Raw genomic sequence first — 55,599 nt, 5'->3', positions numbered from 1 at the left:
GCCGGAGCCCGGCACGATCATCGCCGAAACACCCTCGTGCACCTTCCGGTCGCCGACGACCCGCGCGACCTCGCGCAGATCCTCGATGCGGCCGTTGGTGCAGGAGCCGATGAAGATCCGGTCCAGGGTGATGTCGGTGATCCGGGTCCCCGGCGTCAGGCCCATGTAGGCCAGCGCCTTCTCCTTCGACTGCCGCTTGTTCTCGTCGGCGATCTCGGACGGGTCCGGGATGCGGCCCTGCACCGAGATCACGTCCTCGGGGCTCGTGCCCCAGCTGACGATCGGCGGCAGGTTGGCCGCGTCGAGGCGCACCTCGCGGTCGAAATGCGCGCCCGCGTCGGTGACGAGGCTCTCCCAGTAGCGGCGGGCCGCGTCGAAGGCCGCGCCCTTCGGCGCCTTGGGGCGGTCCTTCACGTAGGCGAAGGTCGTCGCGTCGGGGGCGACCATGCCGGCGCGGGCCCCTCCCTCGATCGACATGTTGCAGATCGTCATCCGGCCCTCCATCGAGAGGGCGCGGATCGCCTCGCCGGCGTACTCGATGACGTGGCCGGTGCCGCCGGCGGTCCCGATCTCGCCGATGATCGCCAGGATGATGTCCTTCGCGGTCACGCCGGGCGGCAGCGTGCCGTCGACGGAGACGCGCATGTTCCTGGCCTTGCGCTGCACCAGCGTCTGGGTGGCGAGCACGTGCTCGACCTCCGAGGTGCCGATGCCGTGGGCCAGCGCCCCGAAGGCGCCGTGCGTCGAGGTGTGCGAATCGCCGCACACGATCGTCTGGCCGGGCAGCGTGAAGCCCTGCTCGGGGCCGATGATGTGGACGATGCCCTGGCGGCGGTCGAGGGCGTCGTAGAACTCGATGCCGAAGTCGCGCACGTTCTCGGCGAGCGCCTCGAGCTGCGTGCGGCTCTCGGGATCGTCGATGCCCTGCGACCGGTCGGAGGTCTGGACGTTGTGGTCCACGACGGCCAGCGTCTTCTCCGGATGGCGCACCTTGCGTCCCGCCACGCGGAGACCCTCGAACGCCTGCGGGCTCGTCACTTCGTGAACGAGGTGCCGGTCGATGTAGAGGAGGCTGGAGCCGTCCGGCTGGACATCGACGACGTGGTCGTCCCAAATCTTGTCGTAGAGGGTGCGCGGGCTGGTCATCGGTCTTCGTCTTCGGCGAATGGGGTCGGTGCAGAACTCTCGCGATGAAGCGTGGTCCTTAGTAGGCATCGCGCGCGGTTTTCGAAAGAGGCGAGCCCTGTGCCGGTCGATTGGCCGCCCGGCTGATCCGCGCGGTTGTCACCGCGGCGGCTCCGACGCGCTGGCGCGCCACCCCGCACAGGCTCTATGCCGGGACGGGGGAGGCGGCCGGCACCGACGAACGGCCGAACGTGGGAGTGAACGATGGCTGAGGCCCCGGCAGAGATCCTGTTGCTCCGGAAGATGCACCCGCTCGTGGAGAAAGCCTTCGACGGACGGTACGGGGTCCACCGGCTGGCGGAGGCCGCGGACCCGGAGGCTCTGCTCGCCGAGATCGGCCCGCGGATCCGCGCGCTCTGCGTCGGCGGCGCGGTGGACGGGGCGCTGATGGACCGGCTGCCGAACCTCGAGCTGATCGCGAATTTCGGCGTGGGCTACGATGCCGTCGACGCCGCCGGAGCGCGGCAGCGCGGCATCGTCGTCACCAACACGCCGGACGTGCTCACCGACGAGGTCGCCGACCTCGCCCTCGGCCTCGTCCTCGCCACCCTGCGGCGGATCCCGCAGGCCGACCGCTACCTGCGCGACGGCCACTGGCCCAAGGCGCCGTTCCCGCTCACGGCGTCCCTGCGCGGGCGGCGGGTCGGCATCCTCGGTCTCGGCCGGATCGGGCGGGCGATCGCCCACCGGCTGGAGAGCTTCGGCGTCGAGATCGACTATCACGGCCGCAGCCGGCAGGCGGACGTGCCCTACACGTATCACGACACGCTGCTCGGCCTCGCCCGCGCGGTTCACATCCTGATCGTGGTGGCGCCCGGCGGCGCCGACACGCGCAACCTCGTGAACGCGGCCGTGCTGGAGGCGCTCGGTCCCGAGGGCATCCTGATCAACGTCGCCCGCGGCACCCTCGTCGACGAGGCGGCGCTGACCGCGGCGCTGCGGGCCGGTACGATCCTCGGCGCCGGCCTCGACGTGTTCGAGAACGAGCCGCACGTGCCCGCGGATCTCGCCGCCCTCGACAACACGGTGCTGCTGCCGCATGTCGGGTCGGCCTCCGAGCACACCCGCGCGGCGATGGCCCAGCTCGTCGTCGACAACGTCGTCTCGTGGTTCGAGGGGCGGGGTCCGCTGACGCCCGTGGCCGAGACCCCCTGGAGACCCACCGCGTGAGACAGGCTCAGGCCGCCCTGCTGACCGCGTCGGCACTGATCGCGACCGCCGCGATCGTCCGGCCGGCCGCCGCCCAGGACGTGCCCGACGCGACCGACCTGGCCGCGCCCCCGCCCCCGGCCGCGGAGACGCTCGCGGCGCCTCCGGCTCCCACCGCGCCGCCGAGCCTGCCCGAGAAGCTCGGACAGGTGCCGGGCACCTGGGACCTGTCCCGCGACGGCACCAACCGCCGCTGCGTCATGACCCTGGTGCTCGACAGCGGCGAGGCGGGGCAGCGGCTGCGCTTCCCGGCCGGTTGCCGGCGGGCCCTGCCGGTCCTGAAGGGGGTCGCCGGCTGGCTCTTCGTCGACGGCGCCCTCCGCCTCGTCGACCGCAACGTCCGCCCCGTCCTCGAATTCGCCAGGCGGCCGGACCAGCGCAGCCTCGTCGCCCAGGCCGAGGGCGGCGAGCGCTACAGTCTCGTTCCCCTCGACATCGTCGCGATGCGGCCGGCCGACGCGGCGGCCGCGCCCGAGATCGCGCCGGCGGATCCGGCAAACCCGGACCCCTCCCCGCTCCGAACGGCGGCCCGGGTCCCGGCCGAGCTGCAGCCGGCGGCGACCGCCTCGGCGGGGCCGGCGCCGGGCCTCTACGCCCTCGACCGCTTCCAGCAGCGCGACACCTGCCGGATCAACCTCGATGGGAGCGGCGGCGGCGTCCACATCGTTCCCGGCTGCCACGACAGTGGCCTGGAGGTGTTCGACCCGGTGCGCTGGCGCTACACGAACGGCCGGATGACGCTGACCGCCAAGCGCGGCCACAGCATCGACCTCGTGCCGAGCGGCGACGGTCGCTGGCGGCGCGATCCCGAGGTCGGCACCACCTTCGTCCTGCGCCGCGTCGATTGACCGCCCGCGCGGCCCGATGTCGGTCGGGTCAGCGAGACGAGCCGCGCCCGTCCTGGACCGGGAGCATCCGCTCCAGCAGCCCGTCGCGCCGGATGACCAGGTGCCACGCCGTGCCGGCGATATGCAGCAGGACCAGGGCGTAGACGAGCCACTGGCCGAAGACGTGGATCGACTCGAAGACCTTCTGGGTCGCGTCGTCCTTCGGCAGTCCCGGAATCGTGAACAGCCAGAAATACGGCGTGTCGCGTCCCGACAGCGCGCTCAGCAGGTAGCCGCTGATCGGCATGATCAGGAAGATCGCGTACAGCAGGTAGTGGTTGACGCGCCCGATCAGCGTCAGGAGCCGGGGCGCCTGCGGGTCCGGCGGCGCGGGCCGGACCATCCGCCAGACGATCCGCAGGACCACGATCGCCAGGATCGTCAGGCCGACCGACTTGTGCAGCACGAACATGCTGCCCTTGGCGGGGGTCGGCGGCAGGCTGATCGCGACCCAGGCGAGCGGCAGCACCGCCAGGACCAGGGCGGCGTTCAGCCAGTGCAGCGCCTGCGACACCGGGTGGTAGCGCGGCAGTCCGGACGCCGTGACGTAGGTGGCGGGCAGCGCGGTCGGCGCCTTGCCGGCCGTGAGCGGAGAGCCTGACATGATCCCTCGCGGATGAGCGTGGTCCCGCATCGATCTAGGGCCCGCCTCAGGTCGGGGGAGTCTCCCGTCAGGCTGATGGGCCGGAGGCGGCCGTCCGCGACACGTCGAGCAGGGCGGATAGTTCCGCGGCCGCGGCGCGCAGCCGGACCGACACGGTCTCGTCGACGATGCGTCCGTCCACGAGGTCGTCGGAGCCGGCATAGACCGAGGTCGGCGCGACATGGGCCGCGAAGAAGCCGAACAGCGGCCGGAGCCCGTGCTCGACCACCAGGGCGTGGCGCAGGCCCCCGCCCGTCGCGGTCAGCGCCACCGGCATGCCGATCATCCGGGCCGGGTCGACGAAGTCGAAGACGTGCTTGAACATCCCGGCATAGCCGCCCTGGTAGACGGGCGTCCCGACGATCAGGGCGTCCGCCGCCTCGATCGCCTCGATGAGGCGCGCGGCCGGCGCCGACAGGTCGTCCCGCTGCGTCGCGCCGAGGCCCGGACCGGCATCGATCAGGTCGTAGACGGCGAGGTCGATCCCGCGCAGGCGCCCGAGCTCGGCGCCGAGGGCCTCGACCAGGATGCGGGTGCGCGAGGGCCGCTTGGCGCTACCCGAGAAGGCGACGACGCGGGCACGGCTGGGCTTCACACTCGACTCGACACTCACCACGAAACCTTCCGCCGCAGCACGCCCCGATCCGGGCCTTCCAACACTCTGGCGCATGCGCGGCACGCGACACGAGTCGATTCGACGGTAACGCATTCCCGCGCCGGATAAAGCCTCGGCGCGGCCGCGCGGGTGGCGGTCCGGCGGGACGGTCTCGACGGAACCGTCATCCCCGGAGCCGCCAGACATGGCTGCGCTTGATCTCGGAATCCTCCAGCGTGCGCGAGACCGGCACCGCGTAGGTCGCGAGGCAGTCGAGGCGGTCCCGTGGCAGGTAGGTGCGGCCCGGGTCGCCGATCAGCACGGTGACGCCCCGCGCCTGCAGGCCGACGAGCCAGGCGGTCACGGCCTCGGCCAGGTCGCGCTCGTAGAACACGTCGGCCGCCAGGACGAGATCGGCCTGGGGATCCGTGGCGAGGAGATCGTCGGAGGTTGCGGCGACGCGGTCGCCGACGCCGTTGGCCGCGGCGTTCAGCCCGATCGCCGCGACGGCGAAGGGGTCGAGGTCGCTGGCGACGACGTGGCGCGCCCCGGCGCGGGCCGCCGCGATCGCCACCAGGCCGGACCCCGAGGCAAAATCCACCACGCGCGCCCCGTCCGCGACGTCCGGGTTGTCGAGGACGTAGCGGGCGAGCGCCTGGCCGCCCGCCCAGGCGAATGCCCAGAACGGTGGCGGCAGCCCGATCGCCTGCAATTCCTCCTCGGTCCGCTGCCAGAGATCCGTCGCCTCATCGGCGACGTGCAGGCGGATCTCGGGCGCGTGGGGGACGGGCAGCAGGCGGGTGTTGCTGCGGATGAAGCCGGCGGGATCGTCCGGTGCGCGCACGGTCAGGCCTCCAGCAGGTCGCGCCACACGGCGCGGACCCGGTCGGTCACCGCGTCCTCGGTGAAGCCACCGGTCTCGATCCGGGCCCGCGCGGCCGCGCCCAGGCCGGCGACGAGACCGGCATCGCCGCTCAGGCGCGCCAGGGCGGCGGCCAGGGCCGGCGCGTCGTCGGGGGGGACCAGCAGGCCCTCGACACCGTCGCGCACGAGGCTGCGGCAGCCCGGGACGTCGGACGCGACCAGCGCCCGGCCGCAGGCGGCGGCCTCCAGCAGCGTCCGCGGCAGGCCCTCGCCGCCGCGGGACGGCAGGCAGGCGACGTGGTGGCCGGCCCAGACCGCCGCCACGTCGGTCGTCGGCCCGTGCCAGACGATGCCGTCGCGGCTCCAGGCGCGCAGGGTGGCGGCGTCGATCGCCCGCCGGTTCGACGGGTCCGGCGCGCCGTACAGCGCCAGCTCCACCGGCGCGCCCTCGGCCCGGGCGAGGCGGACCGCCTCGACGGCGACGTCGATCCCCTTCGACCAGAGCATCCGGGCGACGAGTGCCACCCGCAGCGGCGGCATCGGCGGCAGCGTATGCGGGACGAAGATCGTCGGATCGACGCCGGCGCCGCCCACGACGGTCACCGACCGGTCGAGCGGGTCCAGGCCCAGGGCCAGGGCGTCGTCGGGGTTCTCGAACAGGAAGCGCGTGCGGGACGAGGCCAGCGGTCCCCGGATCAGCGCGCGCAGGGCGAGGCGCGCCGCCCGCCCGAGCCGGTCGCTGCGGGCGCCGACGAGGCCGAGGCCGGTCAGGGCGAAGACGCGGGCCGGGATGCCCGCCATGGCGGCGGCCGTGCCGCCGACCAGGATGCCGCGCAGGGCGATGCAGTGGACGACGTCGGCCTTCAGCGCCTTCAGGATCGCCGCGAGCTGCCCGGCCGCGTAGCCCGCGGCCATGGGGTTGAGGCTCGCTCGCTCGGCCTCCAGGGGGACGACCTGCGCCCCGGTCGCCTCGATGGCGGCCCGGTGCGCGCGGACCCGCGTCACCACCGCGACCGAGAGACCCATGCCGATGGCGGCGCGGGCCATCGGCAGGAAATGGGAGGCGAAGAACCAGTCCTCGGTCACCACGAAGACCAGGCGGCGCATCGGAACGGGCAGATTCCCGGGGGCGGCATCGGCGTGCATCCCCCCCTCTAGCACGGCGCCGCGGCCCGTCCTGCGGCGGATGTGCAGGCCCGGAACGGCGATCGCGTGCCGCCGGTTGTCCAAGGCCTTCTCGCCGGGCGAGGCAGCCGGGCGGCGTCGATGGGAGGGGCAGGTCATGGCGTGTGTCGAGACGGCGGAGAGCGGCGGAGACCTCCGCGCCGCGGCCGAGGAGGCCGGACTCGTCTACGTCGACGACGGCCGGCCCGGGCTGACCCGCCGCCGCAGCGGCACCGGCTTCCGCTACCTCGACGCGAAGGGCGCGCCGGTGCGCGACAAGGCGGTGCTGGCCCGCATCCGCAGCCTCGCGATCCCGCCGGCCTACACGGATGTCTGGATCTGTCCCCGCCGCAACGGCCACATCCAGGCGACGGGCCGCGACGCCAAGGGGCGCAAGCAGTACCGCTACCACCCGGACTTCCGGCAGGCGCGGGAGGCCAACAAGTTCTCGCGAATCATGGCCTTCGCGGACGCGCTGCCCGGGATCCGCCGACGCGTCGACGCCGACATGAAGCGGCCGGGCCTCTCCCGCGACAAGGTGCTGGCCACCGTGGTCCACCTGCTCGAGACCACGCTGATCCGCGTCGGCAACGACGACTACGCGCGGACCAACAAGAGCTACGGCCTCACGACCCTGCGCGACCCCCACGTCCGGATCGAGGGGGCGGCCCTGTCGTTCCGCTTCAAGGGCAAGAGCGGCAAGACCTGGGACGTGTCGCTGAAGGACCGGCGGGTCGCCCGGATCGTCAAGGCCTGCCAGGATCTGCCGGGGCAGGAGCTGTTCCAGTATCTGGATCCGGACGGCACCCAGCGCGACGTCACCTCCTCGGACGTGAACGCGTACCTGCGCGAGATCACCGGCGAGGACTTCACCGCGAAGGATTTCCGCACCTGGGCCGGCACCGTGCTGGCGGCGCTGGCGCTGCGGGAGTTCGAGACCTTCGACAGCGAGGCGGGGGCCAAGCGCAACATCCGCGCGGCCATCGAGAACGTCGCGGGCCGCCTCGGCAACACGCCGACGATCTGCCGCAAGTGCTACATCCACCCGCAGATCCTCGACTGCTATCTGGAGGGCGGTCTGCTCCTGCAGGTGAAGGACGCGGTCGAATCGGAACTCAGCGAGGACCTCTCCAGCCTCCGGCCCGAGGAGGCGGCGGTGCTGGGACTGCTGCAGGCGCGCCTCTCAGCCGCGGAGGACGCCGTCAAGGCCAAGGGACGGGTCAAGCCGGCGGGCGCGCGCGGGCGGGGGGCGAAGGCACCCGAGCGGTCCAAGAGCGGGACGGCAGCGGCCAAGCGCGCGTCCGGAGCCCGGAAGGCGGCCGCGGCCGCCTAGGGGGGCGGTCTCCACGAGACCGCCCGATCCCCCTCTCAGTGCCGGGATTGGTTGTCGTTGCCCGAGGAGCGGCTGTCGGTGCCGCGCCGGACCTGGTCGCCGGAGTCGACCACGGGGGCCAGGCCCAGCTGGCGGGCCAGCGAGACCAGGTCCTTCAGCCGGCCGGTCTGGGTCTTGCGCCGCAGGTTGAGCCGGTGGGTCTCCACCGTGCGCACGCTGAGCGCCAGCCGCCGCGCCACCTCCTTGTTGCTGAACCCGGAGCTGAGGAAGCGCAGGACCTCCGCCTCGCGGGGCGTCAGCCCGAGGCTCTCGCCCGCCTCCGGCGGCATCGCCACCGGCTGCTCCGACGGGACCAGGACGTCGGAGCCCTCCGCGAGGGCGAGCAGTGCCGCGCCGAGCTCGCGCGGCGACTTGGAGCGCGCCACGAAGGCGTCGGCGCCCGCGGCCAGCAGGGCGCGGAGGTCGTCCGCCGTGAGGGCGCCGAAGGCGACCAGCGTGCGGAGCGCCGGCTGACGCTCCTTCAGGGCGACGATGCGGGCGATCCCGTCGGCCAGCCGGATCTCGTCGAGGAAGACCAGGGCGACGCTGCTGCCGGCGTCGGCGCGGTCGAGATCGGCCTCGCCGATGGTGTGGAATTCGGGCATGTGCTCGAGGGTGGCGCGAACCGTCGCGCTCAGGTCCTCCGGCTCATCCAGGATCAGGACGCCAACGGCCGTACTCATGACCTCGCACCTCTCTCTCCCGGCTTGATACAGGCGGCCGGGATCGAAGGCGAAGTTCCAAGATCCGTTCCAGCAACAGCTCGCGAATATTAAGCTTTATATGGGCAGAATCGCTGTCCGAAAACGGATACTCGGCGGATCAATGCGCCGATCTGGGACGACCGTGGGACACCGCCGGACCGACTGTGCCGATCTGGTACGGGCGGTCCGTGTCAGCCCGCGACGGCGTGGACGCCCGCGCCCTGATCCGGGACCACCCGGTTCCGGCCGCCGCCCTTGGCCGCGTAGAGCGCGACGTCCGCCCGCTTGACCAGGGCCTCGACGCTGTCGCCGTCACGCCACGTGCTGACGCCGAAGCTGCAGCTCAGCGCGATCGGACCCTTGGCCCCCGGGATCCGCAGGGCCTGGACGTCGCCGCGCAGGCGCTCGGCATGCGCCACGGCCTCCCCGAGGTCGCGCCCCGGGAGGATGACGGCGAATTCCTCGCCGCCGAGGCGTCCGGCGATCCCGGAGCCGGAGATCAAGTCGGCCACGGCCTTGATCGCCACGTCGCCGACATCGTGCCCGTGCTCGTCGTTGATGCGCTTGAAGTGATCGATGTCGAGGAGGATGGCCGAGACGGCGTCCGGCCGCGGGTCCTGCGCCACGGCGGCGCGCGCGCGGTTGAAGAAGGCGCGCCGGTTGTAGGAGCCGGTCAGCGGATCCGTCTCGGCGAGGCGGATCAGTTCCTCCTGCATGGTGGTCAGGCGCTCGGCCGCGCGCAGGCGCGCGTTCAGCTCCTCGGCGCTCGGCGGCTTCTCGATGAAGTCGTCCGCGCCGCTGTCGAGGGCCTCGGCGAGGCTGCGGACGTTGCGCGCCGACGACATGGTGATGACGTGCAGCGGCCCGCGGGATTCCGCGAGCAGCCGTGCCGACCAGCAGAGTTCGAGTCCGCAGAGCGGCCGCACCTCCAGGCTGGTGATGAGGACACGGACCGCCGGCGTCGCCGCCAGGAATTCCAGCGCCCGCTCCGAATCCGTGAAGGGGTGCACGGCGTGGCCGCGCGGCTCGATCAGGGACGCGATGATCTGCAGCACAACGCGGCTCGAGTCGACGATGACGATCTGCATGGCGTGACCCGCAACTGATATCCGCCGTGTAAGCTGGAAGGCTTAACCTCCCCCCAACGGAGCTGAACCCCGGCATGAGCCTGGCCATTACCACTCCGGATCGGCGCTACATCGTTGTCCGGGGCCGTCTGTGGCGCCGCGCCAATCCCGATCTGTCGGACGCCTGCCGCGCGGCGCTGGTGAAGCGCCTCATGGCGGCGCGGCGGGGTGTGAAGGAGGCCAAGCGGGCCGAGCGGGCAGGCGCGGCGGCCGCGGCGGGCGCGCTGGCTTCCGCCAGGGCCGAGGTCGACGCGGCCAAGATCGCGCTTGGCGAGCGCGGGCCGGTCTGGTGGACGGACGGTGCCCCGGACCTCAACCGGCACCTCGTCCGCAACACGCCCTACGCGGCGTGGTTCGCGGCGCTCAGCGCCGGGGAACCTGAACCGCGATGACCCGGGCGCCCGCGACCGGGGCGGCGCCGGCGGCGCGCTCGCCGCGGCGGCCGCGGGGGACGGCGTCGATCACCGTCAGGGTCGGCTGGGCCGCCGGAGCGGCCGGGATGCCGGTCACCGTCGGGACGCCGTAGGTGCCGTAGCTCCAGGGACTGGGCACGATCTGGGTCGGGCGCGGCACCCGCGTCAGCGGGGCGCCGATATAGGTCCCGCGCACGAACTCGCCGGCGAAACTCGGATCGGCGGCGTAGCCGGGCGCGTAGGCCACCGGTGCATAGGGATCGGGGCTCCGGACAGTCTGCGCCGAGGCGGGCGTCGCGGCCGCTACGGCGAGCACCGTCAGGATCATCCGGTTCGCCATGGGGCCGGCTCCGATGGTTGTCGGCGCGCGGTCCGCGCCGGATGCAGGGCCAACAGACCGGATCATCGGCCGTTCCGCGTCTCCAGTCGCGCAGAGTGCGTAAGGCCCCGTCATCCCCGGCCGATGGCCCCCAGAGGTGGGCCCGGTCAGCGGCAGGTGGTGATCCGCCGGACCACCCAGCCCTCGCCCTCGATCCACAGGCGACGGCGGGCCCGACTGCAGGTGACGTCGTCGTCCCGCTCCGCCGAGACGGGATGAACCTGCGGATTGGCCTCGGCGACCTTGGTCTCGGCCGGGCCGTTGGCGGCCTGGGCCGCGAGCGGCCCGGCGAGCATGACGGTGCCGGCTGCGGCGGCAGCGATCGTACGGAGTCTCATGGGGAAATGCGCCCTGCGGCCGTGCTTGGAGGTTCGGTCCAGGAATGCGCGGGCCGACGGTTCGGTTGCATCGCGGTTGCACCGACGGCGCGGCCGGTGCGCTCGCTCACATCGCCGGTGACGGTACCCGGCCAGCGCCGGGTCATGTCGTCGGGGCATGCCGCCCGGCGACGGCGCTTAGACTTCGCGGCTTTCACGGGTAAGGAAGAACAAAACCGGACGCGCCGGTGCCCAGCCGTCCTGCGTGGCCGCCCATCGCGGGCCGCGCGGCACGGTCCACGAAGCAGGGTTCATGAGCAAGCCGAAGCCTCCGACCAACGCGCTCCTGACGCCGGAGAAGCGCACCGACGACGTGGATCAGACGATCCGCCCTCTGAGCCTGTCGGAGTTCATCGGTCAGCGTGCGGCACGTGCGAACATGCAGGTGTTCATCGAGGCTGCGAAGAAGACCGGTCAGGCGCTCGACCACGTGCTGTTCGTCGGTCCGCCGGGGCTGGGCAAGACGACGCTGGCCCAGATCGTGGCGCGCGAGCTGGGCGTGAACTTCCGCTCGACCTCCGGGCCGGTGATCGCCAAGGCCGGCGACCTGGCCGCGCAGCTCACCAACCTGGAGGAGCGCGACGTCCTGTTCATCGACGAGATCCACCGGCTCAACCCGGCGGTCGAGGAGATCCTCTACCCGGCCATGGAAGACTACCAGCTCGACCTGATCATCGGCGAGGGCCCGGCGGCGCGCTCGGTCAAGATCGAGCTGCCGAAGTTCACCCTGGTCGGCGCCACGACGCGGGCGGGGCTGCTGACGACGCCGCTGCGCGACCGGTTCGGGATCCCGATCCGGCTGGAGTTCTACGAGATCGACGAGCTGGAGCAGATCGTGGCGCGCGGCGCGCGGGTCCTGGGCTTGGGCATGTCGGCGGAGGGCGCCAACGAGATCGCCCGGCGGGCCCGGGGCACGCCGCGGATCGCGGGGCGGCTGTTGCGGCGGGTGCGGGATTTCGCGGTCGTGGCGGAGGCCGAGACGGTGACGCGGGCGATCGCCGACCGGGCGCTGCAGCTCCTGGACGTGGACGGGGCGGGTCTGGACGTGATGGACCGCAAGTACCTGAGCCTGATCGCGCGCGCGTTCGGGGGCGGCCCGGTGGGGATCGAGACCATCGGCGCGGCCTTGTCGGAGCCGCGCGACGCCATCGAGGACATCATCGAGCCCTACCTGATCCAGCGCGGCTTCGTGCAGCGCACGCCCCGCGGCCGCGTCCTCACACGACACGCGTACCGGCACATGCAGATCCCGGAACCGACGCGCGAGACCCCCGGGCAGTTCGGCTTCTTCGGCGACGAGGAGCCGTGAGGCGGCCCCGACCGCTCTATGCACTGAGTTCGGACCAGCGTTTCCCGCGGCACATGCGCTCCGCGCGCCCCGATCCGCGCCCCTGCCGTCCCGATCGTGCCCCGCGGCATCGGCAAGTCGCTGCGACGCAATCCGTTTTCCCGACGGTTGCCGGACAATATTGCCAAGCTTAGGTCGGGTCATCACGGATCTGTGTACTGTAAAAATGTGCCGGATCGCGTGGAACAGGCCCGAAACGCGACAGTTGTGGAGGCGACCGCGCCGGGTCCGCTCGGCGCCGGCAAGGCTGTCTCGATCGGGGTCCTGCCTCTGCGATCGCGGCAGATCTTCGCGATCTCAAGAACAACGTCAGGGATAAACTTCCGCCATGAAGAAGCTCACGCTCGCCGTTCTCGGCCTGTCCGTCGCCGCGATCTCGGCGCCCGCCTTCGCGCAGGACGCCCTGCCGATCCGCGTGCTGCCCTTCGCCAACCAGGACGGCGTCGGCGCCGCCGCGACCGAGACGCCCGCCTTCCGGGCCGAGGCGCTCCGTTCGGACGCCGCCAGCATCGAGGCGAGCCGCATCGCCCTTCAGCGGTCGCGCAACCCGCAGGTCCGCAACTACGCCAACCGCGTCCTCGTCGAGCGCAAGGCGACCACGGACGCGCTGCTGCCGCCGAACACCTCCCTGACCCGCAACGGCTCGGTGGTCTCCGACAACCAGGGCATCCGCACCGACCTGAGCAACCCGGTGGGCCTCGTGCTCGCGCCGGTGACGGTGGCCGCCAACATCGGCACCGGGATCGTCGGCGGCGCCCTCGGCGCGGTCGGCATCGTCGACAACAGCCCGGCCGAGCCGGGCCGTCGCGTCGCCCTCGGCGAGCGCGGCCAGGCGCGGCTGGCGCAGCTCCAGGCGGCCCCGAACGGCCGGGCCTTCGACCGGACCTACATCGATCAGCAGGCCCGCTCGGACGCCCGCACCCTGGCGCTCTACGACGCCTACGCCAAGCAGGGCGACAACGCCCAGGGTCGCAAGTTCGCCACCGAGGCCCTGCCGTACATTGCCGACGAGCACGCCCACTCGGCAACCATCGCGGCCCGCATCGGCGGCTGAACCGCGCGCACCGCGTGATCCCGCGAGGGCCGCCCCAGGGCGGCCCTCGTCGTGTTGCGCCCCTGCGCCGCCCGTCGCTAAAGGGGCGCATGAGCGCGATCGAGCCCGGCACCGACGGACCTTCGGAGGATGGCCCCCCACCGCACCGGCTGGGCGTGCGCGTCTACTACGAGGACACCGACTTCTCGGGCTTCGTCTACCACGCCAGCTACCTGCGCTTCCTCGAGCGCGGCCGCACGGAGCTGCTGCGGGCGCTCGCCGGCGACCAGTCGGACCTGCACCGCGACGCGCGCGGCCTCGTCTTCGTGGTGCGGCGGATGAGTCTCGATTTCCTCCGCCCGGCCAGGATGGACGACCTGCTGACCGTCGTCACCCGCACGCGCGCCCTGCGCGGGGCCTCGATGCAGCTCGCCCAGGAGGTGCGGCGGGCCGACGCGGTGCTGGTCGCCGCGGAGGTCACCGTCGCCTGCGTGCGCGACGGCCGCGCCGTTCGCCTGCCCGACGCGCTGCGGCGGCAGCTCGCACCGGGCGACGCCGCCTAGGCACCGGCCGGAGGTCAGCCGGCCCGCGACGGGTCGGCCTCGCAGAGGACCCGGGCGAAGGCGTTGACGATCGTCAGGGCGTCGTACTCGACCGAGACCAGCTGGTAGCCCATCCCGACCATCTCCCGGGCCCGCGCCGGCGACGGCGCGAAGGCGCAGGGAATCTTGCCCGCCGCCCGCGTCTTGCGCGCGATCTCGCCGAGGGCCGCCGTCACCGCCGATCCCAGGGGGTCGATGACCGCCCCCTTCGACAGGGCGATCGACAGGTCGGCGGGCCCGACCAGCACCCCGTCGATGCCCGGCACGGCGAGGATCGCCTCCAGGTCGGCGATCCCCGCCTCGGTCTCGCACATGGCGATCGTGAGCGCCCGGTCGTTGGCGCCCGCGAGGTAGTCCGCGCCGTTCCGGAGCCCCGAGAGCCACATGGCCCGGTCCGGGCCCCAGCTCCGCTGGCCGACCGGCGGGAACTTCGCGGCGGCGGCCAGGGCCTCGGCATCCGCGACGGTGTTGATCATCGGCGCCACGATTCCGGCGGCGCCCGCGTCGAGCATCCGCGAGACCATGGCGAAGTCGCCCACCGGCACGCGCACGAGGCTCGATTTGCCCGCGAGGGCGACCTCGGTGATCGCCGCACAGGACGATTTGTAGTCGTAGGTGCCGTGCTGCTGGTCCAGCAGGACGGCGTCGAATCCCGCGCGCGCCAGGAAGCCGGCCAGCATCGGGTCGGCGATCATGGACCAGCCCAGGAACCGGGCCGGGCCGGTGGGCAGCAGATCGGGCAGGCTGGGAACGGGGAGGGTCATGCGCGTCCTGCGTATCTCAGGGCTGTCGACTCGGCGCCGCTTGCCGCGACCATACGGGAGGCGCTTTCGGCAGGTCCAGCCCGCACGGCCCGGCCTTCGCCGCCGCGTGCCTCAGGATCGCCCGGATCGAAACCGATCCTTAACCCTGCCGCGCCCTTAACGGAGGCGATGCCACGGTGGGGCGCGGGGGTCGTCGACGGCCCTTACTTTCGACAGATTCGCGGGCGACAGCCTTGATATCGCTCACGGATCCGGCGGACGCGGGCCTCGCCCGGCGCATCGCGATCCGGAGCAGGAGACCTCGACGGATGAACCCAGCCGACGCGATGCAGGCCGCGCCTGTCGCCGACATGACGCTGCTCGGCCTGTTCCTTCAGGCCCACTTCGTCGTGAAGATCGTGATGATCGGGCTGCTCAGCGCCTCGATCTGGTGCTGGTCGATCATCGTCGACAAGACGCTGCTGTTCCGCCGGACCAAGGCCGAGATGGACGCGTTCGAGGACGCGTTCTGGTCCGGCCGCTCGCTGGAGGAGCTGTTCCGCTCGTTCAACGACCGGCCGGCCACGGGCCTCGCCGCCGTGTTCGTCGCCGCCATGCGGGAGTGGAAGCGCAGCTTCGAGGGCTCCGGCCGGCAGATCCAGTCGCTGTCGCAGCGCATCGAGAAGCAGCTCGACGTCACCATCCACCGCGAGGTCGAGCGGCTCGAATCGCGCCTGCTGTTCCTCGCCTCGATCGGCTCGGCCGGCCCGTATATCGGCCTGTTTGGCACGGTCTGGGGCATCATGACCGCCTTCACGTCGATCGCCGCCTCGAAGAACACCTCGCTCGCGGTCGTCGCCCCCGGCATCGCCGAGGCGCTGTTCGCCACCGCCATCGGCCTGTTCGCCGCGATCCCGGCGGTGCTCGCCTACAACAAGCTCCAGGCCGAGGTCTCTAAGGCGCAGTCGCGGCTGGAGAGTTTCGCCGACGAGTTCTCCGCCATCCTCTCCCGCCAGATCGACGAGCGGCTGCCGCTCGCCGCCTGAACCGGCTGATCCAGAGGAGACCGATCCATGGGCATGGCAGCGGGCGCATCGCAGGGCGGCAAGCGCCGCCGGCGCCGGGGCCGCCGCGGCGGCCCCATCAACGAGATCAACATGACGCCGTTCATCGACGTCGTGCTCGTGCTCCTGATCATCTTCATGGTCGCGGCGCCGATGATGACCGTGGGCGTGCCCCTCGACCTGCCGCAGTCCAAGGCCGCGCCGCTCAATTCGGACGTGAAGCCGATCACCCTGTCGATCCGCCAGACCGGCCAGGTCTTCCTCGGCGAGGACGAGCTCACCGACGACACGATCGTGCCGAAGCTCATGGAGACCGCCAAGACCGGGACCGAGGAGCGCGTCTTCGTGCGCGGCGACAAGCGGGTCGATTACGGCCGGGTGGCGCAGGTGATGGCGATCGTGACCGGCGGCGGCTTCAAGAAAGTCGCCCTCGTCACCGAGCCTGAGCATCAGTAGGGCCGTCCCGTGGAGTTCCGCTTCGACCGCAAGGAACCGGGTGTCTGGATCTCCGCCGGCACCCACGTCGCGCTCCTCGCGCTGGCGCTGGTCAGTGTCGCGGCCCCGGCCCTGCCGGAGGCCCAGGAGGGCGTGCCCGTCGAGGTGATCACCGAGAACCAGTTCTCCGAGATCACCAAGGGCGAGCGTCAGGCCGACAAGCCGATGCCGAACGCCACGTCGCGGGCCGACCGCAAGGCGGAGAAGTTCGAGGATCGCGAGCCCGAGAATGCCAAGCAGGACGCGCCCACCGCGCCGACCCGCACGGCCGAGATGAAGCTCGCCAACGCGGACGAGATGCCGCTGCGCGGCGAGCCCGACCCGCAGGAGGCGGCCCAGGCCGCCAAGGCGGCGGAGAAGGCGGCGCAGGAGAAGCGCGACGCCGAGAAGGCCGCCGCCAAGGCGGCCGAGAAGGCAGCAGAGAAGGCGGCCGAGAAGGCCGCGGCGGAGAAGGCTGCCGCCGCCAAGGCCGAGGCGAAGGCCAAGGCCGAGGCCGTCGCGAAGGCCGAGGCCGAGAAGCGCGAGCAGCTCGAGAAGCTGATCGAGAAGCAGGAAGCCGAGGCCGCGGCGGCCGCCCAGAAGGCCGCCGCCGCGAAGAAGGCCGAAGCCGCCAAGGAGGCGGCCAAGGAGGCGGCCAAGAAGGCCGCCGACGCGAAGGCCAAGGCCGAGGCGGAAGCCGAGCGCCAGAAGGAGATCGCGGAGGCCAAGGCCGAAGCCGAGCGCGAGAAGGCGGAGGCCGCCGCCAAGGCGAAGGCGGAGGCCGCCAAGGCCGAGGCGGCCGCCAAAGCCGAGGCCGCCGCCAAGGCGAAGGCGAAGGCCATGGCGGACGCGAAGGCCAAGGCCGACGCCGAGGCCAAGGCACGCAAGCAGGCCGAGCTCGCCGACAAGTTCAACGCGGGCGACATCCGCTCGATGCTCGCCTCGAAGGCGCCGTCGCAGTCGACCGGCGCCACCGGCCACGCGGTGCAGAAGGTGGCGGCGCTCGGCGCCGCGACCGGCAACGCGCAGCGCCTGTCGCCGTCGCTGCGCGACGCCCTGGTCGGGCTGCTCCAGCAGCAGATCGAGCGCTGCTACTCGGCGCCGCCCGGCGCGGCCCAGGGCGTGGTCCTGCCGGTGCTCGACATCCGCCTGAACCCCAACGGCTCGCTCAGCACCGAGCCGCGGATCATGCGCGGCGGGGCGAGCGCGGTGGACCAGTCGATCGCGCAGGCCGCGCTCCGGGCGGTCCGCCGCTGCGCGCCGTACAACATCCCGGCCACCTACGCGCCGTACTACAACGACTGGAAGGCCATCAACGCGGAGTTCGAGTTCACGGCGACTTGAGGGCGTCCAGCCCTTCTTCCGCCCTGATCCGGCCGCCTCGTCAGATCGTCACTCGGATCCGACCCACCATGCTGCACCTGCCCTCCGTCGGGCGACTCCCGACGTCCTTCGCCGCGCGCCTGATCGCGGTCTTCACCCTGCTGACGGCCGTCCTGGCCGGGCCCGCCCAGGCGCAGCTGCAGCTGCGCATCGGCGGCGGCAACTTCCAGCCGATGCCCATCGCCATCGCGGATTTCGGCGGCGATCCGAGCCTCGCCGGCCTCGTCTCCGGCGTGGTCACCAACGACCTGCGCCGCTCCGGCTACTTCACGCCGCTCGATCACGCCCGCTTCCCCGAGCAGCCGAACTTCGACGCCGCCCCGAACTTCGAGAAGTGGCGCGCCACCGGCGTCCAGGGCCTCGTCACCGGCCGCGTCGTCCGCGAGGGCGGCCGGGTCAAGGTCGAGTTCCGGCTCTGGGACGTGACCAACGGCCAGCAGATGACCGGCCAGCAATACGGCACCGACGCCGCCAACGTCCGGCGCACCGGCCACCTGATCTCCGACGGGGTCTACACCAAGATCACCGGCCTCGGGCCCTGGTTCGACAGCCGCATCGCCTTCGTGGACGAGACCGGCCCGAAGGAGAACCGCCGCAAGCGCCTGATGGTCATGGACCAGGACGGCGCCAATGTCCGGGCGATCACCACCGGCGAGATGTCGATCGTGGCGCCGCGCTACTCGCCGGCCACCCAGGACATCGCCTTCATGGCCCAGGCCACCGGCCACCAGCCGCGGGTGCAGATGATCAACCTGGAGACCGGCTCCCGCCAGGCGCTCGGCAACGTCGATTCGATGAGCGCGAGCCCGCGCTTCTCGCCGGACGGCCGGAAGATCGTGATGAGCGTCCAGCAGGGCGGCAACGCCGACATCGTGACGATGGACCTCGCCTCGAAGGCCCAGCGCTCGATCACCAACGGCATGGCGATCGACACCTCGCCGACCTACTCGCCGGACGGATCGCAGATCGCCTTCGAGTCCGACCGCGGCGGCTCCCAGCAGGTCTACGTGATGGGGGCGGACGGCTCGAACCCGCACCGGATCACCTTCGGTCCCGGCTCGGCCTCGCAGCCGGCCTTCTCGCCCCGCGGCGACCTGATCGCCTACACGCGCCAGCGCAACGGCGGCTTCGCCATCTGCGTCTCGAAGCCCGACGGCTCGGGCGAGCGCGTGCTCACCGAGGGCTTCCACAACGAGGGCCCGACCTTCGCGCCGAACGGCCAGTACGTGCTGTTCTTCCGCGATCCGGGCGGCCAGGGCGGCGGCAAGCTGTTCATGGTCGACATCACCGGCAAGGTGGAGCAGCCGGTCCCGACGCCCGCCTACGCGTCCGACCCGACCTGGTCGCCGCTGCTGTCGGGCCGCTGAGCCCGTCGCGGAGCCCGGCTCGCGGGGCGGGCTCCGGGACCGTTCCCGGTCGTGGTGCAACGGTTCTGAAGGACGGCGCGCCCCTCACCCTGTCCCTCGCCCGCACGGGAGAGGCGACGCGCGCTCCGTGCGGCGCCGGCTCGCGGCGCTACGATCGCCACCGCGATCATCCGAGACGCGCCGCCTCCGAAACCGCGCGCTATCCCTGCACCATCAGCCGGTCGCGGGCCCGCAACGCCGGGAAGAGCTTGCCCCAGAGCAGCGCGACCCCGACCGTCGCGGCGCCGCCGACCACCACCGCCGGGACCGCGCCGATCGCGGCGGCCAGCAGCCCCGATTCGAACTCGCCGAGCTCGTTCGAGGCGCCGATGAACACCGTGTTCACCGCCGAGACGCGGCCGCGCATCGCGTCCGGCGTCTCGCCCTGCACGAAGGTCTGGCGCACGTAGACCGAGATCATGTCGGCGGCGCCCGTGACGAACAGGCAGGCCATCGACAGCGGCAGCGACGTCGACAGCCCGAACGCGACCGTGGCGGCCCCGAACACCGCGGCGGCGCGGAGCATGCGCACGCCCGCGTGGCGCCGCAGGGGGTAGTTCGCCAGCAGCACCGCCATGGCGACCGCCCCGAAGGCCGGCATGCTCCGCAGCGCGCCCAGGCCCAGGGGCCCGACATGCAGCACCTCCGCCGCGTAGATCGGCAGGAGCGCCGTGGCGCCGCCGAGCAGCACCGTGAACAGGTCGAGGCTGATCGCCCCGAGCACCACCGGCTGCGAGCGAATGTAGTCGATGCCGGCCGACAGCGCCGCCCAGGTGATCGGCGGCCGCTCGCTCACCGCCGCCGGCCGGAAGCGGATCAGCAGGGTCAGGACGCTGGCCAGGGCGAAGCTGCCCCCTGCCAGGCCGAACACGACCCCGGGACCGAGGGCGTAGAGGAAGCCGCCGAGCGCCGGCCCCATCACGGACGCGCTCTGCCAGAGGGACGCGTTCCACGCGATCGCCGAGCTGAACTGCGGTCCGGGCACCAGGGTCGGCAGCAGCGCCTGCAGGGCCGGATTGGCGAAAGCCCGGGCCGTGCCCACGACGATGACGAGGGCGTAGATCGGCCAGACGGAGTGCACGCCCGTGAGGGCGCAGGCGAGGAGCCCGAGGCTCGCCGCGCTCTGCAGGGCGAAGGCGGCGCCACCGACGAGGCGCCGGTCGTAGGCGTCCGCGACGTGGCCGGTGATCAGCGCGCACAGAACCGCCGGCAGGAAGCCCGCGAGGCCCACGAGGCCCAGCGCCAGGGCGGAATGGGTCAGGTCGTAGACGAACCAGCCGATCGCCACGGCCTGCATCTGGTAGGCGAGGCCCGTGAGGAACCGCGCCGAGCCGAACAGGCGGAAGTCGCCGATGCCGAAGACGGCCCAGCCGGAACGATCGTGCGCGGACATGCCCCCTGCTGCGCGGGACCGGCCGAAGAATCAAGCGCTACGGCGAGGTTCGCCGGTCGGATGTCGGGGGTTCCGGCCGGATCGGCTGCAGCGTCAGGATGGGCTTGCGCGGCGGTGGTGGCGGGAGCGGCGCTTTGGGTTCGGGCGGGGCGCGCCGGGCCTCGCCCGCGTGGTCGGTCGGGAACGTGCAGGTGACGCGGGTGCCGCTGCCCGGCGCCGTCTCCAGCAGGACGCGGCCGCCGTGCAACTCGACGAAGGAGCGCACGATCGACAGGCCGAGGCCGACGCCCCGGTGCCGGGTTCCGAGCGTGTGGCTCTCGAAGCGGTTGAACACCGAATCGGCGATCTCGGGCGGCATGCCCCGTCCGTGGTCCCGCACGCTCAGGAGCAGCTCCTGCGCGGTCCGGCGGGCCTGGACCTCCACGCGCTGGCCGGCATCCGAGAAGCCGACGGCGTTCGAGAGCAGGTTGAACAGGATCTGGCGCACCCGCTTCCCGTCGGCGTGGACGCTGCCGATATCCTCCGGCACGTCGAGGGCGAGGGTGATGTGCGATTCCGCGAGCCGGTCCTCGATGCCGCGCACCGCGGCCTCGACGGTGGCCTGGACGTCGACCTCCTCCCGCTGCAGCTCGAGTGAGCCGGCGTCGATCGAGGCGAGGTCGAGGATGTCGTTGATGATGACGAGCAGCGCCGCCGAGGAGCGCATGATGTGGTCGGCGTACTCGCGCTGCCGCTCGTTGAGCGCGCCGACAGTCTCGTCGCCGAGAAGCTGGGTGAAGCCGATGATGTTGGTGAGCGGGGAGCGCAGCTCGTAGGAGACGTGGTGCACGAAGGTGTCGCGCAGCTGCGCGGCCTTCTCCAGGGCGTCGTTCTTCTCGGTGAGCGCCCGCTCGACGTTCACGCTCGCCGTCACGTCGATCAGGGTCAGGAGCGTCGCGCCTTCCGGGAGCGGCTGTGCGGCGCAGTCGAGGACCGTGCCGTCCACCACCTCCAGGCGGCACGTCCGGGCGGTGCGAGCTTCGAGGCCGACCACCGCGTCGCGGATGTCGAGCCACGGCTCCTCGGCGGGGGCGAGCGCGCGGCAGGCGGCGATCACCGCGTCGACGTGCGGGCGCTCCTCGACCATCTCGGGGTCGAGCCGCCACACGGTGAAGAAGGCGCGGTTGGCGAGGGACAGGCGCCCGTCCGCGCCGAACACGGCCACCGGCTCGGCCAGCGTGTCCAGGGTCTCCGCCTGCAGGCGGCGCAGGGCGTTGTAGCGCGATTCGGCGTTCAGGCGGTCGGAGACGTCGTCGAACAGGTAGGTCAGGCCGCCCTGCGGGTTCGGATCCGCGACCACGCGCAGGGTCCGGCCGTCGGGCAGGTACCACCAGGTCTGGTTCGCCTCCGCGGCCCGGTAGGCGGACAGAACGCCCTGCTTCCAGCCGCGGAAATCCGCGTGCTCCTCGAGCTTCCGCTCCGCCCGCAGGTGGTCGAGGATCTCCCCGTCGGAGGGCCGGCTGTCGAGGAAGGCCTGGTCGAGGTCCCAGAGCTGCCGATAGGCGGCGTTGTGGAAGATCAGACGCTGCGAGACGTCGAACATCGCGACCGCGGTCGGAAGCTGGTCCAGGGTCCGGACGTTGGCGTTCATCTGCCGCTGCAGGTCGGCGCGCACGCTCTCGAGTTCCGAGACGTCGATGGCGATGCCGACGCGGCCGGTCTCGAGCCCGGTCTCGAACACGTCGAGCATCCGCCGGTTGCCGGCCACGATGGCCGAGAGGCGCGGGACGCTCCGGGTCAGGCCGGCGAACCGGGCCGCCTCCTCGCGGGCGATCGTCTCCCGGGCCGGGCGGTCGAACAGCTCCAGGCCGGCGTCGAGGGCGGCCTCGCGGCTCTCCGCCTCGACCGCCGCCACGTAGGCCGCGTTGACCCAGCTCAGCCCGCCGTCGCGGTTGCGCCGCCAGACCGGCTGCGGGATCGCGTCGAGGAGTCCCGACAGGGCCGAGAGCCCGCGGCGGGTCTCGTCCAGGGCCGCGCGCAGGTCGGCGATCTCGCAGCGCTCCTGGCTGGTCTCGCGCAGGCGCAGGAGCGCCCGCCCCGCCACGGCCTGCCCGTGGGCCTCGATGCTCCGGCCGGTCTGGCTCCGCAGGCTCAGCGCGAAGCCGGTGCCGCGCGCCCGCAGGGTCTCCACGGCGGTCTCCACGGCGGTCGCGTCCGCGGGGACGAGCCACGTGCCGAAAGCCAGCACGCGGCGGGCGTAGCCGGAGGTCGGCCGCTCGCCGTGGATGGCGAGGCTGATGTCGCCCTCGACCACCGGCTCGCTGCGCTGATCCCAGGTGACGATGATCTGCCGCTCGGCGTTGAGCAGCATCTCGGCCCGGTCGTGGGCGCCGCGCAGGACGTCGAGAGTCGCGGCGAGCTCGCGCTCGCGGCGGGTCCACCGGCCGCGCTCGTAGAGATGGAGGAGCGACAGGATCACCGCGAAGGCCACGAGCCCGCCGAAGATCGCCAGGGCGGCCACGCTGTGAATCTCCCGCGCGGGATGCGCGGCGGCGGCCTCCGGCAGCTCGGCGAAGGCCGCGCTCGCCGTCGTCAGGGCGAGCGCGCCCACGCCGATCCGAACGTGTGTCGCACGACCGACACCCATGGTTTGCCCCGCCCCCGTACCCGATGGCTGTCCGACCGGCGCGCGTCGCCGCGCGGCGCAGAAGGCACCGTTCCCGCGGCGCTCGTCCCGAACTGCCGCAGCCCCATCGATCTAAGATTCGCCCGCACTCTACAGTGCGGCGGAATCGCCCCGGAAGGGGAACGAAGCGTGGCTTTGGGCGAAGTCGGCATAATCAGCCGTTAACGACACACAGAAGACACAGTTCGATTCGGCCGTCGGCGCTTGACAAACGAGAAAGCCCGGCGCAGCGCGCCGGGCTCTCAGATCGTCCGATCGGACCTCTTCGCCGGATCGCGGCGGCGCGGTGCTGACCCCGGGAACGGGGCCGTTCGCGCCGTCGCCGATGCGGGCTCAGTAGCGGTAGTGCTCGGGCTTGAACGGGCCGCTCTCGGAGACGCCGATATAGGCGGCCTGATCGGGGCGGAGCTTCGAGAGCTTCACGCCGATCTTCTCCAGGTGCAGGGCCGCGACCTTCTCGTCGAGCGTCTTCGGCAGGGTGTAGACCTGCTTCTGGTACTTGCCCGGGTTGGACCACAGCTCGATCTGGGCCAGCGTCTGGTTGGTGAACGAGGCCGACATCACGAAGGACGGGTGACCGGTCGCGTTGCCGAGGTTCACCAGGCGGCCCTCCGACAGGAGGATGATCCGGTGGCCGTCCGCGAAGGTGATCTCGTCCACCTGCGGCTTGATGTTCGACCACTTGAGGTTCTTCAGGCCGGCGACCTGAATCTCGTTGTCGAAGTGGCCGATGTTGCAGACGATCGCCCGGTCCTTCATCGCCCGCATGTGGTCGATGGTGATGATGTCCTTGTTGCCCGTGGCGGTGACGAAGATGTCGGCGCGCGGCGCGGCATCCTCCATGGTCACGACCTCGTAGCCCTCCATGGCGGCCTGGAGCGCGCAGATCGGGTCGATCTCCGACACGAGCACGCGGCAGCCGGCGTTGCGCAGGGACGCGGCCGAGCCCTTGCCCACGTCGCCGAAGCCCGCGACCATCGCGACCTTGCCGGCCATCATCACGTCGGTGCCGCGGCGGATGCCGTCGACCAGCGACTCCTTGCAGCCGTACAGGTTGTCGAACTTCGACTTGGTGACCGAGTCGTTCACGTTGATCGCCGGGAAGAGCAGCTTGCCCTCCTTGGCCAGCACGTAGAGGCGGTGGACGCCCGTGGTCGTCTCCTCGGAGACGCCCTTGATGCTGTCCGCGAGGCCCGCGAACCAGCCCTTCGGCTTCTCGGCGAGCTTGCGCTTGAGGAGCGCGAAGAAGACCTCCTCCTCCTCGCTCGCCGGCTTGTCGAGGAACGCGGTGTCGCCGTTCTCGGCGCGCAGGCCGAGATGGACGAACATGGTCGCGTCGCCGCCGTCGTCGAGGATCATGTTCGGCATGCCGCCGTCGTGCCAGTCGAACAGGCGCGAGGTGTAGTCCCAGTACTCCTCCAGGGTCTCGCCCTTCACGGCGAAGACCGGGATGCCGGCGGCCGCGATGGCGGCGGCGGCGTGGTCCTGGGTCGAGTAGATGTTGCAGGAGACCCAGCGGATGTCGGCGCCGAGCGCCTTCAGGGTCTCGATCAGCACGGCGGTCTGGATCGTCATGTGCAGCGAGCCGGCGATCTTCGCGCCCTTCAGGGGCTGCGCGGCGCCGTACTCCTCGCGGACCGCCATCAGGCCCGGCATCTCCGTCTCGGCGATCGAGATCTCCTTCCGGCCGTAATCGGCCAGCCCGATATCCTTGACGATGTAATCCTTGGCCATGAGTCGATGGCTCCGTGTTCGCGTTGCGGGTCGGGGCAACCCCTACCACCGCGCGGCCTACGAAGCAATCAAGACATAAAGATGTCTTTATGCGTTCTGTTCGGCGGGGCGGCCGCGCGAACGCCCGCCCCGCTCCGGATCAGGTCCCGTCCACCGCTCAGCGGGCCGGCCGCGCCAGCCACCCGAGGCCGAACGCGACGGCGGCCACCACGGCGAGGGTCGTGCCGCGGTTCTCGTCCGCGCGGGCCGCGAGGGTGCGCCCGTGGCGCACGGCGCGGTCGCGGTAGTGCTGGCCGCGCTCGAGCGCCTCGTCCGCCAGGGCGTGCCCGCGCTCGCTGACGTGGCGGAACCGGGTGCGGCCCTCCTCGATGAGGTGCTCGCCGCCGTGGCGCAGGTCGCGGACCGTGTCCCGGGCCTCGCCGTAGGCGTACTGGGCGGCGCCGGCGGCCTGATCGTAGGCGCCGTCGAGCTGGTCGGCGGCCCGGCCGCGGACCGCGCCCGCAGCCGTCTTGATCCGGCCGCGCAGATGGCGGACGCCGCCCTCGAGATGATCCCTGTTCATGCTGTCTCTCCAATCCGGCGCGCAGCCCGGGGGCGCGACGCCTGCGTCGGGGCGGAACGATGGCGGAAGGCTCCGGTTCCCGGCGGCGCGGCAGAGCGGCCTCAAGTTTTCGTGCGTCGGCGCGTCCGTGCCGGAAACAGGTCCGGACCGGAGCGACGTCACCGGCCGCGGCGTCGCCAATCGCCGGGCGCTGATCGAGGCATATCGCGGCTGAGCCGGCGCTCCGATCTCTCGGCACCACTCGGCCTGTTCTCGACCGCGCCGCGGCGGTGACTTGCCGGGCGGCGGGAATGTCTGCGGCGGAGGTCTAGATCTCGATCTCAGTCCCGACCTCGACGACCTGCCGGGTCGGCACGCCGAAGAAGGCGCCGGTGCGCTCGGCGTTGCGCTGCATGAAGGCGAACAGGTTCTCCCGCCAGGGCGCCATGCCCCGCTTGTCCCGTCGCGGAATGATCGTCTCGTGCCCGACGAAGACGGTCATGTCGTCGAGGACGTGCGGCGGCAGGTGGCGCGATTCGACCGCGCAGGCCAGCCCCTCGGGGATCGAGGCCTCCTCCATGAAGCCGTAGCGCAGGATCACCCTGTAGAAATCCGGCGCCAGGATCGTCACGTGGGCGCGCCGGTCCCGCGGGACGGTGGGCGTCTCCTCGTAGAGCGCCGTGATGATCAGGATGCGCTCCATCAGGGCGTGGTTGCGCTCCACGAAGCGCGAGAGATGCAGCGGGATGCCGTGCTCGGCCGCCGAGAGGAACGCCGCCGTGCCCGGCAGCCGCAGCAGGTCGCGGTGCTGGAGACCGCCGAGGAAGACGTCCTCCGGCAGGCGCAGCGCGGCCCTCGCCTCCTCGACCAGCTCGTTCCCCTTCTTCCAGGTCAGCATCATCGCGGCGACGAGACCGGCGAGCACCAGCGGAAACCACCCGCCTTCCAGGATCTTCACGCTGTTGGCGGCGAAGAACACGAGGTCGATGCCGAGGAAGAAGCCGTTGACCGCGAAGACCAGGAGCGGGTTGTAGCGCCAGCGGAGCGCGATCAGCGCGGCGAGCAGCGTCGTGATGCCCATCAGCATCGAGACCGCGATGCCGTAGGCGCCGGCGAGCGCGTCGGAGGAGCCGAACACCACCACGGCCGTCAGCGTCGCCGCGGCGAGCAGCCAGTTCACCGCCGGCACGTAGATCTGCCCGCGCTCGTCGTGCGCCGTCTGGACGATGCGCATGGCCGGCAGGAAGCCGAGCTGGACCGATTGCTGTGTCAGGGAGAAAACGCCCGAGATGATCGCCTGCGAGGCGATGATGGTCGCCATCGTGGCGAGCGCGACGAGGGGCAGATGGCCCCAGTCGGGGCTGAGGCGGAAGAACGGGTTCTCCAGGGCGTCGGGCGCGGCGATCAGCAGGGCGCCCTGGCCGAAATAGTTGAGCACCAGCGCGGGCAGGACCAGCACGAACCAGGCGACGCGGATCGGCAGGGCACCGAAATGGCCGAGATCGGCGTACATCGCCTCGCCCCCGGTCACCGCCAGGAACGCCGCGCCCAGCATCGCGAAGCTGACGTGCCAGCCGGCGTGGAGCATGAAATCGACGGCCCGGAACGGGTTGGCCGCCGCAAGGATCCCGGGCTCGGCGACGATGCCGGAGATCCCGAGGAGCCCCAGGACGGCGAACCAGACGAGCATGACGGGTCCGAAGACCCGGCCGATGGCGGCCACGCCCTTGTGCTGGACGAGGAACAGACCGACCAGGATCACCAGGGTGATCGGCACGACGTACGGGCCGAGTGACGGCGCGTCGACCTTCAGCCCCTCGATCGCCGACAGGACCGAGATCGCCGGCGTGATCGCGCCGTCGCCGTAGAGCAGGGCCGCGCCCACCAGCCCGACCACCAGGAGCAGCGCCTTCCACGTGCCCGGCCGGGCCTGACGGGCGCCGAGCAGCGCCAGCATGGCGACGATGCCGCCCTCGCCGCGGTTGTCGGCCCGCAGGATCAGCACCGCGTATTTCAGCGACACGATCAGGATCAGCGCCCACAGGATCAGCGACACCGCGCCCGTGGCGGCTGCCGGCACCGAGGCGCCGCCCGCGGTCGCCGCCTTCACCGCCTCCTTGAACGCGTAGAGCGGGCTCGTGCCGATGTCGCCGTACACGACGCCCAGCGCGCCGAAAACGAGGGCCGGCCGGAGCCTGTCGCGCGCCGTCTCCGCGTCGACCGCGCCCGTATCGGATCGGGGACTCGCCGCCGGCGCAAGGGTCTGACTCACCGCAGGGCTCCCTAGGGCATCACCCGGCCGAGACGATTCGAGCGCCGGGTTCGACGCCGCAGCGGTAAAGCTAGGGGCAGCGGTCGCGCCGTCCAGCGACGGCGCGGCAGGCCATCAGATCAGGGCGGCCAGGTCATCCGGGCAGGCCTCGCCGCGACGCAGGCAGGCGACGGGCGCCCCGGCGTGCCGGGCGATGGCGGCGGCCACGGTCGCGGCGGGCGCCGGCGCGTCCGGGCTCTCGCTGACCACTACGGCGCGCAGCGCCACGCCGTGGAAGCGCAGGGCCTCGCAGGCGGTGAGCGCGTGGCTGATCGCCCCGAGATAGCTCCCGGACACGAGCAGCGCCGGGAGGCCGAGGGCCCGGAGCCAGTCGAGGCCGGTGGCGGCCCCGGTGACCGGGCTCATGAGGCCGCCGACGCCCTCGATCAGCAGGGTGCCCTCCGTGCGGGCGATCTCATCCCGGCACCAGCCGACGAGGTCGGCCAGGTCCAGGGATCGCCCCTCCAGCACGGCGGCCTGATCGGGCGAGAGCGGTGCCGAGAACCGCCAGGGCGAGCAGGCCTCCACGGCCTCCTCGTCCAGGGCGAGGCCCTGCGCGTCCAGCAGCCGGGCGGTGTCGCTCTCGATGAAGCCGGGATCGCTCAGCGGCGGGACACCGCTCGCGAGCGGCTTCACCGTCCGGACCGCCCGACCCTGCGCCCGCAGGCTGCGGGTCAGGGCGGCGGTGACGTAGGTCTTGCCGATCTCGGTGCCGGCCCCGGCGATGAACAGCCCCCGCGCGGTCATCCCCGCCGCGATCCCCGCCTCAGGCCTGGAGGCTGCCGTGGCAGTGCTTGTACTTCTTGCCCGAGCCGCAGGGGCACGGCTCGTTGCGGCCGACGCGGCCCCAGGTGTTGGCGTCGGTCGGGTCACGCTCCAGCACCGCCCCGTCGGCCGCGAGGCCCTGGGCGGCGAAGCCGTAGGCCGGGCCCCCGCCGCCGTCGCTGCCCGAGCCGAAGCCGGCGTAGTCCATCTCGTTCTCGCCGGTGACCGGGTCGAGATGCTGGGCGAACATCGGCGGCAGCGCCGGACCGCCGGCCGGGAACTCCGCCGGCGGCTCCTGCAGCATGATCTCGACCCGCGAGAGCTGCGCGGTGACCTGCTCGCGCAGGGCGGTCACGAGCCCGTTGAACAGGTCGAAGGCCTCGGACTTGTACTCGTTCAGCGGGTCCCGCTGGGCGAAGCCGCGCCAGCCGATCACCTGCCGGAGGTGGTCCAGCGTCACGAGGTGCTCGCGCCAGAGATGGTCGAGCGTCTGGAGCAGGACCTGCTTCTCGATGTAGGCCGTGACCTCGGCGCCGTTCTTCTCCGTCCGCTCGGCGTAGGCTGTCTCGGCCGCCTTCAGCAGGCGCTCGCGCATCTCCTCGTCGGCGATGCCCTCCTCCTTGGCCCAGTCCTCGACCGGCACGTCGAGATTGAGGATCTCCTTCACCTGCTCGCGCAGGCCGGCGACGTCCCACTGCTCGGCGTAGGCGTTCTCCGGGATGTGCCGGGCGACGAGGTCGTCGATCACGCCCTCGCGCATCTCGTCCACGGTCTCGCGGACGCTGTCCTGGCCCATGAAGTCGCGGCGCTGCTCGAACACGACCTTGCGCTGGTCGTTCATGACGTTGTCGTACTTGAGCACATTCTTGCGCATGTCGAAGTTGCGCGCCTCGACCTTCTGCTGCGCCTTCTCGATCGCCTTGTTGATCCAGGGGTGGATGATCGCCTCGCCCTGCTCGAGGCCGAGCTTCTGCAGCATCCCGTCCATGCGGTCGGAGCCGAAGATGCGCATCAGGTCATCCTGAAGCGACAGGTAGAACTTCGAGCGGCCGGGATCGCCCTGACGCCCGGAGCGGCCGCGGAGCTGGTTGTCGATGCGCCGCGATTCGTGGCGCTCGGTGCCGATGATGTAGAGGCCGCCCGGCAGGTCCTTCTTCCGGCCCGCCGCCGGATCGGCCGGCTCGCCCGAGGCCAGCACCTTGGTCCGGTTCTCGGCGATCTCGGCCTTGATCGCCGCGATCGCGGCGTCGCGCTCCGGACCGTCGGCGAGATGGCCCAGCTCCTTCTCGATGCGCATCTCGAGGTTGCCGCCGAGTTTGATGTCGGTGCCGCGTCCGGCCATGTTGGTGGCGATGGTGATCGCGCCCGGCACGCCCGCCTCGGCCACGATGTAGGCCTCCTGCTCGTGGAAGCGGGCGTTCAGCACGGCGAAGCGCTTGGTCACCCGGCCCTCGCGGGCGGCGGCGTAGACGTCGGTCAGGGCGTTCGGGTCGGAGTAGTCGAGCAGGCTGTAGCCGGCCTTCTTGAGCATCTCGGCGAGGTGCTCCGACTTCTCGATCGAGCCGGTGCCGACCAGGATCGGCTGGTGGCGCGCATGCGCCTTGTCGATCTCGGCGATGATGCCCTCGTACTTCTCGCCGACGGTCCGGTAGACCTCGTCGTCCTCGTCGACGCGCTCGACCTCCTTGTTGGTCGGGATGTCGACCACGTCGAGCTTGTAGATCTCGGCGAACTCGTCGGCCTCGGTCGAGGCGGTACCGGTCATGCCGGCCAGCTTCTTGTACAGGCGGAAGTAGTTCTGGAAGGTGATCGACGCGAGCGTCTGGTTCTCGGGCTGGATCGTGACCCGCTCCTTCGCCTCCAGCGCCTGATGCAGGCCTTCCGAGTAGCGCCGGCCCTGCATCATGCGGCCGGTGAACTCGTCGATGATCACCACCTCGTCGTTCTTGACGATGTAGTCCTTGTCGCGGGTGAACAGCGTGTGGGCGCGCAGCGCCTGGTTCACGTGGTGGACGAGCGTCACGTTGTGGGCGTCGTAGAGGTCGCCCTCCTTCAGGAGGCCCGCCTCGCGCATCGCCTCCTCGATGAATTCGTTGCCCTCCTCGGTCAGCGAGACGGTGCGCTGCTTCTCGTCGAGGTCGTAGAACTCCTTGCGCAGGCGCGGCATCAGCGCGTCCACCGCCACGTAGAGTTCCGACCGGTCGTCCACCGGGCCCGAGATGATCAGCGGCGTGCGCGCCTCGTCGATCAGGATCGAATCGACCTCGTCGACGATCGCGAAGTTGTGCCCGCGCTGCGCCAGCTGGGACAGCTCGTACTTCATGTTGTCGCGCAGGTAGTCGAAGCCGTACTCGTTGTTGGTGCCGTAGGTGATGTCGCAGGCATAGGCCTCCTTGCGCTGCGCATCGTCGAGGCCGTGCACGATCGTGCCGACGCTGAGGCCCAGGAACCGGTAGACCTGACCCATCCACTCGGCGTCGCGCGAGGCGAGGTAGTCGTTCACCGTGACGACGTGGACGCCCTTGCCCTCCAGGGCGTTGAGGTAGACCGGCAGCGTCGCCACCAGGGTCTTGCCCTCGCCGGTCTTCATCTCGGCGATGCCGCCCTCGTGGAGCACCATGCCGCCGATGAGCTGCACGTCGAAGTGGCGCTGGCCGAAGACGCGCTTGGCCGCCTCGCGGACGGTGGCGAAGGCCGGCACGAGGATGTCGTCGAGGCTCTTGCCGTTGGCGAGTTCGGCCTTCAGCATGTCGGTGCGGGCGCGCAGGGCCTCGTCCGAGAGGGCCTGGATCTCCGGTTCCAGCGCGTTGATCTGCGCGACGCGCGGGCGGTAGCCCTTGACGCGGCGGTCATTCGAGGAGCCGAAAATCTTCTTGGCGATGGAGCCGAGCATCGTGGACCTGCGGACGCGCGAGCCCGCCCACGGGTGAGCGTGGCGGGCCGGCCTGGACGGAGTTGGCCGGGCTTATAGAGGTAAACATCGCCCGGCGCACCTGGAAGGGGCAGCCCTCAACGCATGCCGGTACGGTCACGGTTCCGGCACCGGCGAAATGGCCGCGCTTGCCTTCTCGCCCGACGCGGGCCACCTGTGCTGCGGCGCGACGCCCGGCCGATCCGGCGCGACGCCGAGACGTGAGCCGAGGACTTCGCCCGTATGCCGAACACCGCCCTTCTCCGGCGCGTCAGCGCGCTCGCCGTCATGATCGCGATGCCGGGACTGGCGCTGGCCCAGGCACCCCAGAAGGCCCCGACGCCGGCCGCCAACACGCCGGCGGCCCCCGCCGCGACGCCGGCTGCCGCGCCGAGCGCGGACGCGGTCGTGGCGAGCGTCAACGGCAAGCCGATCACCCAGGGCGACCTCGCCATCGCGGCCGATGACCCGGCCCTGTCGCTGCCCGGCGTCGACGAGGCGCAGAAGAAGAACCTGCTCGTCGACTACATGGTCGACCTCCGCGTCGGTGCGCAGGCCGCCGAGGCCGCCAAGATCGGCGACACGCCGGAGTTCAAGCGCAAGCTCGCCTATTTCCGCGACAAGCTCCTGCTCGACGACTACCTGGAGCAGGAGGCCAAGCGCGCGGTCACGCCCGAGGCGGAGCACGCGATCTACGACCAGACCGTCAAGCTGATGAAGCCCGAGGAGGAGGTGCACGCGCGCCACATCCTGGTGGACAACGAGGCCGAGGCCAAGAAGATCGCCGCGCGCATCAAGGGCGGCGAGGATTTCGCCAAGGTCGCCGCCGAGGCGTCGAAGGACCCGGGCTCGAAGGCCGAGGGCGGCGATCTCGGCTGGTTCACCAAGGAGCGGATGGTGCCCGACTTCGCCAACGCCGCCTTCGCGATGAAGGCCGGCCAGGTCTCCGACCCGATCAAGACCCAGTTCGGCTGGCACGTGATCAAGGTCGAGGAGAAGCGGACCAAGCCGCAGCCGACCTTCGACGAGCTCAAGGAGCAGATCGACCAGCACCTGATCCGCAAGGCGCAGCAGGACATGATCCTGAAGCTCCGCTCGGAGGCCAAGATCGAGCGCGCCGACGCGCCGCCGGCCGCGCAGACTGCGCCCGAACCGAAGAAGTAGCGCTCGGCGCCCGACCGGCGCGGCCCCCGGGGCCGCGCCCCGTCGTCAGTACGGCCGGTCCGGGACGAGGTAGCTGGATCGCGCTGGGGCCGGCTGGGGCGTGATCCCGAGGGCCGAGAGTTCGGCGCTGCGGCGCCCCTCGGCGATCCTGTCGAGCACCGCGATCAGCAGCCACGGACACGCGATGCCGATGAAGAACGCCATGTGATCCTCCCGCGCCGAACCTCTGGGCCCGCTCGGCTTGGGAGAAGAATAGGCGGGCCGGGCCGCGCCGCAAGCGGCATCCCGGCCGGGATCTCAGATCCAGCCCTGCAGCTCGCGGCGCACCACGTGCTCGATCACCCGCATGCCGAGGTCGCTGTCGTTCAGGCACGGGATGTAGGCGAAGCGCTCGCCGCCATTCTCCTCGAAGTAGTGGCGATTCTCGCCGTCGAGTTCCTCGAGGGTCTCCAGGCAATCGGCCGTGAAGCCCGGGGCGACGATCGCCATCCGCTTCACGCCCGACTTTGCGAGCTCCATCACGGTCTCGTCGGTGTAGGGCTTCAGCCACTCCTCGTTGCCGAAGCGCGACTGGAAGGTCACCCGCATCTTCTCCGGCGACAGGCCCAGCGCCTCGCGGATCAGACGCCCGGTCTTGTGGCACTGGCAATGGTAGGGATCGCCCTTGAGCAGGTAGCTCCGCGGCACCCCGTGGAACGAGGTGAGGATCACCTCCGGCTCGAAATCGAGCTTGGCCAGACCCTCGCGGATCGAATCGGCCATGGCGGCGATATAGACCGGGTCGTCGTGATAGGGCGGCGAGACGCGCACCGTGGGCTGCCAGCGCATGTCCATCAGCGCCCGGAAGGCCTGGTCGCAGGCCGTGGCCGAGGTCGCGGCGGCGTATTGCGGGTAGAGCGGCACCAGCAGGATGCGGTCGCAGCCCTGGTCCAGCAGCGCCTGGATCCGGCCGGCGACCTCGGGCTTGCCGTAGCGCATCGCCCAGTCGACCACCACGGACTCGCCCATCGCGGCCTGGAGGCGCTCGCACTGGCCGCGGGTGATCGTCTTCAGCGGCCCCTCGTTCAGCGCGTTGTTCCAGACGCTGGCGTAGTCGCGGCCCTTCGGGCCGGGGCGCTTCGTCAGGATGATCAGGTTGAGCAGCGGCCACCAGATCAGCCGCGGCACCTCGATCACGCGGCGGTCCGACAGGAACTCCTTGAGGTACCGGCGCATCGGCCAGTAGGACGTGCCCTCGGGCGTCCCGAGATTCATCAGGAGCACGCCGACGCGGCCCCAGGCCACCTTCGGGTGGTCGGCCGGCAGGGCGTTCGCCGCGGGCTGCAGCGGTGCGAGGGGCCGGCCATTCGCCAGCGCGGCGGGTTCGACGCGTTCGTTCATGGCAGCGTTCCGGCGCCGCGCGCCGAGATCCTTCCTCTGGTTTCCGATATCCGGCGGCCGGCGCGGACGCCTCGAGCTTGGCCGGAGCTTAAACCCCGTCGGGTGCGCCCCCATGTAGGGTGCGAAGCCGCCCGGCGAAGACCGGACGCGCCATGTCGCACCGCGATAGGCGGGACGCTCGACCCCAGTCCCTAAACACGGGCGGCTCCCGGCCGCAACCGCCGCGCCCGTGACGGTGCTCCCCAGCCCCCTATCTGGCCGCGGAACCCGACCGCGAGAGACCATGACCGACACGCCCGTCGCCGACGCCCTCACCGCCTTCCGCGCCTCGGGTTCGCCCTGGCTGAGCCTGCCCTTCTTCGCCGGCGGGGAGGCCGACGCCGTGGCGGCGCGGGTCGATGCGCGAATCGCCGCGGGCGCCCGCGTCCTGCCTTCGCCGGACCGGATCTTCCGCGCCCTGACAGAGACCCCGCCGCAGGACGTGCGGGCCGTGATCCTCGGCCAGGATCCGTACCCGACCCCGGGCGACGCCAACGGCCTCGCCTTCTCGTTCGTGGGCTCCGGTCGCCTGCCCGCCTCGCTGAAGGTGATCCTGGCGGAGGCGGGCTCCGACCGCGCCGCGGGCGGCGACCTGACGCCCTGGGCGCGGCAGGGCGTGCTCCTGCTCAACAGCGCGCTCACCGTCGAGGCCGGCAAGGCCGGGGCGCATCTGCGTTACGGCTGGGCCGCGCTGACCGACGAGGCGGTGAGCGCCGTGTCGGCGCGGCCCGAGCCCGCGGTGTTCCTGCTCTGGGGGGCCCAGGCGCGGGCCCGGGCCGCGCTGATCGACGCGACCCGCCACGGCGTGTTCGAGAGCGGACACCCCTCGCCGCTCAACCGCGCCCGGGATTTTCCGGGCTCCGACCCGTTCGGCCGGGCCAACCGGTGGCTCGCCGAGCACGGGCGTCGGCCGATCGAGTGGCGCCTCGGCTGAGGCCGGCGTCGATCCGGAGCGCGACCGATCACGGCTTGGCGGGCTCGGCGGGCTTCGCAGGCGCGGCCGGCTCCTGGCCCGCGGGCAGGAGCACGTTCTTGGCCACCGTGCCCTCGGGTCCGTACTCGCCGGCCACCGCGAGGCAGGCCTGGTCGCGGTTCTGCGCCATCTGGTTCGACATCAGCGTGAACATGGTCTGCACCCGGTTGCCGAACGGCCCCCGCGGCTGGACGTCGCCGATCTGCACGTTCTGCTTCGCCAGCAACGCCTCGAACTGGTCGCTGCCGATCCGATAGCCGCAGACGTTCGAGGCCGCGAAGATGTAGGCGGCGAATTCCAGCGCCCGCGGCGACGGGGCGTTCCGGATCTGCGCCTGCGCCGGCAGGGCCGCGAGCGTGGCGGCGGCGAGGAGAGAGATCCGGGTCGTTGTGGGACGCATGCGCGGCGGTTCCTCGATCGTGGGCGGCCTCTGGCGGGCGGCCTCTGGCGCGCGGGACATAGGCCGGACTCGCGCGCGCGCCAATGCGACCGAAGATGCGGCCCGAGATGCCGACGATTCGCCCGTCGCCGTTCACGGCCCGTTGGCCATGGCGGCAGTCGCCGGCCCGCGCGCCGACGAAAATGCGGTCGTTTTTCGGCGGAACGCCGGCGCGTGAGAGAGTGTTAACCTGCTCGCGTCACGCCAGGACCTGCAGTGTGTCCAGATTCAGGCGGTCCGCATCGCATGTACGGCGTCCATTCCCCGGCGGCCTCCATCCCTCTTTTGGCTCGAGACGCCGACCGGCGCGCCCGGCCGGGCGCGCAAGGAGTCGCCAACGCGGAGCGGCGTGTCGGGCCGGCCGTGCCGGTCGCCGCGATCTGTCCGCACCGCTTCTCGCGCTGGGCCTGGGGCGAGGGCCTGCGGGCCGGGCAGACCGTGGCGCTCATGGTGCAGGATCTCGGGCAGGCGGAGGCCATGCGCCTCGGCCTCACCCGTCTCGGCCTGCGCGTCGTCTGCCTCGACTGCGCCGCCCGCGACCGGGCGCTCGCCGACAGCCTCTCCGAGGCGGGCCCCGTGCTGGTGGTCGTCGATACCGCGCTCGCCGATGCCTATGCCGGCGTGATGGGCCGGCTCGACGCCTATCCCACGCTGTGGTGGAACGGGCCTGGCGCCGACTACGCGAGCCTCGACCTCGCCCTGGCCGAGCAGGCCTGACAGCCGGCTCATCGCGGAGGCCGGGCCGCGGCGCCGTCGCGAACCGGAAACCCGCGTGCTACCGTCTGGCGACGCGACCGGCCCCGCCGCAGGGAGGCCGGCGCCGGGAGACGCCGCCATGACCGCAGCCCTTGCCACGGCCCCCGCCGCCACCCCGGAGGCGCCTGTGCTGCTGCGCAGCGACGCCGACGGCGTCGCGACCCTGACGCTGAACCGGCCGCAGGCCCGCAACGCCCTGTCGATGGCCCTGATGGGCGCGCTCCAGGCGCAGCTCGACGCGATCCGCGCGGATCCGTCCGTGCGGGTCGTGATCCTGCAGGGGGCAGGCCCCGCCTTCTGCGCCGGGCACGACCTCAAGGAGATGCGCGCCGACCCGTCCCGGGAGGCCACCGAGGCGGTGTTCCGCACCTGCGCCCGGCTGATGCTGAGCCTCGCGCGCCTGCCGCAACCGGTGATCGCCCGGGTGCACGGGATCGCCACCGCCGCCGGGTGCCAGCTCGTCGCCACCTGCGACCTCGCCGTCTGCGCCGAGACCGCCCGCTTCGCCACGCCGGGGGTGCAGATCGGCCTGTTCTGCTCGACCCCGATGGTCGCCCTGTCGCGGGCCGTGTCGCGCAAGGCCGCCCTGGAGATGCTGCTGGTCGGCGACCCGATCGACGCCGCGGAGGCTCTGCGGATCGGGCTCGTGAACCGCGCCGTGCCGGAGGCGGATCTCGACGCGGCGGTGAGCGCCCTGGCGGCCCGGATCGCCGGCAAGGCCCGGCGCGTCCTGGCGATCGGCAAGGAGGCGTTCGGCCGGCAGATCGAGATGAGCCTGGAGGACGCCTACGGTTACACGGCGGAGGTCATGACCCGCAACATGATGATGGCCGACGCGCAGGAGGGGATCGACGCCTTCCTGGGCAAGCGGCCGCCCCGCTGGGAGCCGTGAGCCGGCCTCCTGGCGCGATACGACGCAGGCGGTTCTGCGCGGCGCGCGTAGGTGATGGCGCCGCCCTGCTCTAGGATGAGGGCCTGTCCGATCCTGCCGGGCTCGGCGCCGCAACGCGGAACGGCTGATGAGCACCATCGACCTGCTCGGTCTGACGCTGTCCTTCTACGGCACGATGCCGCCGCCGCGGCCCCCGCGGCCGAACCGCAACGGTGCGACCTGGGCCGCCGCCGTGATCTTCGGAGGTGTCTGCATCGCGACGGTCGGGCCGATGATCACCATCTGGAGCTTCCACCGCCCCTACGCCGAGGCCAAGGCGCGCTGCATCGCCTCCGGCGGCCGGGTCCTGTACGGGGCCCTCGACGGCAGCGGACCCTATCGCTGCGAGCGGCCCGCGGCCGCGGCGGCCATTGCGCATCCGGCCAAGTCGGCGGATTGATCCGCCCGCCGCATGGGCTTTAGGTCGATCCGGCGCCCCCCGACGCGAACCCGGATAGCCGCACCTTGGAAAACGCGATCACCCGCTGGGTCCAGTCGACCGCCCTGATGCGGTCGGATGTCGAGGCCCTGCTCGGCTTCGCGCTGGCGATCGGCGTCACCCTGCACGCCCTGCTGCGCAAGCGCCGGGTCAGCGTGGCGGTGGGCTGGATCGGGCTCGCGTGGCTGTCGCCGATCTTCGGTACCGCCCTCTACCTGACCTTCGGCATCAACCGCGTCTCGCGCCGCGCGCGGCGGCTGCGGACCAAGCCCTCCGACGCGACGCAGCTGCCCGACACCGACGACGCCGTGGTGCCGGAGGCGCTCTGGCCCCTCGACCGGGCGATCCGGCGGATCACCGGCCTGCCGGCCTTCGCCGGCAACACCGTGCAGATGTTCCGCAACGGCGACGCGGCCTACCCGGTGATGCTCGCGGCGATCCGGGAGGCGCGGACCAGCATCGGCCTGTCGAGCTACATCTTCCGGGACGACGCCACCGGCCGCGAGTTCTGCGACGCGCTGGTCGAGGCGCAGGCCCGGGGCGTGAAGGTCCGCGTCATCATCGACGGGATCGGCGGCGGCTACTTCCGGGCGCCGGTCTACCGCCGGCTGACGGCAGCCGGGGTGCCGGCCGCCCTGTTCATGCACTCCGCCCTCCCCTGGCGGATGCCGTTCCTCAACCTGCGCTCGCACAAGAAATTGCTGGTCATCGACGGGCGGATCGCCTTCACCGGCGGCCTCAACATCTCCCACCCGAACCGCGTCGCCCTGAAGCCCGAGCACCCGATCCGCGACACCCATTTCCGGATGACCGGCCCCGTGGTCGAGCAGCTCGCCGCCGCCTTCGCGGCCGACTGGGCCTTCGTGGACGGCGAGATCCTCGACGGCCCCCCGTGGTTCGTCGACCTCGAGCCGTGCGGACCGAGCGTCGCCCGGGCCGTCACATCCGGCCCGGACGCGGACGTCGAGAAGATCGAGCAGGTCATCCTCCAGGCCCTCGCCTGCGCGCGCCGGTCGGTGCGCTTCGTGACGCCCTACTTCCTGCCCGACGAGCTGGTGACCGGCGCGCTCGCCCAGGCCGCGACCCGGGGCATCACCGTCGACGTCATCATCCCGCGGGTCAGCGACCACCCGTACATCGACTGGGCGACCCGGGCGCATCTCGATCCGCTGTTGCGGGCCGGCGTGAACGTCTGGCTCGACGAGCCGCCCTTCGACCATTCCAAGGCGATGGTGGTCGACGACATCTGGTGCTTCGTCGGCAGCGCCAACTGGGACATGCGCAGCTTCCGGCTCAATTTCGAGCTGAACGTCGAGATCATCGACGCGGACCTCGCGGCCCACCTCGACCGGTTCATGCGCGGCAAGATGGAGGCGCGGCTCAGCCGGGAGGATCTCGCCGCGCGCGGCCTGCCGCTCCGTCTGCGCGACGCAGGCGTGCGACTGCTGCTGCCATACCTTTGAACCGGGCAGGCGCGTGCGCCTCCGGCGCCGGGCCGAGATGGACGACGATCGGCCGGTGATCGGAGCGCCCCCGCGGCAGCACCGCGTGCGCGTGGCAGACGAGCCCGCGGGCGAGGCAGCGGTCGAGCCGCAGCGGCAGGACCTCGACCATCGCGTGGGTCGGTTGCCGCGGTCCGACATCGCGGAACCCCGGGATCAGCGCCGGGCCGACGATGTTGTAGTCGCCGAGCACGGCCGCCCGCGGCGGCAGCTCGCTGACGATGCGGCGCAGCTGGCGCCGGTTCAGCATCTGTCCGTGCGAGAGGTGGACATTGGCCACGCCGAACTCGCCGAGGTCGAGGATCTGGCAGACCCGGTGCACGAGGGCGCCGGAGGGGAGTGCGATGACCCGGGGCGGGGCCGTCCAGGGCTTCGGGCTCCACATGGCGAGCCCGTGGATCCGGCCCGGCAGGGGGGCCCAGGCGTAGTGGCCGCCGATGCGGTCCAGCAGGAAGCCGATGGCGCGGGTCGCCTCCTGCATCAGCATCAGGTCCGGCTTCTCCTGCGCCACGAGGGCGGCGACGTCGTCCACCGCCGCGCCGGTGCGCCGCAGCAGGTTCCAGCTCACGATCTTGAAGGGCTGGTGCGGCCGGTCTGCCGGGCGGATGGGAGTGACGGGTGACGGTGCGGGGTTGGAGCGGGCCGGGCGTGCAGAAGGATTCATCGGGCCGGTCTCGTACCTCAACGCGCGGCGCTCCCGCCACCGCCACGCTCTAACGCGCCCGGAGCCGGGACGTTCGACCGGTGCCGCGCCGTGATCGGGCTTGCAATCGGGCTTGCCGTGATCGGAAAGGGGCCGCGATAGCGGTGCCGCTCGCGGACGCGCCCGGGGCCGATCTCTTCGCCCCACAGCGCATCGCAGGACGGTGCTTGAGGCGGACCCGGTCGGCGGCCTAAGAGCCGGCACGGCGCTGCGCCGGCCGCTCCGCGGACCGCCGCGTGCCGCCATCCACCGATCCCGTCCGGAGGCCATGACGGCGTTCAGCTTCATCCATGCCGCCGACCTGCACCTCGGCAGCCCGCTGGCGGGGCTCGCCGCGCGCGACGCGGATCTGGCCCGTCGCCTCGCCTCGGCGAGTCGGCAGGCCTTCGAGGATCTGGTGAGCCAGGCGATCGAGCGGTCGGTCGCCTTCGTGGTGGTGGCGGGCGACGTCTACGACGGCGACTGGGCCGACACCACGATCGGCCTGTTCTTCGCCCGGCAGGTGGCGCGCCTCGACCGCGCCGGCATCCCGACGATCCTCGTGCGCGGTAACCACGACGCCGAGAGCGTCATCACGCGCTCGATCACGCTGCCGGCCTCCGTGCACGTCTTCCCGACCGCCCGCGCCGGCACCCTGCGCCTCGACGCGCTCCGCGTCGCGGTCCACGGCCGCAGCTTCCAGGGCCGGGCCGTCGAGGAGAACCTCTCGCTGACCTACCCGGCCGCCGTGCCGGGCTGGTTCAACCTCGGGGTCCTGCACACATCCTGCACCGGCCACGCGGCCCACGAGACCTACGCCCCCTGCTCGGTCGCCGACCTCGCGACCCGGGGCTACGAGTACTGGGCGCTCGGCCACATCCACGAGTACGCGGAGCTGTCCCGGGATCCCTGGATCGTGTTCCCCGGCAATCTCCAGGGCCGGAGCGTGCGCGAGTGCGGCGAGAAGGGGGCCGTCGTGGTCGACGTCGCCGACGGTCGGGTGACGGGGGTGAGCCGCCTGCCCCTTGACCGGGCGCGGTTCGAGCGCGTCACGGTCGATCTCGGGGCGGTGGCCGACGCGCGCGGCGCCGTCGAGGCCGTCGAGGCGGCGCTGGCGCCCCTGGCGCCGATCGCGGCGCGCCGGCTGCTCCTGGTCCGCGTCCACCTCGCCGGGACGACGCGGGCCCACGACGCCCTCGCGGCCGACCGCGAGTCCCTGACGGCCGAGATCCAGGCGGCCGCGCACCGGCTGCACGAGGACATCTGGCTGGAGCGCCTGAAGATCGAGACCCGCCGCCCGCGCGCCGCGGCGGAGCCGACCGGAGCCGCCATCGACCCCGCGGCCCTGCTCGCCGACCTCGACCGCGACCCCGAGTTCCGCGCGCGGGCGAAGGCGGCGCTGGCCGAGATCGGCGGCCGTATGCCGGGGACGGCCGCCGCGGAGGCCGACCTCGACGCGGAGTTCGACGCGCTCTGCGCCGAGGCCGAGGCGCTCGTCCTCGGCCGCCTCGGCGGCCGGCACTGCTGAGGCGCGCGCCCATGGACCCCCGATGCGCCTGATCCGCCTCGCCCTGGAGCGCTACGGCGCCTTCACGGACCGCACCGTCGCGTTCCGGCCGGACGCGCGCCTGCACGTCGTGCTGGGCGCCAACGAGGCCGGCAAGAGCACCGCCCTGGCGGCGGTCACGGACCTGCTGTTCGGCTTCGGCAAGACCACGCCCTACGCCTTCCTGCACGACATGCCGCAGCTGCGCCTCGGTGCGGAGATCGCCGCCGCCGACGGACGCCGGCTGTCCTTCCGGCGCCGGAAGGGCAACAGCCGCACCCTCATCGACGCCGCCGACACGCCGCTCGCCGACGACGCCCTCGCCCCCTACCTCGGCGGCCTGTCCCGGACGGTGTTCTGCCGGGCCTTCGGGCTCGACGCGGCGAGCCTCCGGGCCGGGGGCCGCGAGATGGTCGACGTCGAGGGCGAGGTCGGCGCGAGCCTGTTCGCGGCGGGCTCCGGCCTGCGCGGCCTCACGGATCTGCAGACGACGCTCGACGCGGAGGCCGACGCCATCTTCGCCCCGCGCCAGGCGAAGCACCGGACCTTCTACCAGGCGCTGGAGCGCCACGAGACGGCCCGGCGGGCGATCCGCGAGCGGGGCCTGCGCGCCGGCGACTGGCGCGCCCTGAACGACGACATCGCCGCGGCGGCCGCGCAGCTCGAGGCGCTCCGGGCCGAGCAGAAGGCCGGCGCGGTCGCGCGCGCCCGGCTGGAGCGGTTCAAGCGCGTCCGGCCGATCATCGCCGAGATCGACGCGCTGGAGCAGCGCATCGCCGCCGAGACCGACCTCGTCGACGCGGATCCCGCCTGGATCGCCCGTCTCGGGGCCGCCCTGGACGCGTGCCGCGCCGCCGATTCCGAGGCGGAGCGGGCCGAGGCCGCGCTCGACCGGGCCCGCAGCGAGGCCGAATCCGTCCCGGTCGAGCCGGGGCTGACCCACCGGGCGGACGAGATCCTGGCGGCGTTCAGCGGCACCAGGGAGTTCGAGAAGGGCGGCACCGACCTGCCCCGCATCGAGGGCGACGCCCACAAGGTCGGGCTGGAGCTGGAGCGGCTGCGCGCCCGGATCGGCGTGCCCGACCTCGCCGCGCTGGAGGCCCGCCAGCCCCCGGACGCCGCGCGGGCGCGAACCGAGCGGCTGATCCGCGACGGCCGGACCTTGGCGGCCGCCGAGGAGCAGGTCGCCCGCGACCTCGCCGCCGCCCGCGCCGAGCGGGAGCGCCTCGCCCGCGAGGTGGAGGCGGCGGACGCGGCCCGGGATCCGACCCCGCTCCGGGAGGCGCTGAAGCCCCTCGTCCGGCTCCACGAGTGGATCGCGGCCCGCGATACCCTGGACGGCGCGGTCCGCCGGGAGGCGGCGCTGCTGCGCAACCAGGCCGAGCGGCTGTCGCCCCCGGTCCCCGACCTCGCCGCCCTCGTCCGGACGCCCCTGCCCGCCCCCGACACGGTGGCGCGCTACCGTCAGCGCCTGGAGGCCAAGACCCGCGAGCACGAGCGAGCCGCCGACCGGTGCGACACGGCCCGCCGGCAGGTCGCGGTCACCCGGGCGCGGCTGCGGGAGCGCGAGGCCGGCCGGCCCGTCGCCACCCGGGAGCGGCTCGACGCCCTGCGGGCAACCCGCGACGCGGCGTTCGCGCCCCTGCGCGACGCTCTCGCGGCCGGCCGAGCGGCCGCCGTCGCCGAGATCGCGGCCTTCGAGCGTGCGCTCCTCGAGGCCGACCGCGTCGCGGACGAGCGGGCCTCCGACGCCGCCCGGGTCGCCGCCCACGCGGCCGACCTGGAGCGGCTCGCCGCCGAGGAGGCGGAGGCCGCGCGGGCCGACGACGTCCTCGCCGGTCTCGCCGCGGAGATCGCGGCGGGCGAGGCGGCATGGGGCGAGGCCTGGCGGCCCGCCGGCCTCGTGCCCGGGCCGCCGGCCGAGATGGCGGCCTGGCTCGCCGAGGTGGAGAGCCTGATCGAGGCCGAGCAGCGCCTCGCGGCGCAGCGGATCGAGGCCGACCGCCTCCTGGCGCGGATCGAGACCGCGCGGGGGCCCTTGGCCGACCTGCGTACCCGAGCCGGGCTCGACGCCGCACCGGACCTCGAGATCGCCGCCGCGCTGGACGGTCTCGAAGCGCGCATCGCCGCCCTGGCGAGCCGCTGGGAGGCCAATCTGCAGACCGGCGGGCTGCTGCGCGCCGCGGGACTCGCCGTGGAGCGGCTGGAGGCGAGCCTCGCCGAGATCGCTGCCCGTCGCGCCGCGTGGCGGGCGGATTGGGCGGCGGCGCTCCTGCCCCTCGGCCTCGACGGTTCGGCCGGTCCCGAGGAGGCGGAGGGCGCGCTGGAGGCGTGGCGAAGCGTGCCGGACCGGCTGGCGGAACGGGCCGCCCTTCAGCGCCGCTCCGCCGGGATCCGGCGGGACATGGAGGCGTTCCGGTCCACGGCGGCCACCCTGGTCGGGGCCCTGGCGCCCGACCTCGCGGAGGTGTCGTCCGCCGGCGCGATCCGATCGCTCCACGGCCGCCTCGTGGCCGCGCAGGCCCGCGAGGCGCGGCGCGCCGAGCTGGACCGCCGCCGCGACGAGGCCGAGGCGGCCCATCGCGCCGCCGCCGAGGCGCGCGACGCCGCGCGGGCGACGCTCGTCCGGCAGGTGGCCGAGGTGATGCCGGACCTCACCGCGGCACCGACGCCGGAGATCGACCGGCTGTTCGGCCGCCTCAGCGCGCGGGAGGCGCTGCGCGCCGAGCGCCTGCGGCTCCGCGGCACCCTCGCGGGCGCGGCCGACGGGCTACCCGAGGCCGAGCTGCGCGCCGGCCTGGAGACCTTGTCCCCGGAGGCGATCGAGGCGGAGCTGGCGCGGCTGTCGCTCGAGGCCGATGAGCAGGCCGAGCGCGGCCAGGTCATCTTCGCGGACCGCGACCGGGCGGAGCGGCGGCGGGCGGAGCTCGAGGGCGGCACCGGCGCCGAGCTGGCCCTCGCGGAGCGCAAGGCCGCGGAGGCGGATCTCCAGGCGGCGGCCCGGTCCTGGGCCGTGCTGCGGCTCGCCGGGCTGATGCTCGGGCAGGCCGTGGCCCGCCACCGCGCGGGGCAGCAGGATCCGCTCGTCACCCGGGCGGGCGCGCTGTTCAGCGCGCTGACCGGCGGCGCGTTCTCCGGCCTGGCGCAGATCTACGACGAGGCCGACACGCCGAAGCTCGCCGGGCAGCGTGCCGGGGGCGGCACGGTCGCGATCGAGGGCATGAGCGAGGGCACCCGCGACCAGCTCTATCTCGCCCTGCGGCTGGCCTATCTGGAGGATTACGCCGGTCGCGCCGAGCCGGCCCCGTTCATCGGCGACGACCTGTTCTCGACCTTCGACGAGACCCGGACCGGGTACGGTCTGGACGCGCTGGCCGCGATCGGCACCCGCGTCCAGCCGATCCTGTTCACGCACCACCGCCACGTCGCGGACATCGCCCGCGACCGGCTCGGCGACTCCGTCGACGTGGTGACGCTCTAGGGGGGCTGGCGGAGGGGGCCGATCCGCCCCCTCCCCGTCCGCAGCCGCTCAGGCGCCCGCGCCCCCGAGATAGCGCGCCTCCAGGTGGGCCCGGAACGCCGCCGTGCCAAGCTTCGTCCCGGTGGCGCGGGTGAGCAGGTCGTCGGTGTCGAGCAGGCTCCCCACCGCGTGCACGTGCGCGCGGAGCCAGTCCCGCAAGGGTCCGAAGTCGCCCTGCGCGAGGCAGCCCGGCAGCGCGGGCTCGGTCGTGCGGGCCGCCCGGAACAGCTGCGCGGCCGCCAGGGCGCCGAGCGTGTAGGTCGGGAAATAGCCGAACGCGCCGCTCGGCCAGTGGATGTCCTGGAGGCAGCCGACCCGGTCGTCCGGCACGGTGAGCCCGAGCAGATCGCGCAGCCCGTCGTTGAACGCCCCCGGCAGGTCGCGCACCGCGAGGTCGCCCGCGATCATCGCGGTCTCCAGCCGGTAGCGCAGGAGGATGTGGGCCGGGTAGGTCGCCTCGTCGGCATCCACCCGGATGAAGCCCGGCGCGACCCGGGTGTTGAGCGCGTGAAGGTTCTCCGGCGACCATTCCGGCCCGGAACGCCCGAACGCCGCCTGCAGGAGCGGCGCCAGGAAGGTGAAGAACTCCCGGCTCCGGCAGGCCTGCATCTCGACGATGAGCGACTGGCTCTCGTGCAGGCTCATGCCGCGCGCCGCGCCGACCGGCTGGTTCCGCCACGCCGCGGGCCGGCCCTGCTCGTAGAGGGCGTGCCCGGTCTCGTGGAGAACGCCCATCAGTGCCCGGCCGAAATCGGCCGCGTCGTAGCGGGTCGTGATCCGCACGTCGTCGGTGGCGCCGCCGCAGAACGGGTGCAGGCTGATGTCGAGCCGGCCGCGGGTGAAGTCGAAGCCCACCGCCTTCATCAGCGTCAGGCCGAGATCGCGCTGCACCGTCACGTCGAATGGCCCGTCGAGCGGGAGCGGCGCCGGCCGGGACGCCTGGATCTCCCGGGCGCGGGCGATCAGGTCCGGCAGCCAGCCGGTCAGATCCGCGAAGAGCGGGTCGATGGTCGCCCGGCGCATGCCGGGATCGTAGCTGTCGAGCAGCGCGTCGTAGGGATCGAGGCCGAGGGCCGCGCCCTTCGCCTGGCCGATCTCCCGCTGGAGCCGCAGAACCTCGGCGAGGTGGGGTTCGAGGCGGGCGAAGTCGGCGTCGCGCCGCGCCTCGCGCCAGACCATCTCGGAGCGGGACACGGCGCGGGAGCTCGCCTCGACGAGGTCGCGGGGCACCGCGGTGGCGTGGGCCTGGGCGCGGCGCATCTCCCGCAGGTTGGCGGCGGCCCAGGGTTCGAGGTCCTCGGCCTGCTCGGCCGCCGCCAGCTCCTCGGCGGCCTCGGGGGCGGTGAGCATCCCGTGGGCGAGCCCGCGCAGGATCGCGAGCTGGTCGCCGCGGGCCTCGGCGGCACCCTCCGGCATCAGGGTCTGCGCGTCCCAGCCGAGGATCCCGGCCGCGCCCTCGAGGGCGGCGAGCCGGGCGAAGCGCTGTTCGAGGGTCTGATAGGCGGTCATGCGGTCTCCGTCGGAAAGGTCTCGCGGCGCGACGCTGCGGCTCTCACCCCGCCTGAAGCATCTCCAGTTCCAGCCAGCGGTCCTCCGCCTGCGACAGCTCGGTCTCGGCCTGGGCCAGCATGGTCGAGGCCTTGTCGAACCGCGCCGGGTCGCGGGCGTAGAGCTCGGGGTCGGCGAGGATCGTCCGGAGCTGGGCGATCGCCGCCTCCAGCTTCTCGATGCGGGCCGGCAGGGTCTTCAACTCGTGCTGGTCCTTGAAGCCGAGCTTGGGCTTGCCCGACGGCTGGGCCGCCGGAGCGGCGCGCTCGCGCGGCTCCTTGGTCTTCGGCGCGACGGTGCGCGCCTCGACGCCCTGCCCGCGCTGGACCAGCATGTCGCTGTAGCCGCCGGCATACTCGACCCACCGGCCGGCGCCCTCGGAGACCAGCACGCTGCCGACCACGCGGTCGAGGAAGTCGCGGTCGTGGCTGACCAGGATCAGCGTGCCCTGGTAGTCGCCCAGCATCTCCTGGAGCAGGTCGAGGGTCTCGAGGTCGAGGTCGTTGGTCGGCTCGTCGAGGACGAGGAGGTTGGCCGGCTGGGCCAGGGCCCGGGCGATCAGCAGCCGGTTGCGCTCGCCGCCGGACAGCACCGAGACCGGCGTGCGGGCCTGCTCGGGCGTGAACAGGAAGTCCTTGAGGTAGCCGATCACGTGGCGGCTCTGTCCGTTCACCGTGACACTGTCGCCGCGACCGCCGGTCAGCACGTCGGTGACGGTCATCCCGGGCTCCAGCACGGCGCGGGCCTGATCGAGCACCACCGGCAGCAGGTTCGTACCGAGCACGACCTGCCCGGCATCCGGCGCGAGCCGGCCCATGAGCAGGTTGATCAGGGTGCTCTTGCCCGCGCCGTTCGCCCCGACGATGCCGAGCCGGTCGCCCCGCATCACCCGCAGGGACAGGCCGTCGACGATCTTGCGCTCGCCGTAGCTCTTCGCGATGTCGCGGGCCTCGACGACGAGGCTTCCCGAGGATTCCGCGTCGGAGGCCTGCATGCTGACGCTGCCCACCGGGCGACGCACCTCGCGGCGGTTCTTGCGCAGCTCGTGCAGGTTGCCGAGCCGGCGGACATTGCGCTTGCGCCGCGCGGTGACCCCGTAGCGCAGCCAGTGCTCCTCGGCGGCGATCTTGCGGTCGAGCTTGTGCTGGTCCCGCTCCTCCTCCTCGAAGAAGGCGTCGCGCCACGCCTCGAAGCTGGAGAAGCCCTGGTCGATCCGGCGCGTCTCGCCGCGGTCGAGCCAGATCGTGGCCCGGGACAGCGCCGAGAGGAAGCGCCGGTCGTGGCTGATGAGTACGAGGGCCGCGCGGGTGCCCTTCAGCTCCGTCTCGAGCCACTCGATCGCCGGCAGGTCGAGGTGGTTGGTGGGCTCGTCGAGGAGCAGCACGTCGGGCTCCGGAGCGAGCGCCTGCGCCAGCGCGGTGCGGCGTCCCTCGCCGCCGGAGAGCTTGCTCGGATCCTCCTCGCCGGTCAGGCCGAGGCTCTCCAGCAGGTAGCGGGCGCGGTGGGTCGATTCGCCCGGCGGCAGGCCGGCCTCGACGAAGTCCAGGGTCGTGGAGAAGCCCGTGAAGTCGGGTTCCTGCGCGAGGTAGCGGATCGTCGTGCCGGGCTGGACGAATCGCCGGCCCCGGTCGGGCTCCGCGAGGCCCGCGGCGATCTTCATGAGCGTCGACTTCCCGGACCCGTTCCGGCCGACGAGGCAGGTGCGCTCGCCCGGCGCGATGGCGAGGCTCGCGCTCGTGATCAGCGGCGTGCCGCCGAAGGTGAGCGCGACGTCCTGGAGGGTGAGGAGCGGGGGAGCGGCCATGGGCCGGCTTATGGCAGCGTGGGGCGGCCTGTTCAAACGGCGCCGCCCCCGTCGATCGACTCCCGGTCAGGCGATCGGGTTGGCCGGTCCCGTCGGCGGGCTGATCTCTGGCGCGCCCGGATCGTTGACCGGGACCTCGGGCGGATGGACGCCCGGCGCCTCGGCCGGGGTGTTCCCGGGGATTTCCGGTCCGGGCGGCTGCGTCGGGGCCTGCGGCGGATCGTAGGGCCGGTCCGGTACGGGCGCCGGCTGCGGCGGAACCTCGGGGACCTGCCCCGGGTCGGCGAGCGTGAAATCGGGCACCGTTATCCTCCGCGAGACCGACGGTGCAGATCCGCACCGTTTCCGCGGAAACAAGGTCCGGCCGATCCGGTTCCGAGCCCTACTTCTTCGTCAGCAGGAGATTGCCCTCCTTGCTCGCCACCTTCTGGATCTTCTCGGCGAACAGGGCGAGCAGGAAAGGCAGCTTCACTTCGAGGCGGACGCTCTCCGCGCCCACGTCGATCGTGCCGGCGATCTTCTGCGCCACCGCGGACACACCGAAATCGAGGCGGTCTCCCGTCCAGGCGAGCTGGTCCACCGTGATACCGCTCTTGGCCAGGAAGGCCCGCGCCTGATCCGTGCCGTGCTCGAGGCGCCGCTTGGCCTCGTCGCGGCCGAGGTCGTGCGGGATGTCGACGATGAGGGGCTTGGGCATGGGCGGGTGATCCGAGCTGAACCCGGCAGCAGATGGTGCGTCCGGGTCCGGCAGACAACGCCCCGGAGGCCGCCCCGCCCGCGCGGAGCGGGAGCGGGCCGGGGCGTGGAATACCCCTGAGGGCTCAGTGCACGACCTGCAGCGACACGTAGGTCGTGCCGCCCATGCCGAGGGCGCGGGCGGAGCCGCGCGACAGATCGATGATGCGGCCGCGCACGAAGGGGCCGCGGTCGTTGATGCGGACGACGACCGAGCGGCCGGTCCGCTTGTTCTCGACGCGGACCCGGGTTCCGAACGGCAGGCTGCGATGGGCGGCGGTCAGTCCGTTGGGGTTGAAACGCTCGCCGTTGGCGGTGCGATGGCCGCTCCCGTACCAGGAGGCCGCTCCGCTCTGCGCGGCGGCCGGGAGGCTTGTTCCGACGACGGTGGACAGCATTCCAAGTGAGACAACGAGCTTACCGAAACCAAACGACATTCTCGACGCATTCCCTTTGTTTTTGTCGGGGCGGCGCCAGTCGTGTCCGAAATCGGCCGGAATATGGCAGGCGTTTTCCGGCCGCTGGGGTCATATTTTGGCCGATTTCGTGCTGGTCATGCTGATTACATGAGGGCTTATTTCAGCTTATTTGCGCTCTTGTTGCGGGTGATGCATTGGCGCGTCGTTCCGTGTATTCACCAAGAACTGCCCATGTCGGCCCGCGAAGCCGCGGGATAGGATATCATTCTTAAGCCCTGCGCCGGGTGTGACCCTGCGTCCCGCTGAGGTGGAAGCGGCGGGTGCCGGGCTGCCCGCTGACGACGATGATTGTCGTGCGCGGCTGTTGCCGAAGGATAGGCCGCCGCGGCGGCGCGCGGCCCGCAACGATAGAGTGTTGTCGCCTGGTCGCGGAGGCGCGGTGCGGCGCAGTAACGGTTGCTTAACCTGTCGGATCCTTGTCCGAGCGCCCGGTCGGCAAAATCTGCAGCCCCAGAACGGGACGCGCCGGACGCGAATTCGACAACGTGACCTTTACCGTACCCGGCGCATGGTCTGCCGGTCAGTCGCGTAACCGGTGTTTGCCATGGCTTCCCCGCGTACCGTGGCTGCCGACGCCGTCGCCCGGAAACAGGTCTCGCGTGCCGGGCGGCCCGCGTCGGCGCCACGGATGGGTCTCGTACCCGCCCAGCGTTCCCTGCCCCTCGACCAGGTTCTCGTCGGGGACTGCATCGCGGCCATGAACGCCCTGCCGGCGTCGAGCGTCGACTGCGTGTTCGCCGATCCGCCCTACAATCTCCAGCTCGGCGACGCCGGCCTCCTGCGCCCGGACCAGAGTCGCGTCGACGCGGTCGACGACGACTGGGACAAGTTCGCGACCTTCGAGGCCTACGACAGCTTCACCCGGGACTGGCTCTCCGCCTGCCGGCGCGTGATGAAGCCGAACGCGACCCTCTGGGTGATCGGGTCGTACCACAACATCTTCCGGGTCGGGAGCGCGTTGCAGGATCTCGGTTACTGGATCCTCAACGACATCGTCTGGCGCAAGGCCAACCCGATGCCGAACTTCCGCGGCAAGCGCTTCACCAACGCCCACGAGACCCTGATCTGGGCCTCGCGCTCGGCCGACTCGAAGGGCTACACCTTCCATTACGAGGCGCTGAAAGGGGGCAACGAGGACCTCCAGATGCGCTCGGACTGGTTCATCCCCCTCTGCACCGGCGAGGAGCGGCTGAAGGATGCGGAGGGCCGCAAGGTCCACCCGACCCAGAAGCCCGAGGCCCTGCTCGCCCGGACGCTGCTCGCGGCGACCAATCCCGGCGACGTGGTGCTCGACCCGTTCTTCGGCACCGGCACCACCGGCGCCGTCGCCAAGCGCCTCGGCCGCCGCTTCATCGGCATCGAGCGCGAGGCGACCTACGCCGAGGCCGCCCGGGAGCGGATCGCCGCCGTCGAGACCCTGTCGAGGGCCGCCCTCATGGTGGCGCCGACCAAGCGCGCCGAACCGCGGGTGCCGTTCCTGTCGGTGATCGAGGCGGGCCACATCCGCCCCGGCGAGACCGTGACCGACGAGCGCCGCCGGTTCCGCGCCACGGTGCGCCCGGACGGCCAGCTCGACAACGGCCTCGTCATCGGCTCGATCCACAAGATCGGCGCGCTGGTGCAGGGCCTTCCGGCCTGCAACGGCTGGACCTTCTGGCACGTGGAGCGCGGCGGCAAGCCAGTGGTGATCGACACCTTCCGGGCCGGTCTCCGCCAGGCGATGGCGAACGGCTGACGCGCCGCCGTCTCTGCGAGCGCGGCGAAGCGAGCCGGTCGCGCGACGTCTCGAGGCCTCGCGCTGCCCTGGGTCGCTTCGCTGCGCCCGCGATGACGGTTGTCCTACCGCTTCCGGACCGGCCCCGGCCGCCGCGGCGATGACCGGGCCCGCGCCGGTGCGGGCGATGGCTCGACCTCCCCGTCGAACAACTCGTCCGCCTCGGGCGGCGGCGCCGGCGGCGCCTTCGGCTGAGGCTTGGGGACGGCGCGCACGCGCGGACGCGGCTCGGGATCCGGCATCGAGACCGGCGCCTCCATCGCCGCCAGCAGCGGCATCGGCGGCGGTTCCTTCCTGGGCCGCCCGCGCGGCTTCTTCTCGGGCTCCGGCTTCGGGTCGAAGGCGTGCGCCAGGACCTTGCGCATGAGGCCGGGCAGCGGCTCGTCGTCGAGGGCGCTGCGCGGCGTGAAGCGGGTGCCGGCCGGAGCCGGTGTCGCCAGCGCGACGCGGGCCACGAAGACCGTCAGCTCCAGGGGGAAGTGCGTGAAGCCGTGGCGGACCAGCCCCGGGAGCCGCTTCCACCGCGCGTCGAGCGGCGCGTCCAGCAGGGCGGCGGCGACGTCGTAATTCGGCTCCCAGGCGCTTCCCGGCGGCTCGGCCATGTTGCCGAGCAGACCCTCGGGCGGGCGTGTCCGCAGCAGCACCGCCTCGTCGCCGCTGCGGATCGCCACGAAGGCGGCGCCGCGGCGGAGCGCCCCCTTGGCGACCTTGATCTTGCGCGGGAAGCTCTCCTGCGTGCCGAGCGACCGGGCGCGGCAGGGCCGCATCCACGGGCAGAGCGCGCAGGCGGGGCGCTTGGGCGTGCAGATCGTCGCGCCGAGATCCATCAGCGCCTGGGCGAAGTCGCCCGGCCTGTCCGTCGGCACGAGCGCCTGCGTCAGGCGGCGGATCTCCGGCCGGCTCCCCGGGAGCGGGGCCTCCACCGCGTAGGCGCGGCTCAGGACCCGCTCGACATTGCCGTCGACGGCCGCCTCTTGCCGGTCGAAGGCGATCGCGGCGATCGCGCCGGCCGTGTAGGCGCCGATTCCCGGGAGCTTGCGCAGGCCCTCGGCGGTGTCGGGGAAGCGCCCGCCGGCCGCCGCGACCGTCCTGGCGCAGGCGTGGAGGTTGCGGGCCCGGGAGTAGTAGCCGAGGCCGGCCCAGGCGGACATCACCGCCTCCTCGGGGGCCTCGGCGAGGGCGAAGATGTCGGGAAAGCGCGTCAGGAAGCGCTCGAAGTACGGCCGCACCGACGCGATGGTGGTCTGCTGCAGCATCACCTCGGACAGCCAGACCCGGTAGGGATCCGGGGCCGCGCCGGCGAGCGCCCGCCAGGGCAGCACCCGCCGATGCCGATCGTACCAGGCGAGCAGGTCGTCGGCGCGCGGTCCGGGACCGGCTTCAGGATCCGTGGCTGTGCGAGGCGGCATGGGCAGGTCGACAGGGGTCGCGCTGAATAGCCGGAGCGCCGCGGCGATCATAGGGCGTCGAAAGCGCCGGCGCGTGCTCCCTTCGTCAACCATCCTGCGCTAACCTTCGCGGATCCACAGGGCCGGAACCACCATGGCGCGCGTCAAACCGCTGGCCGAGCTGATCGAGAGTTGCATCGGGCCGGCCTTCGCGGCGCAGGGATTCGCCTCGACCGACATCCTGGCCGCCTGGCCGGAGATCGTCGGCGAGCGGCTGGCCCGCTACTGCCGGCCGTCCAAGCTGGAATGGCCGAAGCGCCGCCGGAGCGAGTCCGCCACGCCCGAATCCGGCACGCTGGTCGTGCGCGTCGAGGGCGTCTTCGCGCTCGAGTTGCAGCATCTCGCGCCGGTGGTGATCCAGCGGATCAACGCCCATTACGGCTGGGCCTGCGTCTCCCGGATCGTGCTGCAGCAGGACCGGGTCGGGCGCGCCGGCCGGGCGCCCGCGCGCGCGCGCGTCGATCCGGCCGCCGCCGTCGAGGTCCAGCGCGCCGTGGCGGGGATCGTCGATGACGGCCTGCGCGCCGCCCTCGACCGCCTCGGCACCGCCGCCGTGGCGACGCGTCCGGAGCGGTGAACGGTCGATTCGGTCACCTTGCCAGGACGGTCGCGCCCGAGTACCGGCATCCGGACGCCACGACTGATCAATCCGGCGGAGCCTGCCCGATGACGACGCGACGCGACGCTCTCAAGTTCTCCGGCCTCGCCCTCGGCGCCGGCCTCGCCCTGCCCTATCTCGGGCGGCCTGCCCAGGCGCAGAATTCCGAGATGGCGGCCCTGCTGCAGCCGGGCCCGCTCGGCGACGTCTGGCTGGGCCCGGCGGACGCGAAGTGCACGATCATCGAGTACGCCTCGATGACCTGCTCGCACTGCGCCGCCTTCCACCGGAACACGTGGCCGACCCTCAAGGAACGCTACATCGACACCGGCAAGGTGCGGTTCACCCTGCGCGAATTCCCCCTCGACCCGCTGGCCACCGCGGCCTTCATGCTCGCGCGCTGCCAGGGCGATTCCAAGTACTACCCGATCACCGACCTGCTGTTCGACCAGCAGGCGGCCTGGGCCTTCACGCCGAAGCCCGTGGACGCGCTGGAGCAGATGCTCCGGCAGGCGGGCTACAACAAGCAGACCTTCGAGGCCTGCCTGAAGGACCAGAAGATCTACAGCGCGGTCAACGCCGTGAAGCAGCGCGGCCTCGACGTCTTCAAGGTGGATTCGACCCCGACCTTCTTCATCAACGGCGAGCGCTACACCGGCGAGATGACCGTGGAGGGCATGGAGAAGGTGATCAAGCCGATCATCGGCGCCTGATCGACCGTCGGAGCCTCGTGCGCGGCGCGGCTCCGGCGCATCGTCCGAAGTTGGAATACCAAACTGAAATCAATTACTTACGGTGTATGGGGTTCGCCTTGACACTCAAGATAGGCGAAACTATGGTGCGCCCCGCTTGCTGGGGGTGTCCAGCCGGTTCCACAGCTTCCCGCCCGATGAGTTTTGAGCCGTGAACGGCGACGATCCGAGGGACGGGAAAGGGACCGAGCAGACGCCGACGGACAGCGAACTCTCCGCGAGGCTCAGACGTCTCGAGACGCAGATCGAACGGAAGCGGCCGCAGGCCGCTCCCGATCCTTCCACGCGCCCTCGGAACGGCGGGCCATCCTCGCTGGGCCAGGCCATGACGCTCTCCACGGAGTTCGTCGCGGGCGTGATCGCGGGGGGCATACTCGGCTGGATCGTCGATCATGTCTTCGGGACGAAGCCCTGGGGCCTGATCGTCCTCCTGATGCTGGGGTTCGTCGCGGGGGTCTACAACGTGATGCGGGTGTCGGGTTTCGCCGGCGCGCGTCCGGGACGGCGCGATCGGCAGGAGCCATAAGGCGCGCCGGTCAGTGGGGAATGTGGGGCGGCCGACACCCGTCGGCGCGCCGGACAAGAAGGGCGGAAGCGGGAATGGCGGTCACGATCGACCCGATCCATCAGTTCGAGCTGAAGCCGCTCGTTTCGCTGGGCCATATCGGCCACCAGCAGCTCGCGTTCACGCAGTCGGCCCTCTACATGTTCGCCGCCGTCGGTGTGATCGCGCTCATCACCATCGTGGCGACCGCGTCCCGCTCGATCGTTCCGGGCCGCATGCAGTCGCTGGCCGAGATCTTCTACGAGTTCATCGCCGACACCGTGCACCAGGCGACGGGCGACGGCGGCAAGCGGTTCATGCCGCTCGTGTTCTCGCTGTTCATGTTCGTGCTCGTCCTGAACCTGTTCGGGATGATCCCCTACGCCTTCGCGGTGACCAGCCACCTGATCATCACCTTCGGCCTCGCGGCGCTGGTGATCTCCACCGTGGTGATCTTCGGCGTGATGAAGCACGGCACCCACTTCTTCGGCCTGTTCGTGCCGTCGGGCGTGCCGAAGCCGCTCCTCGCGATCCTGGTGCCGATCGAGGTGATCTCGTTCATCTCGCGCCCGATCAGCCTGTCGGTCCGTCTGTTCGCCAACATGCTGGCCGGCCACATCGCGATGAAGATCTTCGCCTTCTTCGTGGTTCAGCTCCTTCTCGCGGGCGCCTGGAGCGTGCTATCGCCGCTCCCGCTGTTCCTGACGATCGCGCTGACCGCTCTCGAGTTCCTCGTTGCGGCGCTTCAGGCCTACGTCTTCGCGACGCTGACGGCGATCTACCTCAACGACGCCCTTCACCCCGGCCACTGATCGGCCGGCTCCACCCGCCGCAAACGTCATCGCACGTTTCGATCTGAAGAGACCTCAGGAGTTACCATGGATCCCGTCGCTGCGAAGTACATCGGCGCCGGCCTCGCCTGCCTCGGCATGGCGGGTGCGGGCATCGGCCTCGGCAACCTGTTCGGTCAGTTCCTCGCCGGCGCCCTTCGCAACCCGTCCGCGGCCGACGGCCAGCGCGCCACCCTGCTCCTGGGCTTCGCCCTCACCGAGGCGCTCGGCATCTTCTCGCTGCTGATCGCGCTGCTGCTGCTCTTCGCCGTCTGATCGGCGCCGGAGCCCGCGGTCCCCGCGGTCTCCTCCCGGGCTCCGGCCCGATGAACGGGTGGACGCTCCCGCGACGGGGCGTCCGCCTTCGTCCGTCACCGCGCCGGCGGTGGCCTCAGCGAACGGTGTCAGTGTAGCGGTCTCATGG

53 protein-coding genes (2 of these 53 only partly in view) are annotated in these 55,599 nt (G+C 72.1%); 26 read left to right on the top strand and 27 right to left on the bottom strand.

Going from position 1 to position 55,599, the window contains the following annotated elements; all coding sequences use genetic code 11:
* Positions 1–1,146: the 5' portion of a 3-isopropylmalate dehydratase large subunit gene (leuC, locus tag J3A75_RS07765; protein ID WP_012317768.1), read on the bottom strand. It extends 267 nt beyond the left edge of the window; the window shows 1,146 of its 1,413 coding nt (coding positions 1–1,146); its start codon is at positions 1,144–1,146; its stop codon lies beyond the left edge, outside the window.
* Between the two features lie 243 nt (positions 1,147–1,389).
* Here leuC and J3A75_RS07760 point away from each other — a divergent pair, with 243 nt between their 5' ends.
* Both J3A75_RS07760 and J3A75_RS07755 read left to right on the top strand, forming a co-directional pair.
* A complete protein-coding gene (locus J3A75_RS07760; RefSeq protein WP_024830972.1) occupies positions 1,390–2,355 on the top strand; it encodes a 2-hydroxyacid dehydrogenase in 966 nt (321 codons plus the stop codon).
* Complete coding sequence (locus J3A75_RS07755; protein ID WP_209649922.1) at positions 2,352–3,242, top strand: AprI/Inh family metalloprotease inhibitor; 891 nt, start codon at positions 2,352–2,354, stop codon at positions 3,240–3,242. The genes J3A75_RS07760 and J3A75_RS07755 overlap by 4 nt, the downstream gene beginning before the upstream one ends.
* A 28-nt stretch (positions 3,243–3,270) precedes the next feature.
* Here the strand turns inward: J3A75_RS07755 and J3A75_RS07750 are convergent, their stop codons facing one another.
* The 4 genes from J3A75_RS07750 to J3A75_RS07735 all read right to left on the bottom strand — a co-directional run bounded on the left by J3A75_RS07750 (position 3,271) and on the right by J3A75_RS07735 (position 6,529).
* A complete protein-coding gene (locus tag J3A75_RS07750; protein WP_024830974.1) occupies positions 3,271–3,885 on the bottom strand; it encodes a cytochrome b in 615 nt (204 codons plus the stop codon).
* Between the two features lie 67 nt (positions 3,886–3,952).
* The gene (locus tag J3A75_RS07745; protein ID WP_312892338.1) at positions 3,953–4,519 is read right to left on the bottom strand and encodes an NAD(P)H-dependent oxidoreductase; all 567 of its coding nucleotides are present in this window, start codon (positions 4,517–4,519) and stop codon (positions 3,953–3,955) included.
* 184 nt (positions 4,520–4,703) lie between these two features.
* Complete coding sequence (locus J3A75_RS07740; RefSeq protein WP_012317763.1) at positions 4,704–5,363, bottom strand: class I SAM-dependent methyltransferase; 660 nt, start codon at positions 5,361–5,363, stop codon at positions 4,704–4,706.
* A gap of 2 nt (positions 5,364–5,365) precedes the next feature.
* Positions 5,366–6,529, bottom strand: a complete 1,164-nt coding sequence (locus J3A75_RS07735) for a glycosyltransferase (RefSeq protein WP_209649918.1) — start codon at positions 6,527–6,529, stop codon at positions 5,366–5,368.
* Between the two features lie 136 nt (positions 6,530–6,665).
* Between J3A75_RS07735 and J3A75_RS07730 the strand changes: the two genes are divergently transcribed.
* Positions 6,666–7,880 carry a DNA topoisomerase IB gene (locus tag J3A75_RS07730; RefSeq protein WP_024830978.1) on the top strand — a complete coding sequence of 405 codons (1,215 nt, stop codon included), beginning with the start codon at positions 6,666–6,668 and terminating at the stop codon, positions 7,878–7,880.
* A 35-nt stretch (positions 7,881–7,915) separates the two neighbouring features.
* Here the strand turns inward: J3A75_RS07730 and J3A75_RS07725 are convergent, their stop codons facing one another.
* A complete protein-coding gene (locus J3A75_RS07725) occupies positions 7,916–8,602 on the bottom strand; it encodes a LuxR C-terminal-related transcriptional regulator (RefSeq protein WP_012317760.1) in 687 nt (228 codons plus the stop codon).
* 212 nt (positions 8,603–8,814) lie between these two features.
* Positions 8,815–9,711, bottom strand: coding sequence for a GGDEF domain-containing protein (locus tag J3A75_RS07720; RefSeq protein WP_053621951.1), 897 nt, complete (start codon positions 9,709–9,711; stop codon positions 8,815–8,817).
* Positions 9,712–9,785: 74 nt separating this feature from the next.
* Here J3A75_RS07720 and J3A75_RS07715 point away from each other — a divergent pair, with 74 nt between their 5' ends.
* Complete coding sequence (locus tag J3A75_RS07715; protein WP_012317758.1) at positions 9,786–10,142, top strand: hypothetical protein; 357 nt, start codon at positions 9,786–9,788, stop codon at positions 10,140–10,142.
* Here J3A75_RS07715 and J3A75_RS07710 read toward each other — a convergent pair.
* Together J3A75_RS07710 and J3A75_RS07705 are read right to left on the bottom strand one after the other, a co-directional pair.
* Positions 10,114–10,503, bottom strand: coding sequence for a hypothetical protein (locus J3A75_RS07710; protein WP_012317757.1), 390 nt, complete (start codon positions 10,501–10,503; stop codon positions 10,114–10,116). The genes J3A75_RS07715 and J3A75_RS07710 overlap by 29 nt on opposite strands.
* A 146-nt stretch (positions 10,504–10,649) precedes the next feature.
* Positions 10,650–10,880, bottom strand: a complete 231-nt coding sequence (locus J3A75_RS07705; RefSeq protein WP_029360603.1) for a hypothetical protein — start codon at positions 10,878–10,880, stop codon at positions 10,650–10,652.
* A 292-nt stretch (positions 10,881–11,172) separates the two neighbouring features.
* Here J3A75_RS07705 and ruvB point away from each other — a divergent pair, with 292 nt between their 5' ends.
* The 3 genes from ruvB (at position 11,173) to ybgC (ending at position 13,863) form a co-directional block, all read left to right on the top strand.
* Positions 11,173–12,228, top strand: a complete 1,056-nt coding sequence (ruvB, locus tag J3A75_RS07700) for a Holliday junction branch migration DNA helicase RuvB (protein WP_012317755.1) — start codon at positions 11,173–11,175, stop codon at positions 12,226–12,228.
* A 367-nt stretch (positions 12,229–12,595) separates the two neighbouring features.
* Positions 12,596–13,321: a DUF4142 domain-containing protein gene (locus tag J3A75_RS07695; RefSeq protein ID WP_012317754.1), complete on the top strand. Its 726-nt coding sequence runs from the start codon at positions 12,596–12,598 to the stop codon at positions 13,319–13,321.
* A gap of 89 nt (positions 13,322–13,410) precedes the next feature.
* Positions 13,411–13,863 (top strand): tol-pal system-associated acyl-CoA thioesterase, encoded by a 453-nt coding sequence (gene ybgC / locus J3A75_RS07690; protein WP_209649917.1) that lies wholly within the window; start codon positions 13,411–13,413, stop codon positions 13,861–13,863.
* 14 nt (positions 13,864–13,877) lie between these two features.
* On the opposite strand, the gene J3A75_RS07685 is transcribed toward ybgC, so the two are convergent.
* Positions 13,878–14,666, bottom strand: a complete 789-nt coding sequence (locus tag J3A75_RS07685) for an HpcH/HpaI aldolase family protein (protein ID WP_012317752.1) — start codon at positions 14,664–14,666, stop codon at positions 13,878–13,880.
* 308 nt (positions 14,667–14,974) lie between these two features.
* Between J3A75_RS07685 and tolQ the strand changes: the two genes are divergently transcribed.
* The 4 genes from tolQ (at position 14,975) to tolB (ending at position 18,933) form a co-directional block, all read left to right on the top strand.
* Complete coding sequence (gene tolQ / locus J3A75_RS07680; protein WP_012317751.1) at positions 14,975–15,691, top strand: protein TolQ; 717 nt, start codon at positions 14,975–14,977, stop codon at positions 15,689–15,691.
* A gap of 27 nt (positions 15,692–15,718) precedes the next feature.
* Entirely contained in the window at positions 15,719–16,165 is a 447-nt protein-coding gene (locus tag J3A75_RS07675) for an ExbD/TolR family protein (protein WP_012317750.1), read from the top strand.
* Positions 16,166–16,174: 9 nt separating this feature from the next.
* On the top strand, positions 16,175–17,527 hold the full coding sequence (gene tolA, locus J3A75_RS07670; protein ID WP_012317749.1) for a cell envelope integrity protein TolA: 1,353 nt from the start codon (positions 16,175–16,177) through the stop codon (positions 17,525–17,527).
* 68 nt (positions 17,528–17,595) lie between these two features.
* Complete coding sequence (tolB, locus tag J3A75_RS07665; protein ID WP_012317748.1) at positions 17,596–18,933, top strand: Tol-Pal system beta propeller repeat protein TolB; 1,338 nt, start codon at positions 17,596–17,598, stop codon at positions 18,931–18,933.
* Between the two features lie 199 nt (positions 18,934–19,132).
* On the opposite strand, the gene J3A75_RS07660 is transcribed toward tolB, so the two are convergent.
* The 7 genes from J3A75_RS07660 to secA form a co-directional block, all read right to left on the bottom strand.
* Complete coding sequence (locus J3A75_RS07660; protein ID WP_012317747.1) at positions 19,133–20,365, bottom strand: MFS transporter; 1,233 nt, start codon at positions 20,363–20,365, stop codon at positions 19,133–19,135.
* 37 nt (positions 20,366–20,402) lie between these two features.
* Positions 20,403–22,991: a sensor histidine kinase gene (locus J3A75_RS07655; RefSeq protein ID WP_012317746.1), complete on the bottom strand. Its 2,589-nt coding sequence runs from the start codon at positions 22,989–22,991 to the stop codon at positions 20,403–20,405.
* A 372-nt stretch (positions 22,992–23,363) separates the two neighbouring features.
* Positions 23,364–24,764 (bottom strand): adenosylhomocysteinase, encoded by a 1,401-nt coding sequence (gene ahcY / locus J3A75_RS07650; RefSeq protein ID WP_012317745.1) that lies wholly within the window; start codon positions 24,762–24,764, stop codon positions 23,364–23,366.
* Between the two features lie 157 nt (positions 24,765–24,921).
* Positions 24,922–25,326, bottom strand: coding sequence for a CsbD family protein (locus J3A75_RS07645; RefSeq protein WP_209649915.1), 405 nt, complete (start codon positions 25,324–25,326; stop codon positions 24,922–24,924).
* Positions 25,327–25,633: 307 nt separating this feature from the next.
* Positions 25,634–27,577 (bottom strand): potassium transporter Kup, encoded by a 1,944-nt coding sequence (locus tag J3A75_RS07640; RefSeq protein ID WP_209649912.1) that lies wholly within the window; start codon positions 27,575–27,577, stop codon positions 25,634–25,636.
* Between the two features lie 114 nt (positions 27,578–27,691).
* Positions 27,692–28,363, bottom strand: coding sequence for a dethiobiotin synthase (gene bioD, locus J3A75_RS07635; RefSeq protein ID WP_209649910.1), 672 nt, complete (start codon positions 28,361–28,363; stop codon positions 27,692–27,694).
* Positions 28,364–28,382: 19 nt separating this feature from the next.
* Positions 28,383–31,274, bottom strand: coding sequence for a preprotein translocase subunit SecA (gene secA / locus J3A75_RS07630; RefSeq protein ID WP_012317741.1), 2,892 nt, complete (start codon positions 31,272–31,274; stop codon positions 28,383–28,385).
* A 261-nt stretch (positions 31,275–31,535) separates the two neighbouring features.
* Between secA and J3A75_RS07625 the strand changes: the two genes are divergently transcribed.
* The gene (locus tag J3A75_RS07625) at positions 31,536–32,456 is read left to right on the top strand and encodes a peptidylprolyl isomerase (RefSeq protein WP_029360420.1); all 921 of its coding nucleotides are present in this window, start codon (positions 31,536–31,538) and stop codon (positions 32,454–32,456) included.
* A 45-nt stretch (positions 32,457–32,501) separates the two neighbouring features.
* Here the strand turns inward: J3A75_RS07625 and J3A75_RS07620 are convergent, their stop codons facing one another.
* Positions 32,502–32,660 carry a hypothetical protein gene (locus tag J3A75_RS07620; protein ID WP_175654125.1) on the bottom strand — a complete coding sequence of 53 codons (159 nt, stop codon included), beginning with the start codon at positions 32,658–32,660 and terminating at the stop codon, positions 32,502–32,504.
* 93 nt (positions 32,661–32,753) lie between these two features.
* Positions 32,754–33,836 (bottom strand): ferrochelatase, encoded by a 1,083-nt coding sequence (hemH, locus tag J3A75_RS07615; protein WP_012317738.1) that lies wholly within the window; start codon positions 33,834–33,836, stop codon positions 32,754–32,756.
* A 283-nt stretch (positions 33,837–34,119) separates the two neighbouring features.
* On the opposite strand from hemH, the gene J3A75_RS07610 reads away from it, so the two are divergent.
* On the top strand, positions 34,120–34,809 hold the full coding sequence (locus tag J3A75_RS07610; RefSeq protein ID WP_209649908.1) for a uracil-DNA glycosylase: 690 nt from the start codon (positions 34,120–34,122) through the stop codon (positions 34,807–34,809).
* A 28-nt stretch (positions 34,810–34,837) separates the two neighbouring features.
* Here the strand turns inward: J3A75_RS07610 and J3A75_RS07605 are convergent, their stop codons facing one another.
* Positions 34,838–35,248 (bottom strand): hypothetical protein, encoded by a 411-nt coding sequence (locus J3A75_RS07605; protein WP_012317736.1) that lies wholly within the window; start codon positions 35,246–35,248, stop codon positions 34,838–34,840.
* Between the two features lie 402 nt (positions 35,249–35,650).
* On the opposite strand from J3A75_RS07605, the gene J3A75_RS07600 reads away from it, so the two are divergent.
* From J3A75_RS07600 to J3A75_RS07585, 4 genes are all read left to right on the top strand, one after another.
* Entirely contained in the window at positions 35,651–36,004 is a 354-nt protein-coding gene (locus tag J3A75_RS07600) for an AMP-dependent synthetase (RefSeq protein WP_245364352.1), read from the top strand.
* Positions 36,005–36,122: 118 nt separating this feature from the next.
* Positions 36,123–36,935, top strand: coding sequence for an enoyl-CoA hydratase (locus J3A75_RS07595; protein ID WP_076729429.1), 813 nt, complete (start codon positions 36,123–36,125; stop codon positions 36,933–36,935).
* 127 nt (positions 36,936–37,062) lie between these two features.
* Positions 37,063–37,374 carry a hypothetical protein gene (locus tag J3A75_RS07590; protein ID WP_209649904.1) on the top strand — a complete coding sequence of 104 codons (312 nt, stop codon included), beginning with the start codon at positions 37,063–37,065 and terminating at the stop codon, positions 37,372–37,374.
* Positions 37,375–37,439: 65 nt separating this feature from the next.
* The gene (locus tag J3A75_RS07585) at positions 37,440–38,876 is read left to right on the top strand and encodes a phospholipase D-like domain-containing protein (RefSeq protein ID WP_029360418.1); all 1,437 of its coding nucleotides are present in this window, start codon (positions 37,440–37,442) and stop codon (positions 38,874–38,876) included.
* On the opposite strand, the gene J3A75_RS07580 is transcribed toward J3A75_RS07585, so the two are convergent.
* Positions 38,794–39,579 (bottom strand): endonuclease/exonuclease/phosphatase family protein, encoded by a 786-nt coding sequence (locus J3A75_RS07580; RefSeq protein WP_209649902.1) that lies wholly within the window; start codon positions 39,577–39,579, stop codon positions 38,794–38,796. The two genes, J3A75_RS07585 and J3A75_RS07580, sit on opposite strands and share 83 nt — an antisense overlap.
* Before the next feature lie 307 nt (positions 39,580–39,886).
* Here J3A75_RS07580 and J3A75_RS07575 point away from each other — a divergent pair, with 307 nt between their 5' ends.
* Entirely contained in the window at positions 39,887–41,125 is a 1,239-nt protein-coding gene (locus J3A75_RS07575) for a DNA repair exonuclease (protein ID WP_209649900.1), read from the top strand.
* A gap of 22 nt (positions 41,126–41,147) precedes the next feature.
* On the top strand, positions 41,148–44,624 hold the full coding sequence (locus tag J3A75_RS07570; RefSeq protein WP_209649898.1) for an ATP-binding protein: 3,477 nt from the start codon (positions 41,148–41,150) through the stop codon (positions 44,622–44,624).
* Positions 44,625–44,672: 48 nt separating this feature from the next.
* Here the strand turns inward: J3A75_RS07570 and J3A75_RS07565 are convergent, their stop codons facing one another.
* The 5 genes from J3A75_RS07565 to J3A75_RS07545 all read right to left on the bottom strand — a co-directional run bounded on the left by J3A75_RS07565 (position 44,673) and on the right by J3A75_RS07545 (position 49,187).
* Entirely contained in the window at positions 44,673–46,172 is a 1,500-nt protein-coding gene (locus J3A75_RS07565) for a carboxypeptidase M32 (protein WP_209649896.1), read from the bottom strand.
* 43 nt (positions 46,173–46,215) lie between these two features.
* Positions 46,216–48,015 (bottom strand): ATP-binding cassette domain-containing protein, encoded by a 1,800-nt coding sequence (locus tag J3A75_RS07560; protein WP_043073167.1) that lies wholly within the window; start codon positions 48,013–48,015, stop codon positions 46,216–46,218.
* A 66-nt stretch (positions 48,016–48,081) separates the two neighbouring features.
* A complete protein-coding gene (locus J3A75_RS07555; RefSeq protein WP_012317726.1) occupies positions 48,082–48,318 on the bottom strand; it encodes a hypothetical protein in 237 nt (78 codons plus the stop codon).
* 79 nt (positions 48,319–48,397) lie between these two features.
* Entirely contained in the window at positions 48,398–48,712 is a 315-nt protein-coding gene (locus J3A75_RS07550) for a polyhydroxyalkanoic acid system family protein (RefSeq protein ID WP_012317725.1), read from the bottom strand.
* A gap of 124 nt (positions 48,713–48,836) precedes the next feature.
* Positions 48,837–49,187, bottom strand: coding sequence for a septal ring lytic transglycosylase RlpA family protein (locus J3A75_RS07545; protein WP_012317724.1), 351 nt, complete (start codon positions 49,185–49,187; stop codon positions 48,837–48,839).
* A 586-nt stretch (positions 49,188–49,773) separates the two neighbouring features.
* On the opposite strand from J3A75_RS07545, the gene J3A75_RS07540 reads away from it, so the two are divergent.
* A complete protein-coding gene (locus J3A75_RS07540) occupies positions 49,774–50,964 on the top strand; it encodes a site-specific DNA-methyltransferase (protein WP_281068032.1) in 1,191 nt (396 codons plus the stop codon).
* Between the two features lie 104 nt (positions 50,965–51,068).
* Here the strand turns inward: J3A75_RS07540 and mutY are convergent, their stop codons facing one another.
* Entirely contained in the window at positions 51,069–52,412 is a 1,344-nt protein-coding gene (gene mutY / locus J3A75_RS07535) for an A/G-specific adenine glycosylase (RefSeq protein ID WP_209649894.1), read from the bottom strand.
* A gap of 133 nt (positions 52,413–52,545) precedes the next feature.
* Here mutY and J3A75_RS07530 point away from each other — a divergent pair, with 133 nt between their 5' ends.
* The 6 genes from J3A75_RS07530 to J3A75_RS07505 form a co-directional block, all read left to right on the top strand.
* Complete coding sequence (locus J3A75_RS07530; RefSeq protein ID WP_012317721.1) at positions 52,546–53,028, top strand: DUF721 domain-containing protein; 483 nt, start codon at positions 52,546–52,548, stop codon at positions 53,026–53,028.
* 89 nt (positions 53,029–53,117) lie between these two features.
* Entirely contained in the window at positions 53,118–53,762 is a 645-nt protein-coding gene (locus J3A75_RS07525) for a DsbA family protein (RefSeq protein WP_012317720.1), read from the top strand.
* 190 nt (positions 53,763–53,952) lie between these two features.
* Entirely contained in the window at positions 53,953–54,327 is a 375-nt protein-coding gene (locus tag J3A75_RS07520; protein WP_012317719.1) for an AtpZ/AtpI family protein, read from the top strand.
* A gap of 74 nt (positions 54,328–54,401) precedes the next feature.
* On the top strand, positions 54,402–55,157 hold the full coding sequence (locus J3A75_RS07515) for a F0F1 ATP synthase subunit A (RefSeq protein WP_012317718.1): 756 nt from the start codon (positions 54,402–54,404) through the stop codon (positions 55,155–55,157).
* Between the two features lie 66 nt (positions 55,158–55,223).
* The gene (locus J3A75_RS07510; protein WP_007566773.1) at positions 55,224–55,451 is read left to right on the top strand and encodes a F0F1 ATP synthase subunit C; all 228 of its coding nucleotides are present in this window, start codon (positions 55,224–55,226) and stop codon (positions 55,449–55,451) included.
* A gap of 144 nt (positions 55,452–55,595) precedes the next feature.
* A protein-coding gene (locus tag J3A75_RS07505; protein ID WP_012317717.1) for an ATP synthase subunit b 2 crosses the window boundary here: on the top strand, positions 55,596–55,599 show its 5' end (the start). Its footprint extends 575 nt past the window's final position; the window shows 4 of its 579 coding nt (coding positions 1–4); it begins with the start codon at positions 55,596–55,598; its stop codon lies off the right edge, out of view.

This window comes from Methylobacterium sp. PvP105 (assembly GCF_017876975.1).
Lineage (GTDB): Bacteria > Pseudomonadota > Alphaproteobacteria > Rhizobiales > Beijerinckiaceae > Methylobacterium > Methylobacterium radiotolerans.
This window is presented reverse-complemented; position numbering and strand designations above follow the sequence as displayed.

Coding starts and splice junctions, on each gene's coding strand:
- J3A75_RS07760 (WP_024830972.1), top strand. CDS start 1,390: ATGGCTGAGGCCCCGGCAGAGATCCTGTTGCTCCGGAAGATGCACCCG.
- J3A75_RS07750 (WP_024830974.1), bottom strand. CDS start 3,885: ATGTCAGGCTCTCCGCTCACGGCCGGCAAGGCGCCGACCGCGCTGCCC.
- J3A75_RS07735 (WP_209649918.1), bottom strand. CDS start 6,529: ATGCACGCCGATGCCGCCCCCGGGAATCTGCCCGTTCCGATGCGCCGC.
- J3A75_RS07730 (WP_024830978.1), top strand. CDS start 6,666: ATGGCGTGTGTCGAGACGGCGGAGAGCGGCGGAGACCTCCGCGCCGCG.
- J3A75_RS07725 (WP_012317760.1), bottom strand. CDS start 8,602: ATGAGTACGGCCGTTGGCGTCCTGATCCTGGATGAGCCGGAGGACCTG.
- J3A75_RS07720 (WP_053621951.1), bottom strand. CDS start 9,711: ATGCAGATCGTCATCGTCGACTCGAGCCGCGTTGTGCTGCAGATCATC.
- J3A75_RS07715 (WP_012317758.1), top strand. CDS start 9,786: ATGAGCCTGGCCATTACCACTCCGGATCGGCGCTACATCGTTGTCCGG.
- J3A75_RS07710 (WP_012317757.1), bottom strand. CDS start 10,503: ATGGCGAACCGGATGATCCTGACGGTGCTCGCCGTAGCGGCCGCGACG.
- J3A75_RS07705 (WP_029360603.1), bottom strand. CDS start 10,880: ATGAGACTCCGTACGATCGCTGCCGCCGCAGCCGGCACCGTCATGCTC.
- ruvB (WP_012317755.1), top strand. CDS start 11,173: ATGAGCAAGCCGAAGCCTCCGACCAACGCGCTCCTGACGCCGGAGAAG.
- J3A75_RS07695 (WP_012317754.1), top strand. CDS start 12,596: ATGAAGAAGCTCACGCTCGCCGTTCTCGGCCTGTCCGTCGCCGCGATC.
- ybgC (WP_209649917.1), top strand. CDS start 13,411: ATGAGCGCGATCGAGCCCGGCACCGACGGACCTTCGGAGGATGGCCCC.
- J3A75_RS07685 (WP_012317752.1), bottom strand. CDS start 14,666: ATGACCCTCCCCGTTCCCAGCCTGCCCGATCTGCTGCCCACCGGCCCG.
- tolQ (WP_012317751.1), top strand. CDS start 14,975: ATGAACCCAGCCGACGCGATGCAGGCCGCGCCTGTCGCCGACATGACG.
- J3A75_RS07675 (WP_012317750.1), top strand. CDS start 15,719: ATGGGCATGGCAGCGGGCGCATCGCAGGGCGGCAAGCGCCGCCGGCGC.
- tolB (WP_012317748.1), top strand. CDS start 17,596: ATGCTGCACCTGCCCTCCGTCGGGCGACTCCCGACGTCCTTCGCCGCG.
- J3A75_RS07660 (WP_012317747.1), bottom strand. CDS start 20,365: ATGTCCGCGCACGATCGTTCCGGCTGGGCCGTCTTCGGCATCGGCGAC.
- J3A75_RS07655 (WP_012317746.1), bottom strand. CDS start 22,991: ATGGGTGTCGGTCGTGCGACACACGTTCGGATCGGCGTGGGCGCGCTC.
- ahcY (WP_012317745.1), bottom strand. CDS start 24,764: ATGGCCAAGGATTACATCGTCAAGGATATCGGGCTGGCCGATTACGGC.
- J3A75_RS07645 (WP_209649915.1), bottom strand. CDS start 25,326: ATGAACAGGGATCATCTCGAGGGCGGCGTCCGCCATCTGCGCGGCCGG.
- bioD (WP_209649910.1), bottom strand. CDS start 28,363: ATGACCGCGCGGGGGCTGTTCATCGCCGGGGCCGGCACCGAGATCGGC.
- secA (WP_012317741.1), bottom strand. CDS start 31,274: ATGCTCGGCTCCATCGCCAAGAAGATTTTCGGCTCCTCGAATGACCGC.
- J3A75_RS07625 (WP_029360420.1), top strand. CDS start 31,536: ATGCCGAACACCGCCCTTCTCCGGCGCGTCAGCGCGCTCGCCGTCATG.
- J3A75_RS07620 (WP_175654125.1), bottom strand. CDS start 32,660: ATGGCGTTCTTCATCGGCATCGCGTGTCCGTGGCTGCTGATCGCGGTG.
- hemH (WP_012317738.1), bottom strand. CDS start 33,836: ATGAACGAACGCGTCGAACCCGCCGCGCTGGCGAATGGCCGGCCCCTC.
- J3A75_RS07610 (WP_209649908.1), top strand. CDS start 34,120: ATGACCGACACGCCCGTCGCCGACGCCCTCACCGCCTTCCGCGCCTCG.
- J3A75_RS07605 (WP_012317736.1), bottom strand. CDS start 35,248: ATGCGTCCCACAACGACCCGGATCTCTCTCCTCGCCGCCGCCACGCTC.
- J3A75_RS07595 (WP_076729429.1), top strand. CDS start 36,123: ATGACCGCAGCCCTTGCCACGGCCCCCGCCGCCACCCCGGAGGCGCCT.
- J3A75_RS07590 (WP_209649904.1), top strand. CDS start 37,063: ATGAGCACCATCGACCTGCTCGGTCTGACGCTGTCCTTCTACGGCACG.
- J3A75_RS07580 (WP_209649902.1), bottom strand. CDS start 39,579: ATGAATCCTTCTGCACGCCCGGCCCGCTCCAACCCCGCACCGTCACCC.
- J3A75_RS07575 (WP_209649900.1), top strand. CDS start 39,887: ATGACGGCGTTCAGCTTCATCCATGCCGCCGACCTGCACCTCGGCAGC.
- J3A75_RS07570 (WP_209649898.1), top strand. CDS start 41,148: ATGCGCCTGATCCGCCTCGCCCTGGAGCGCTACGGCGCCTTCACGGAC.
- J3A75_RS07565 (WP_209649896.1), bottom strand. CDS start 46,172: ATGACCGCCTATCAGACCCTCGAACAGCGCTTCGCCCGGCTCGCCGCC.
- J3A75_RS07560 (WP_043073167.1), bottom strand. CDS start 48,015: ATGGCCGCTCCCCCGCTCCTCACCCTCCAGGACGTCGCGCTCACCTTC.
- J3A75_RS07550 (WP_012317725.1), bottom strand. CDS start 48,712: ATGCCCAAGCCCCTCATCGTCGACATCCCGCACGACCTCGGCCGCGAC.
- J3A75_RS07545 (WP_012317724.1), bottom strand. CDS start 49,187: ATGTCGTTTGGTTTCGGTAAGCTCGTTGTCTCACTTGGAATGCTGTCC.
- J3A75_RS07540 (WP_281068032.1), top strand. CDS start 49,774: ATGGCTTCCCCGCGTACCGTGGCTGCCGACGCCGTCGCCCGGAAACAG.
- mutY (WP_209649894.1), bottom strand. CDS start 52,412: ATGCCGCCTCGCACAGCCACGGATCCTGAAGCCGGTCCCGGACCGCGC.
- J3A75_RS07530 (WP_012317721.1), top strand. CDS start 52,546: ATGGCGCGCGTCAAACCGCTGGCCGAGCTGATCGAGAGTTGCATCGGG.
- J3A75_RS07525 (WP_012317720.1), top strand. CDS start 53,118: ATGACGACGCGACGCGACGCTCTCAAGTTCTCCGGCCTCGCCCTCGGC.
- J3A75_RS07515 (WP_012317718.1), top strand. CDS start 54,402: ATGGCGGTCACGATCGACCCGATCCATCAGTTCGAGCTGAAGCCGCTC.
- J3A75_RS07510 (WP_007566773.1), top strand. CDS start 55,224: ATGGATCCCGTCGCTGCGAAGTACATCGGCGCCGGCCTCGCCTGCCTC.